Annotated in this window: 50 protein-coding genes, 1 pseudogene and 1 riboswitch (2 of these 52 only partly in view); of the genes and pseudogenes, 19 read left to right on the top strand and 32 right to left on the bottom strand. The window is 73.5% G+C overall.

What is annotated here, in order from left to right:
• The 3 genes from ectB to AB0F03_RS22975 all read right to left on the bottom strand — a co-directional run.
• Positions 1-381, bottom strand: the start of a protein-coding gene (gene ectB, locus AB0F03_RS22965) for a diaminobutyrate--2-oxoglutarate transaminase (protein ID WP_361995010.1). 891 nt of this gene lie to the left of the window's left edge; 381 of the gene's 1,272 nt are visible here — the first part of the coding sequence; the start codon lies at positions 379-381; its stop codon lies off the left edge, out of view.
• Positions 382-394: 13 nt separating this feature from the next.
• Positions 395-913 carry a diaminobutyrate acetyltransferase gene (gene ectA, locus AB0F03_RS22970; protein WP_361995012.1) on the bottom strand — a complete coding sequence of 173 codons (519 nt, stop codon included), beginning with the start codon at positions 911-913 and terminating at the stop codon, positions 395-397.
• 308 nt (positions 914-1,221) lie between these two features.
• A complete protein-coding gene (locus tag AB0F03_RS22975) occupies positions 1,222-2,322 on the bottom strand; it encodes an aminotransferase class V-fold PLP-dependent enzyme (RefSeq protein ID WP_361995139.1) in 1,101 nt (366 codons plus the stop codon).
• A 197-nt stretch (positions 2,323-2,519) separates the two neighbouring features.
• Between AB0F03_RS22975 and AB0F03_RS22980 the strand changes: the two genes are divergently transcribed.
• The 5 genes from AB0F03_RS22980 (at position 2,520) to AB0F03_RS23000 (ending at position 7,140) form a co-directional block, all read left to right on the top strand.
• Entirely contained in the window at positions 2,520-3,371 is an 852-nt protein-coding gene (locus tag AB0F03_RS22980) for a transporter substrate-binding domain-containing protein (protein WP_361995014.1), read from the top strand.
• Positions 3,368-4,201, top strand: a complete 834-nt coding sequence (locus tag AB0F03_RS22985; RefSeq protein WP_356823201.1) for an amino acid ABC transporter permease — start codon at positions 3,368-3,370, stop codon at positions 4,199-4,201. Before AB0F03_RS22980 ends, AB0F03_RS22985 begins: the two co-directional genes overlap by 4 nt.
• On the top strand, positions 4,198-4,992 hold the full coding sequence (locus AB0F03_RS22990; protein ID WP_361995016.1) for an amino acid ABC transporter ATP-binding protein: 795 nt from the start codon (positions 4,198-4,200) through the stop codon (positions 4,990-4,992). The genes AB0F03_RS22985 and AB0F03_RS22990 overlap by 4 nt, the downstream gene beginning before the upstream one ends.
• Before the next feature lie 18 nt (positions 4,993-5,010).
• Positions 5,011-6,102, top strand: coding sequence for an amidohydrolase family protein (locus AB0F03_RS22995; protein WP_361995018.1), 1,092 nt, complete (start codon positions 5,011-5,013; stop codon positions 6,100-6,102).
• 135 nt (positions 6,103-6,237) lie between these two features.
• Positions 6,238-7,140: an SCO1860 family LAETG-anchored protein gene (locus AB0F03_RS23000; protein WP_361995020.1), complete on the top strand. Its 903-nt coding sequence runs from the start codon at positions 6,238-6,240 to the stop codon at positions 7,138-7,140.
• A 587-nt stretch (positions 7,141-7,727) separates the two neighbouring features.
• Here AB0F03_RS23000 and cobC read toward each other — a convergent pair.
• The 6 genes from cobC to cobM are packed head-to-tail and all read right to left on the bottom strand — an operon-like array spanning position 7,728 to position 14,051.
• Positions 7,728-8,798: an Rv2231c family pyridoxal phosphate-dependent protein CobC gene (cobC, locus tag AB0F03_RS23005; protein WP_361995022.1), complete on the bottom strand. Its 1,071-nt coding sequence runs from the start codon at positions 8,796-8,798 to the stop codon at positions 7,728-7,730.
• Positions 8,788-9,720: a sirohydrochlorin chelatase gene (locus AB0F03_RS23010; RefSeq protein ID WP_361995024.1), complete on the bottom strand. Its 933-nt coding sequence runs from the start codon at positions 9,718-9,720 to the stop codon at positions 8,788-8,790. Before AB0F03_RS23010 ends, cobC begins: the two co-directional genes overlap by 11 nt.
• Entirely contained in the window at positions 9,717-10,304 is a 588-nt protein-coding gene (locus AB0F03_RS23015) for a precorrin-8X methylmutase (RefSeq protein ID WP_361995026.1), read from the bottom strand. The genes AB0F03_RS23010 and AB0F03_RS23015 overlap by 4 nt, the downstream gene beginning before the upstream one ends.
• A complete protein-coding gene (gene cobJ / locus AB0F03_RS23020) occupies positions 10,301-12,004 on the bottom strand; it encodes a precorrin-3B C(17)-methyltransferase (RefSeq protein WP_361995028.1) in 1,704 nt (567 codons plus the stop codon). Before cobJ ends, AB0F03_RS23015 begins: the two co-directional genes overlap by 4 nt.
• Positions 12,001-13,236 (bottom strand): precorrin-6y C5,15-methyltransferase (decarboxylating) subunit CbiE, encoded by a 1,236-nt coding sequence (cbiE, locus tag AB0F03_RS23025; RefSeq protein WP_361995030.1) that lies wholly within the window; start codon positions 13,234-13,236, stop codon positions 12,001-12,003. Before cbiE ends, cobJ begins: the two co-directional genes overlap by 4 nt.
• Positions 13,233-14,051, bottom strand: coding sequence for a precorrin-4 C(11)-methyltransferase (gene cobM, locus AB0F03_RS23030; protein WP_356823216.1), 819 nt, complete (start codon positions 14,049-14,051; stop codon positions 13,233-13,235). The genes cbiE and cobM overlap by 4 nt, the downstream gene beginning before the upstream one ends.
• Before the next feature lie 127 nt (positions 14,052-14,178).
• On the opposite strand from cobM, the gene AB0F03_RS23035 reads away from it, so the two are divergent.
• Positions 14,179-14,907, top strand: a complete 729-nt coding sequence (locus AB0F03_RS23035) for a ZIP family metal transporter (protein WP_361995032.1) — start codon at positions 14,179-14,181, stop codon at positions 14,905-14,907.
• A gap of 14 nt (positions 14,908-14,921) precedes the next feature.
• Here AB0F03_RS23035 and cobI read toward each other — a convergent pair whose 3' ends face one another.
• The 10 genes from cobI to AB0F03_RS23085 all read right to left on the bottom strand — a co-directional run bounded on the left by cobI (position 14,922) and on the right by AB0F03_RS23085 (position 28,164).
• Entirely contained in the window at positions 14,922-15,653 is a 732-nt protein-coding gene (gene cobI / locus AB0F03_RS23040) for a precorrin-2 C(20)-methyltransferase (RefSeq protein ID WP_361995034.1), read from the bottom strand.
• Positions 15,650-17,047 carry a cobyrinate a,c-diamide synthase gene (locus tag AB0F03_RS23045; protein WP_361995036.1) on the bottom strand — a complete coding sequence of 466 codons (1,398 nt, stop codon included), beginning with the start codon at positions 17,045-17,047 and terminating at the stop codon, positions 15,650-15,652. Before AB0F03_RS23045 ends, cobI begins: the two co-directional genes overlap by 4 nt.
• Positions 17,041-17,649 carry a cob(I)yrinic acid a,c-diamide adenosyltransferase gene (gene cobO, locus AB0F03_RS23050; protein WP_361995038.1) on the bottom strand — a complete coding sequence of 203 codons (609 nt, stop codon included), beginning with the start codon at positions 17,647-17,649 and terminating at the stop codon, positions 17,041-17,043. Before cobO ends, AB0F03_RS23045 begins: the two co-directional genes overlap by 7 nt.
• Positions 17,649-19,703, bottom strand: coding sequence for a putative cobaltochelatase (locus tag AB0F03_RS23055; protein ID WP_361995040.1), 2,055 nt, complete (start codon positions 19,701-19,703; stop codon positions 17,649-17,651). Before AB0F03_RS23055 ends, cobO begins: the two co-directional genes overlap by 1 nt.
• Positions 19,700-23,350 (bottom strand): cobaltochelatase subunit CobN, encoded by a 3,651-nt coding sequence (cobN, locus tag AB0F03_RS23060; RefSeq protein WP_361995042.1) that lies wholly within the window; start codon positions 23,348-23,350, stop codon positions 19,700-19,702. The genes AB0F03_RS23055 and cobN overlap by 4 nt, the downstream gene beginning before the upstream one ends.
• Complete coding sequence (locus AB0F03_RS23065) at positions 23,347-24,855, bottom strand: cobyric acid synthase (RefSeq protein ID WP_361995044.1); 1,509 nt, start codon at positions 24,853-24,855, stop codon at positions 23,347-23,349. Before AB0F03_RS23065 ends, cobN begins: the two co-directional genes overlap by 4 nt.
• The gene (locus AB0F03_RS23070) at positions 24,852-25,796 is read right to left on the bottom strand and encodes a cobalamin biosynthesis protein (RefSeq protein ID WP_361995045.1); all 945 of its coding nucleotides are present in this window, start codon (positions 25,794-25,796) and stop codon (positions 24,852-24,854) included. Before AB0F03_RS23070 ends, AB0F03_RS23065 begins: the two co-directional genes overlap by 4 nt.
• 112 nt (positions 25,797-25,908) lie before the next feature.
• Positions 25,909-26,051: riboswitch (cobalamin riboswitch) on the bottom strand.
• 132 nt (positions 26,052-26,183) lie between these two features.
• Entirely contained in the window at positions 26,184-26,411 is a 228-nt protein-coding gene (locus AB0F03_RS23075; RefSeq protein WP_361995047.1) for a hypothetical protein, read from the bottom strand.
• Positions 26,412-26,446: 35 nt separating this feature from the next.
• The gene (locus tag AB0F03_RS23080; RefSeq protein WP_361995049.1) at positions 26,447-27,709 is read right to left on the bottom strand and encodes an inorganic phosphate transporter; all 1,263 of its coding nucleotides are present in this window, start codon (positions 27,707-27,709) and stop codon (positions 26,447-26,449) included.
• Positions 27,710-27,852: 143 nt separating this feature from the next.
• Entirely contained in the window at positions 27,853-28,164 is a 312-nt protein-coding gene (locus tag AB0F03_RS23085) for a GH25 family lysozyme (RefSeq protein WP_361995141.1), read from the bottom strand.
• 176 nt (positions 28,165-28,340) lie between these two features.
• Between AB0F03_RS23085 and AB0F03_RS23090 the strand changes: the two genes are divergently transcribed.
• The 3 genes from AB0F03_RS23090 to AB0F03_RS23100 all read left to right on the top strand — a co-directional run bounded on the left by AB0F03_RS23090 (position 28,341) and on the right by AB0F03_RS23100 (position 32,226).
• Positions 28,341-29,027, top strand: coding sequence for a class II aldolase/adducin family protein (locus tag AB0F03_RS23090; RefSeq protein WP_361995051.1), 687 nt, complete (start codon positions 28,341-28,343; stop codon positions 29,025-29,027).
• Positions 29,028-29,511: 484 nt separating this feature from the next.
• Positions 29,512-30,639 (top strand): alpha/beta fold hydrolase, encoded by a 1,128-nt coding sequence (locus tag AB0F03_RS23095; protein ID WP_361995053.1) that lies wholly within the window; start codon positions 29,512-29,514, stop codon positions 30,637-30,639.
• Positions 30,640-30,810: 171 nt separating this feature from the next.
• Positions 30,811-32,226: a hypothetical protein gene (locus AB0F03_RS23100; RefSeq protein ID WP_361995055.1), complete on the top strand. Its 1,416-nt coding sequence runs from the start codon at positions 30,811-30,813 to the stop codon at positions 32,224-32,226.
• Positions 32,227-32,242: 16 nt separating this feature from the next.
• On the opposite strand, the gene AB0F03_RS23105 is transcribed toward AB0F03_RS23100, so the two are convergent.
• On the bottom strand, positions 32,243-32,656 hold the full coding sequence (locus tag AB0F03_RS23105; RefSeq protein ID WP_361995057.1) for a VOC family protein: 414 nt from the start codon (positions 32,654-32,656) through the stop codon (positions 32,243-32,245).
• A 344-nt stretch (positions 32,657-33,000) separates the two neighbouring features.
• Here AB0F03_RS23105 and AB0F03_RS23110 point away from each other — a divergent pair, with 344 nt between their 5' ends.
• From AB0F03_RS23110 to AB0F03_RS23120, 3 genes are all read left to right on the top strand, one after another.
• A complete protein-coding gene (locus AB0F03_RS23110) occupies positions 33,001-34,599 on the top strand; it encodes an ABC-F family ATP-binding cassette domain-containing protein (protein WP_361995059.1) in 1,599 nt (532 codons plus the stop codon).
• Positions 34,600-34,934: 335 nt separating this feature from the next.
• Entirely contained in the window at positions 34,935-35,156 is a 222-nt protein-coding gene (locus tag AB0F03_RS23115) for a helix-turn-helix domain-containing protein (protein ID WP_010355597.1), read from the top strand.
• 117 nt (positions 35,157-35,273) lie between these two features.
• Entirely contained in the window at positions 35,274-36,077 is an 804-nt protein-coding gene (locus AB0F03_RS23120; RefSeq protein WP_361995061.1) for an enoyl-CoA hydratase/isomerase family protein, read from the top strand.
• A gap of 231 nt (positions 36,078-36,308) precedes the next feature.
• On the opposite strand, the gene AB0F03_RS23125 is transcribed toward AB0F03_RS23120, so the two are convergent.
• The 5 genes and pseudogenes from AB0F03_RS23125 to AB0F03_RS23145 form a co-directional block, all read right to left on the bottom strand.
• Complete coding sequence (locus AB0F03_RS23125) at positions 36,309-37,064, bottom strand: SDR family oxidoreductase (RefSeq protein ID WP_361995063.1); 756 nt, start codon at positions 37,062-37,064, stop codon at positions 36,309-36,311.
• Positions 37,065-37,069: 5 nt separating this feature from the next.
• A pseudogene (locus AB0F03_RS23130) lies at positions 37,070-38,860 on the bottom strand (glycoside hydrolase family 15 protein).
• Positions 38,861-38,976: 116 nt separating this feature from the next.
• Positions 38,977-39,774, bottom strand: a complete 798-nt coding sequence (locus AB0F03_RS23135; RefSeq protein WP_361995065.1) for an SURF1 family protein — start codon at positions 39,772-39,774, stop codon at positions 38,977-38,979.
• A 49-nt stretch (positions 39,775-39,823) separates the two neighbouring features.
• Entirely contained in the window at positions 39,824-40,057 is a 234-nt protein-coding gene (locus tag AB0F03_RS23140; protein WP_361995067.1) for a hypothetical protein, read from the bottom strand.
• 123 nt (positions 40,058-40,180) lie between these two features.
• On the bottom strand, positions 40,181-41,164 hold the full coding sequence (locus AB0F03_RS23145) for a DEDDh family exonuclease (protein ID WP_361995069.1): 984 nt from the start codon (positions 41,162-41,164) through the stop codon (positions 40,181-40,183).
• Positions 41,165-41,796: 632 nt separating this feature from the next.
• Here AB0F03_RS23145 and AB0F03_RS23150 point away from each other — a divergent pair.
• Positions 41,797-42,507: a VIT family protein gene (locus tag AB0F03_RS23150; protein WP_361995070.1), complete on the top strand. Its 711-nt coding sequence runs from the start codon at positions 41,797-41,799 to the stop codon at positions 42,505-42,507.
• Positions 42,508-42,907: 400 nt separating this feature from the next.
• On the opposite strand, the gene AB0F03_RS23155 is transcribed toward AB0F03_RS23150, so the two are convergent.
• Positions 42,908-44,284, bottom strand: a complete 1,377-nt coding sequence (locus AB0F03_RS23155) for a CoA transferase (protein ID WP_361995071.1) — start codon at positions 44,282-44,284, stop codon at positions 42,908-42,910.
• Positions 44,285-44,327: 43 nt separating this feature from the next.
• Entirely contained in the window at positions 44,328-45,851 is a 1,524-nt protein-coding gene (locus AB0F03_RS23160; RefSeq protein WP_361995073.1) for a S8 family serine peptidase, read from the bottom strand.
• Positions 45,852-46,350: 499 nt separating this feature from the next.
• Here AB0F03_RS23160 and AB0F03_RS23165 point away from each other — a divergent pair, with 499 nt between their 5' ends.
• The 3 genes from AB0F03_RS23165 (at position 46,351) to moaA (ending at position 49,521) form a co-directional block, all read left to right on the top strand.
• Complete coding sequence (locus tag AB0F03_RS23165) at positions 46,351-46,707, top strand: DUF485 domain-containing protein (RefSeq protein ID WP_361995075.1); 357 nt, start codon at positions 46,351-46,353, stop codon at positions 46,705-46,707.
• Positions 46,704-48,359 carry a cation acetate symporter gene (locus tag AB0F03_RS23170; protein ID WP_361995077.1) on the top strand — a complete coding sequence of 552 codons (1,656 nt, stop codon included), beginning with the start codon at positions 46,704-46,706 and terminating at the stop codon, positions 48,357-48,359. Before AB0F03_RS23165 ends, AB0F03_RS23170 begins: the two co-directional genes overlap by 4 nt.
• Before the next feature lie 172 nt (positions 48,360-48,531).
• Positions 48,532-49,521: a GTP 3',8-cyclase MoaA gene (gene moaA / locus AB0F03_RS23175; RefSeq protein WP_361995079.1), complete on the top strand. Its 990-nt coding sequence runs from the start codon at positions 48,532-48,534 to the stop codon at positions 49,519-49,521.
• 151 nt (positions 49,522-49,672) lie between these two features.
• On the opposite strand, the gene AB0F03_RS23180 is transcribed toward moaA, so the two are convergent.
• Together AB0F03_RS23180 and AB0F03_RS23185 are read right to left on the bottom strand one after the other, a co-directional pair.
• The gene (locus tag AB0F03_RS23180) at positions 49,673-49,909 is read right to left on the bottom strand and encodes a hypothetical protein (protein WP_361995081.1); all 237 of its coding nucleotides are present in this window, start codon (positions 49,907-49,909) and stop codon (positions 49,673-49,675) included.
• Between the two features lie 216 nt (positions 49,910-50,125).
• Entirely contained in the window at positions 50,126-50,494 is a 369-nt protein-coding gene (locus tag AB0F03_RS23185; protein ID WP_361995082.1) for a DUF3099 domain-containing protein, read from the bottom strand.
• Positions 50,495-50,749: 255 nt separating this feature from the next.
• Here AB0F03_RS23185 and AB0F03_RS23190 point away from each other — a divergent pair, with 255 nt between their 5' ends.
• On the top strand, positions 50,750-51,031 hold the full coding sequence (locus AB0F03_RS23190) for a GlsB/YeaQ/YmgE family stress response membrane protein (protein ID WP_356823278.1): 282 nt from the start codon (positions 50,750-50,752) through the stop codon (positions 51,029-51,031).
• Between the two features lie 140 nt (positions 51,032-51,171).
• On the opposite strand, the gene tyrS is transcribed toward AB0F03_RS23190, so the two are convergent.
• Genes tyrS through AB0F03_RS23205 form a run of 3 tightly spaced genes read right to left on the bottom strand, consistent with a single transcriptional unit; the run spans position 51,172 to position 55,414 of the window.
• Positions 51,172-52,440, bottom strand: coding sequence for a tyrosine--tRNA ligase (tyrS, locus tag AB0F03_RS23195; protein WP_361995084.1), 1,269 nt, complete (start codon positions 52,438-52,440; stop codon positions 51,172-51,174).
• Positions 52,441-52,496: 56 nt separating this feature from the next.
• Positions 52,497-53,894 (bottom strand): metallopeptidase TldD-related protein, encoded by a 1,398-nt coding sequence (locus AB0F03_RS23200; RefSeq protein ID WP_361995086.1) that lies wholly within the window; start codon positions 53,892-53,894, stop codon positions 52,497-52,499.
• Positions 53,891-55,414 carry a TldD/PmbA family protein gene (locus AB0F03_RS23205; protein ID WP_361995088.1) on the bottom strand — a complete coding sequence of 508 codons (1,524 nt, stop codon included), beginning with the start codon at positions 55,412-55,414 and terminating at the stop codon, positions 53,891-53,893. Before AB0F03_RS23205 ends, AB0F03_RS23200 begins: the two co-directional genes overlap by 4 nt.
• A gap of 249 nt (positions 55,415-55,663) precedes the next feature.
• Here AB0F03_RS23205 and fabG point away from each other — a divergent pair, with 249 nt between their 5' ends.
• The gene (gene fabG, locus AB0F03_RS23210; RefSeq protein WP_361995090.1) at positions 55,664-56,383 is read left to right on the top strand and encodes a 3-oxoacyl-[acyl-carrier-protein] reductase; all 720 of its coding nucleotides are present in this window, start codon (positions 55,664-55,666) and stop codon (positions 56,381-56,383) included.
• A gap of 5 nt (positions 56,384-56,388) precedes the next feature.
• On the top strand, positions 56,389-56,930 hold the 5' portion of the coding sequence (gene fabI / locus AB0F03_RS23215; protein ID WP_361995092.1) for an enoyl-ACP reductase FabI. 226 nt of this gene lie beyond the right edge of the window; the window shows 542 of its 768 coding nt (coding positions 1-542); it begins with the start codon at positions 56,389-56,391; its stop codon lies beyond the right edge, outside the window.

Here is a 56,930-nt window from a genome sequence, read left to right on the forward strand (position 1 = left end):
GGCCAGCTTCAGCGCGGACTCCACGGCGTTGGTGCCCGTGGGGCCCGGGAACATGACCTTGTACGGCAGGTCGCGCGGGCGCAGCACCAGGTCCTGGAAGGTCTGGAGGAACGACCGCTTGGCCGTGGTCGACATGTCCAGGCCGTGGGTGACACCGTCCCGCGCCAGGTAGTCGATCAACGCCCGTTTCAGCACGGGGTTGTTGTGCCCGTAGTTGAGCGAACCGGCACCGGCGAAGAAGTCGAGGTACGCATGGCCGTCCTCGTCGTACATCCGGCTGCCCTGCGCGCGGTCGAAGACGGTGGGCCAGCCGCGGCAGTAGCTGCGCACCTCGGACTCGAGGGTCTCGAAGACGCTGAGGTCGGGCTGGGTGATGGTCACGGTGAATCGCTCCTCAGAGGGCGGTGGACGCGGACAGCGGGCCGATGCGGTACAGGATTTCGGGGTCGTGCGGGCCGTCGGGGAACAGCTCGGCCTGGAACAGCACCTCGCGGGTGACCCGTGCGCCGTGCCGTTCGGCGAACGAGGTGAACAGGCGCTCGGAGGCGGTGTTGCCGGGGGCGATGGTGGTCTCCAGCCCGGTGATGCCGCGCTCGGCGACCAGCCGGGCGGTCAGGCCGTCCAGCAGGGCGGCGGCGATGCCGTGGCCCTGGTGGGCGGCGTCGACGGCCACCTGCCAGACGAGCAGGGTGTGCGGGCGGTCCGGCCGCACGTATCCGGTGACGAAACCGACCGGCTCCCCGTCCGCACCGCGCGCCACCGCCGAGGTGCCGGCGAAGTCCCGGCACCACAGCAGATAGCTGTACGAGGAGTTGAGGTCGAGGGTTTCCGAGTCCTTGGCGATACGCCAGAGCGCGGCTCCGTCCGTCGTCGCCGGCCGTTCGATGAGCAGGTCTGCGGGTGCGGCAGTCATGCGTCACGAATTTAGCGAGGCGAATTAGAAAATGCACCCGAGTGACGGTGGTGACGGAGGGTCACTTCAGCAGAATGTCCGCGATGTCCTATAGCAAATAGTCACAAAAGGGCGCGCTTGTGGGTTCTGTCACAGCCCGGAAACGCCCGGAAAATCCGATCGCAAAGTCTCCTGTTTAGCTCTGCAAAAATCGGGCAGGAGAAGACCGGAAGCTATATCCCGCAGAATTGGCGGGAATGGTGAAGGGGAATTGAATTCGGTATTCGGTGCCCCCGGGGGCGATGCCCCCGGGAACACGCGAGCGGCGGCTAGCGCCAGGCGTGGGCCACGGCCCGGCGGGCGCCCTCGGGGTCCACGGCCAGGCCCCGGCCGGCCATGGCCGCGCCCAGTGCCGACAGCGACCCGGCGACGGCGTCCGGGGTCGCGTCGGGCCCGTAGTGGTTGACGCGGATCATCTCCCCGGCGAGCGCCCCGCCGCCGGCGGCCAGGGGCAGGGCCGGGTCGGACCGCAGCGCGTCGGCCACCAGTTCCGAGGCCACCGTGCCCGCCGGCACCCGCAGCGTCGTCGCGACCGGCGCCGCGTCCCGCTCCTCGTACACGTACGGCTCCAGGCCCCCGCCCAGCGCCACCGCCCCGGCGCGCGTGGCCAGCGCGGCGGTCCGGTGCCGGGCCATCACCGTCTCCGCGCCCGCCGCCTCGATCCGCTCCAGGCACGCCTCCAGCGCCAGCATCTCCAGCTGGGCCGGCGCGTGCGGCAGTGCCGTGCGGCCGGCGTCGGTCCAGCGCTCCTTCCAGTCCAGCAGGGACAGATAGGAGCGGCGCGGGGCGCGCGGGTTGGCGGCCATGCGGGCCCACGCCCGCTCGCTCACCGAGATCGCCGACACACCCGCCGGGCCGCCCATCGCCTTCTGCGCCCCGATCACGCACAGGTCCACGCCCCACGCGTCCGGCAGCACCGGCTCCGCGCCCACGGAGGCCACCGCGTCCAGGTAGAACAGCGCGCCCTGCGCCCGTACCGCCTCGCCGATCTCCGCGACCGGGTTGGTGTTGCCCGTCGCCGCCTCCGCGTGCACCAGGGACACGAAGTCGATCTCCGGGTGCCGCGCGAACGCCTCCCGGACCTGGGCGGCGGTCACCGCCGCGTGGAAGGGGACGGACAGGTCGTGCACGGTCGCCCCGGCGTCCCGCAGCCAGTTGCCGAAGGTCTGCCCGTACGGGCCCGTGATCACGTTCAGGGCCACCGTGCCCGGGCCGGCCGCCGCGCGGATCGCGCCCTCCAGCGGCAGCAGTGCCTCGCCCTGGGTGACCAGGACGGTCTGCCGGGTGTCCAGCAGCCGGGCCACCCGGTCCTCGATGGCGGCGAAGCGCTCGGCACTCAGCGGGGGCAGGTCGAGGAAGGGGTGGGTCACAGCGGTGCTCTCTTCGCTCACGAGGTCCACGGGGGCCGCCGGAAAGCGGCCGGGACGAGCGTAACTCTCCGCTGCCACCCCCCTCCCGACCGGTGACTTCCTAGGCCGGACGGTCCCGAAGTCATCGGTTTGATTTGAGAGACCCCAACATTTCCTTATAATCAAAACCCTTCGTTCCCGCATAGGAGAATCCCCCCATGACAACGCTCCTCGGGCGCCGGACCCGCATCCTGGCTGCCATCACCGCGACCGCCGGGCTCGTGCTCGTGGCCGCCGGCTGCTCCTCGGACGGCGGCGGGGGGAGCGGCAAGACCACCGTCAAGGGCGTCCACCTCGCCAAGGCCGGCGCGCTGACCACCTGCACCCACCTGCCCTACCCGCCGTTCCAGTCGGAGGTCGACGGCAAGGTGCAGGGCTTCGACGTCTCCCTGATCGACCTCGTCGCCAAGAACCTCGGCGTCCCGCAGAAGATCCTCGACACGCCGTTCGAGAACTTCAAGACCGGCGCCTTCCTCAACTCGGGCGAGTGCGACCTGGCCGCCGCCGGCATGACCATCACCGCCGAGCGCAAGAAGAACGTCGACTTCTCCGACCCGTACTTCGAGGCCACCCAGGCCGTCCTCGTCGACAGGAAGAGCGGTGTCACCTCGCTCGCCGACGTCAAGGCCAAGGGCAAGAAGCTGGGCGCCCAGGCGCAGACCACCGGCGAGGACTACGTCCGCAACAAGGGCTACGACCCGATCTCCTTCGAGTCCTCCGACGCGGTCCTCAACGGTCTGCGCACCGGCCAGGTACAGGCCGTCGTCATCGACTACCCGGTCGTCCAGGGCTGGCTGAAGGACAAGGCCAACGCGGACAGGTTCAAGGTCGTCGACAACCTCAAGACCGGTGAGCAGTACGGCTTCACCGTCAAGAAGGGCAATAAGGCGCTGCTCGACGCCGTCAACAAGGCCCTCAAGGACGCCAAGGCCGACGGCACCTACAAGAAGATCTACGAGAAGTGGATCGGCCCGTACAACGCCTCCGTCGCCTCTCCCGCGGCCTCATGAGCGACGCGGACGTACCGCTCGGGCCGAAGAGGAAGGGACTGACCCGGCGGCAGAAGCGGACGCTGTCCCGCGGCGCGCAGTACGCCGTCTTCGCCGCCGCCGTGATCGCCTTCGCGGTCACGGCCGACTGGGGCCGGCTGCGCAACCAGTTCGCCCAGGCCGGCATCGCACGGCAGATGTTCCCCGACGTCATCACGCTGGCGCTGAAGAACACCGTGCTCTACACGCTGTCCGGCTTCGTCGTCGGACTCGTCCTCGGCATGGTCATCGCGCTGATGCGGCTGTCCTCCGTGGGCCCCTACCGCTGGCTGGCGGGCATCTACATCGAGATCTTCCGCGGGCTGCCCGCCCTGCTGATCTTCATCTTCGTCGGCGTGGCCGTGCCGCTCGCGTTCCCGGGCACCGAGATCCCGGGCGGCACCTACGGCAAGGTCGCCCTCGCGCTCGGCCTGGTCTCGGCCGCCTACATGGCGGAGACCATCCGCGCCGGCATCCAGGCCGTGCCCAAGGGGCAGACGGAGGCGGCCCGTTCGCTCGGCTTCTCGCCCGCGAAGGCCATGATCTCGATCATCGTCCCGCAGGCCTTCCGGATCATCCTGCCGCCGCTCACCAACGAACTCGTCCTGCTCTTCAAGGACTCCTCGCTGGTGCTGTTCCTCGGTGTCACCCTGGAGGAGCGGGAACTGTCCAAGTTCGGCCGCGACCTGGCGAGCACGACCGCCAACTCCACGCCGATCCTGGTCGCCGGCCTGTGCTACCTGCTGGTCACCATCCCGCTCAGTTTCGTCGTCCGCCGTATGGAGTCCAAGGCACAGGAGGCGATCCGGTGACCCGCCCCGAGATCGAGGTACGCGGACTGCACAAGTCCTTCGGCGACAACGAGGTGCTGCGCGGCATCGACCTGGAGATCGGCCAGGGCGAGGTCGTCTGCGTCATCGGCCCCTCCGGCTCCGGCAAGTCGACCCTGCTGCGCTGCGTGAACCTGCTGGAGGAGCCCACCAAGGGCCAGGTCTTCGTCGGCGGCACCGAGATCACCGACCCCGACGTCGACATCGACGCCGTACGCCGCCGCATCGGCATGGTCTTCCAGCAGTTCAACCTCTTCCCGCACCTGGACGTCACCGCGAACCTGACGCTGCCGCAGCGCCGGGTCCTCGGCCGGGACAAGGCCACCGCCGCGCGGGTCGCCGCCGAGAACCTGGAGCGGGTCGGCCTCGCGGAGAAGGCGGACGCCTACCCTTCCTCCCTCTCCGGCGGCCAGCAGCAGCGCGTGGCCATCGCCCGCGCGCTCGCCATGGGCCCCGAGGTGATGCTCTTCGACGAGCCGACCTCCGCGCTCGACCCCGAACTCGTCGGGGACGTCCTCGCCGTCATGCGCCGGCTCGCGCGCGAGGGCATGACGATGATGGTCGTCACCCACGAGATGACCTTCGCCCGCGAGGTCGCCGACCGGGTCGTCTTCATGGACGGCGGCGTCATCGTCGAGGACGGCAGCCCCGAGCGGGTCATCGGCGACCCGCAGCACGAGCGCACCCGGCACTTCCTCTCCCGGCTGCTCGACCCGGCGATGGCCGAGGTCGAGGAGGAGACCTCCGACCAGGTCGGGAAGGACGGGTCGTAGGCCGTTAGGGTGCGGTGCATGAGCGATGGCGCGGTGCTGCACGTGAAGGGGCGGGTCCTGGCCGGCCCCGAGGACGTCCGGGACGAACTGTGGGTGGTCGGGGGGCGGATCTCCTACGACCGCCCCGCCGGCGCCCGCGACGTCACCACCGTCGAGGGCTGGGCGCTGCCCGGCCTGGTCGACGCCCACTGCCACGTCGGCCTGGGCCCCGAGGGACCGGTCGACGCGGACACCGCGGAGAAGCAGGCGCTCACCGACCGGGGCACCGGCACCCTGCTGATCCGGGACGCGGGCTCTCCCTCCGACACCCGCTGGATCGACGACCGCGACGATCTCCCGAAGATCATCCGCGCGGGCCGGCACATCGCCCGCACCCGCCGCTACATCCGCAACTACGCCTGGGAGATCGAACCGGAGGACCTCGTCGCCCACGTCGCCCGGGAGGCCCGGCGCGGCGACGGCTGGGTCAAGCTCGTCGGCGACTGGATCGACCGCGGCGCCGGCGACCTGGCCCCCTGCTGGCCGCGCGAGGCCGTCGAGGCGGGCATCGCCGAGGCCCACCGGCTCGGCGCCCGCGTCACCGCGCACTGCTTCGCCGAGAACTCCCTGCGCGACCTGGTCGAGGCGGGCATCGACTGCATCGAGCACGCCACCGGCCTCACCGAGGACCTGATCCCGCTCTTCGCCGAGCGGGGCGTCGCGATCGTCCCCACCCTCGTCAACATCGCCACCTTCCCCCGGCTCGCGGCGGGCGGCGACGCCAAGTACCCGCGCTGGTCCGCCCACATGCGCCGGCTGCACGAGCGGCGCTACGACACCGTGCGCGGCGCCTACGACGCCGGGATCCCGGTCTACGTCGGCACGGACGCCGGCGGCTCGCTGGCCCACGGCCTGGTCGCGGAGGAGGTCGCCGAGCTGGTCACCGCCGGCATCCCGCCGGTCCGGGCCCTCGCCGCCACGACCTGGTCCGCCCGGACGTGGCTCGGCCGGCCCGGCCTGGAGGAGGGCGCGCCGGCCGACCTGGTGGTCTACGAGGCCGATCCCCGGGCGGACGTCCGGGTGCTGGCGGCGCCGCGGCGGGTCGTGCTCGACGGGCGTGTCGTCGAGTAGACGTGCCCCCGCTGTCGAATCCGCGTGCGGGATATCCACGTACGAGTGAAGTGACCCCGGATCGCTGACCGTTCACCCGTACCGCGTACAAGGTTGACGGGTCCCGCACATGTTCCCTCTGGGGGTCCCACCGCCTTGAACAGCACCGACTTCCGCATGCCCGCACGCCGTCTCGCCGCCCTGGCGACGGTCACCGCCCTCACCGCGGCACCCGCGGTCCTGGGCGCGGGTGCCGCGCACGCGACCGCCGCCCACGGTCGCGCCTCCGCCGTCGTCCTGCGCACCGGGCTCGACGTGTCCCTGCTCGACCACACCGTGCACCTCCCGCTCGCCCTCTCCCTCAACGAGGTGCGGGCGCCGCGCAGCGCGGACCGCACCTCGCTGTCCGCCCGGCTCGACGGCGTGGACGGCGGCCGGCCGTTCACCGTCCTCGGCGCGGACGTCGCCCGGGCGGAGGCGACGGCCACCGCCCGGCGTACCGAGGGCTCCGTCCGGGTCGCCCACGCCCGGCTGCACGTCCCCGGCCTGCCCCTGCTGTCCGTGATCGACGCCGACGCGGTCACCGCCAGGGCCACCTGCGAGGCCCGCAAGGCACCCACCGCCTCCGCGAACGTCCTCGGCGCCGTCACCGTCCTCGGCAGGCGCGTCACCCTGACCGCCGGCGCCCCGGTCCAGGTGAAGGTGCCCGGCGTCGGCGAGGTCCGCCTCGACCTGGCCGAGCGGCGCACCACGACCCGTACGGCCGCCGCGACCGCCCTGCGGCTCAAGGTCTCCGTCAACCCCCTGAAGCTCAACGTGGCCGACGTCGAGGGCACCGTCACCCTGGCCGAGGCCACCTGCGAGTCCCCGGCGGCCCCGCCCGCCCGGCACCCGGTACCGAGCCACGACCCGGCCGCCGGCGTCCGCCCCCAGGGCGCCGAGGCCGGCCTCGCGGAGACCGGCGGCAGCCCGGCGACCCCGTACATCGCCGGCGGCGCGCTGGCGCTGCTGCTGGCGGGCGGCGGAGCGGTGGCCCTGAACAAACGCCGCAAGAACTGACACCGGCCCCGCCCACCGGCAGCCACCCGCCTCCCCGGAGCCCCCGGCTGCCACGCCACACCCACCGACCGGACGGTCCGACGGACCCCGGACCTCAGCCCAGCCCCGGGATGCCGGACGTCCCGGCGGCCCGTGATTCCCGGCCGGCCGGCCGCCGGACCGTGACGGCGCCGGGACGGCTGCGGGAACGCGCCCGCGGCTCGGGCGGTCCCGGAGCCGGGCGGCATTGCGGCTCGGCGGGTGGGTTCAGGAGGTGGCCCCTGGGCTGGACCGGTCACGGTGAGGAGTCGGGTGGGACTCCGGCCCGACGCCCCGGGCCGTGCCGGGCTCGGTCGGACCGGGGTTCCCGGGGGCGTGCTGGGCTCGGCGGGCGGGAGCCCGGAGCGGCCCCGGGCTCGGTCGGTCACCGTGAGGACGGGCGGTGGCCCGGTCCTCGGCCGGCCCGACGCCCCGGGGCCGTGCGGGGCTCCGCCGGTCCCCGTGGGGAGCCGGGCAGGGACCCCGGCCGGTCCGGGGGCCCCGGGGCGGTGCGGGGCCCGGCGTTCCCGCGGTGGCCCAGGGCCCCCGGAGGGTGGAGGACGTGGCTCTCAGTCCTCCGGGAGGGCCGTGGACAGGGCCGTCAGGAAGGTGTTCGTCGTGGTGCGGTCGCGTACCGCCACCCGTATCCAGTCCGGGCCGAGCCCGGGGAACGTGTCCCCCCGGCGCACGGCGTGGCCGAGGTCGCGCAACCGGCGCCGTACCGCCGCGGCGTCCGGCATGCGGATCAGTACGAAGGGGCCCTCCGCCGGCTGCACCACCCGTACGCCACGGCCGGCGAGCGCGGACAGTCCCGCGACGAGGTGTGCCCGGTCCCCGGCGACGCGATGCGCCGCGTGTCCCGCCTCGGCCAGCGCCCGGGGTGCCACGCACGCCCGCGCCGCGGCCAGCGCGGGTGTGGACACGGGCCACAGCGGCTGGGCCCGCTCCAGCCGGGCGATCACCTCGGGCGCGGCCAGCGCGTAGCCGATGCGCAGCCCCGCCAGCCCCCAGGTCTTGGTGAGGCTGCGCAGCACGACGAGGCCCGGCACGTCCGTCCGGCCGGCCAGCGCCTCGCGCTCACCGGGCACCGCGTCCATGAACGCCTCGTCGACCACCAGCGTCCGGCCCGGACGGGCCAGCCGGGTGACCGTCTCCGCCGGGTGCAGGACGGACGTCGGGTTGGTGGGGTTGCCGATCACCACCAGGTCGGCGTCCTCCGGGACGGCCGCCGCGTCCAGCCGGAACCCGTCCTCCTCCCGCAGCAGCACCCGGCCCACCGGGTGCCCGGCGTCGCGCAGCGCCGCCTCCGGCTCGGTGAACTGCGGGTGCACGACGACCGGCCGGCGGACCTCCAGGGCGCGGGCGAGGAGGACGAACGCCTCCGCGGCCCCCGCCGTCAGCAGCACCCGTTCCACCGGCAGCCCGTGCCGCGCGGCCACCGCCGCCCGGGCGGCCCGCCCGTCGGGGTAGGCCGCGAGGGACGACAGCGAACCGGCGATCTCCTCCCGCAGCCACCGCGGGGGCGTGTCCGCGCGGACGTTGACGGCGAGGTCGACCAACGCGGCCCCGTCGTCCCGCACTTCGGCGTCCCCGTGGTGCCGCAGATCGGGCCCGGACCCGTCGGTGTCCTCAGTGCGCATGGCTGTGCGAGTGCCCCCCGTGATGGTGGTGCCCGTGTCCGTGGTGGTGTCCTTCGTCGTCCGGGTGGAAGTGGGGCTGCTGCGGCAGTCCCACTTTGTCCTCGAAGCCCGGCAGCGCGATCCGGTACACGCAGGAGTCGCAGTTCATGCGCAGGTCACCCTTGACGGCCTCCTGGTACCGCTCCATCACCAGGTCCAGCAGCTCCGGCTCGGGCCCGATGACGTCGGCCGACCGGACCTCGGTCTCCGGGTGGGCCGCGGCCCAGCCCTCGGTCTGCTGCCGTACCCGGTCCGGCAGGATCCCGGTGAACAGGAAGTACGGCAGGACGACGATCTTCTTCGCGCCCAGCGCGACGCACCGGTCCAGGCCGCTCGGCACGTCCGGCGCCGCGAGCGACACGAACGCCGTCTCGACACCGGCGTACCCGCGGCCCTCCCACAGCAGCCGCGCCGCCTTGAACACCTCGGCGTTGGCGTCGGGGTCGGTGGAGCCGCGCCCGACGAGCAGCACGGTGACGTCCGCCCGGTCCCCGGGCGTGCGGGCGGCGCCGCCGAGCGCCTCGTCGAGCCGCCGCTCCAGCACGTTCAGCAACGCGGGGTGCGGGCCCAGCGGACGGCCGTACGTGTACGTGATGCCCGGGTGCCGTTCCTTCTCGCGGGCCAGCGCAGCCGGGATGTCACCCTTGGCGTGCCCGGCGGACACCAGCATCAGCGGTACGGCGGCGAACCGGCGCACACCCCGCTCGACCAGCTCGGCGACGGCCTCGCCCAGCGGCGGCGGCGACAGTTCGATGAAGCCGCCCGCGACGGGCAGTTCGGGGTGGCGGCGCCCCAGTTCCCGGACGAAGTCACGGAACGCCTCGGCTCCGGCGTCGTCACGGGTGCCGTGGCCGGCGATGAGCAGGGCGGGCGGGGTGGTCACGGGGTCTCCTCAGACGGAACGGGGTGGTAGAGCAGGGCGTTGAGCGCGGCGGCGGCGACCGCCGAACCGCCCTTCTCGGACACGTTGCTGACGGCGGGCAGCCCGCTCGTCCGCAACGCGGCCTTGGACTCGGCCGCGCCGACGAAGCCGACGGGCAGGCCGATGACGAGCGCGGGGGAGGCGTCGAGGGTCAGCAGCTCCTCCAGGGCGGTCGGCGCGCAGCCGATCACCCAGATGGCGCCGGGCCCGACCTGCTCGTACGCGAGCCGTACGGCGTGTGCCGAACGGGTCAGTCCGGGCCCGGAGACGGCGTCCCGCAGCCGGCAGACGGTCCCGCGCCGGGTGATGCCGGCCGCGACCATCTCCACGTCGACGACGACGGGCGCCCCGGCGTGCAGCGCGGCGTGCGCCGTCACCAGGTCGGCCTCGTCCATGACGAGGTCGGTGGCGTACTCCAGGTCGGCGGCGGAGTGGATGACCCGCTCCACCACCGCCCGGGTCAGCGGCGGGAAGTGCGAGGTGTCCAGGCGGGCGCGCAGCCGCCGGAAGGACTCCTGCTCGATGGGGTGGACCACGCGGTTCACCGGGCTTCCTCCTGTGTGCCGTTCTGCCAGCGGTAGCCGCGCGGGGTCACCATGCGCCCCGCGATGTTCCGGGTGGCGGTGTTGCCCACGGTGACGACCGTCATCATGTCGACCGTCGCCGGGTCCAGCGCGCCCAGCGTGGTCACCCGGCCGGACTCGTCGGGGCGGGAGGCGTTGCGGACGACACCGACCGGTGTCGTCGCCTCCCGGTGCCCGGAGAGGATCGCGAGCGCCTTGGGCAGCTGCCAGTCCCGGCCGCGTGAACGCGGGTTGTAGAAGGTGACCACCAGGTCCGCCTCGGCCGCCGCGCGCACCCGGCGCTCGATGACCTCCCAGGGGGTGTGCAGGTCCGACAGGCTGATGGACACGTGGTCGTGGCCCAGCGGCGCGCCCAGGAGGGCTGCGGCGGCCAGCGCGGCCGTCACCCCGGGCACCCCGACCACGTCGATGTCGTCGGACGCCTCGGCGAGCGCCGGGGAGGCCATCGCGTACACGCCGGCGTCGCCGCTGCCGATCAGCGCGACCGCGTGCCCCGCGCGGGCCTCGGCGACCGCGGTACGGGCCCGCTCCTCCTCCGCGCCCAGCCCGGACTCCAGCACCCGGGTGCCGGGCCGCAGCAGGTCGCGGATCTGGTCGACGTACTGGTCGAGGCCGACCAGCACCGACGCCCGCCGCAGCTCGGCCGCCGCGCGCGGGGTGAGCAGGTCCCGGGCGCCCGGTCCGAGCCCGACCACCGCGAGCCGTCCGCGTCCCGGTCGCCGTACGACGGCGCAGGTCGCCATGGCGGGCCGGCCGTCGGCCCGTACGGACTTCCGCTTGGGCACGAGGAGTTCACCGCCGCGCGCCAGGGCGGCGGCCTCAGCGACCGACGGCGTGCCGACGGCCGTGAGCGGCGCGGTGGACGGGTTGGGCACCTCCACCGCGGCCAGTTCGCCGGCGGTGTACGTCACCACGGGCACCCCGAGCCGCTCGGCGGCGGCCACGATGCCGGGCTCGTCCGCCTTGGCGTCCACCGTGGCCAGTTCGGCGACCGACCGCGGCGACAGACCCGCCTCCCGCAGCGCCTCCCCGACCAGCGCGAGGACCTCCTCGGCCGGCGCGCCCTTCGACGCGCCCACGCCGACCACCAGCGACGGGGGCCGCAACAGCACCTCCCGCTCGCCCGGTCGGACGGCCCGGTCGGTGAGCCGGACCGTGTACGCCCCGTGCGCCGCGAGCGGCAGCGGCGGCAGCGGCCACGCGACCTCCGCCGCCAGGGCGACCGGTTCGCCGTCCAGCAGGGCGCGGGAGACCGCGGCGACCGCGCCCTCGCAGGGCAGCCCGAGCGTGTCGAGGCCCGCCAGTCCGACGGCGTCCGTCGCGGTGGTCACCACGGGTTCGGCGCCGAGCAGCTCACCGGCCTCCCGGGCGAGCGCGTTGGCCCCGCCCGCGTGCCCGCCGACCAGCGACACCGCGAACCGGCCGCCCTCGTCGACGCACACCACACCCGGGTCAGCGGCCTTGTCGCCGAGCAGCGGCGCGAGCAGCCGTACGGTCGCCCCCGTCGCCAGGAAGCACACCAGCTGCTCGCACTCCGCGAACGCGGCGCGTACCGCCTCCCCGACGGGACCGTCGTACACGCGGGTACGGTCCGGCCAGGCCGTGGCCAGCCGGTCCCGCGCCGCCGCTCCCGCCGCGGTGGCGGAAATGAGGCCGATCACTGGGCAACTCCTTCACTGGACGCCGTGGCGCGCTCGCCCCACAGCAGGAACACAGGATTGGTGGCCGCCAGCCGGGTCACGTCCCCGGGCAGCGGCGCGAGGCGCGACGACTGCAACAGCACGCCGTCGCAGCGGAACCCGGCGGCCGTCAGCGCCTCGCGCGCCGCCGGCACCCGGTCCAGGGCGGCCATGGCGACGACCACGGTGCGCCGGGCCCGCCGCGCGCACGCGGTCACGACGGCGGGCAGCTCACGGCCCCCGCCGCCGACGAACACCGCGTCCGGATCGCCGGGCAGCGCGGACAGCACCTCCGGCGCCGAGCCGTGCACCACGTCCACGCCGACGCCGTGCGCCTCCGCGTTGGCGCGGACGCGCTCCACCCCGTCCGCGGTCTTCTCCACGGCGACGACGGCCGCGCCGAGCCGCGCGCACTCCACCGCCACCGAACCCGACCCGGCGCCCACGTCCCACACCAGGTCGCCGAGGCGCGGGCCGAGCCGGGCCAGGGCCAGCGCCCGGACCTCGAACTTGGTGATCATCGAGTCGCGGTGGGTGAACTCGCCCTCGTCCAGGGCCCACCGGGCCGGCCCGGTGGGTGTCCCGGCGACCGTGCGCACCGCGCCGAGCGCCCGCGTCCCGTCCAGGCACAGCACCACGCTCACCGCCGTGCCCCAGTCCCGGGCCGCCGCCTCGGCGGGCGTGACCCGCTCCACGCGCTCCCGCTCCGGATCCCCGAGCGCGCTCGCCACGACGAGGACGCGGTCGGCCGGCACCGCGGCCCCCAGCTCGGCGGGGCCGGCCCCCGGACCGGTCAGCACGGCCACCTTGGGCCGGGCCCGGCACACGTTGACGGCCGTCCGCGGGTCCCGGCCGTGCGCGCTGACCACCACCGCGTCGTCCCAGGGCAGCCCGATCCGTGCGAACGCGGTGGCCACCGAGGACACCCCCGGCCGTACGTCCAGCGCACCGGCGCCGAAGCGCTCGGCCAACGCCCGCACGATCCCGAAGAACCCCGGGTCCCCGGAGGCCAGCACGACGACCGGCAGCCGCGCGGCGGCGTACTCCGCGACGGTGTCCAGGGCGGGTGCCAACGGCCCGAGGACCACCCGCTCCGCCCCGTCCGGCAGCGCTGCGGCGTCCAGGTGCCGCTGCCCCCCGACCACGAGCGCGGCCCCGGCGAGGACGTCCGCGGGGACCGGCGTGCCCGTCCCCGTCCCGACGACCGTGATCAACTCTTCGCCCGCTGCTCGCGCAGGGCCCGCCGGGCCTGCGGGTCGGCCTTGCGGTAGCCGTGGAAGTGACCGGGGTGGTACAGGTGCGAACGGGTGCCGCTGGCGTCCAGGGCCGGGCCGACGAGGAACAGCGTGTGCTTCCAGAGCTTGTGCTCCTTGACCGTCTCCTCCAGCGTGCCGATCGTGCACCGCACGACCAGCTCCTCCGGCCAGGTCGCCTGGTAGGCGACGACCACCGGCGTGTCCGTGGGGTAACCGCCCTCCAACAGCTCCCGCACCAGCTGCCCGCTGCGCGCCGCCGACAGGAAGACGGCCATCGTGGTGCCGTGCCGGGCGAACTCGCGGACCTCCTCCCCGGGCGGCATCGGCGTCTTGCCGCCGCCGAGCCGGGTGAGCACCACGGACTGGGCGACCTCCGGGATCGTCAGCTCGCGCTGCGCGATCGCGGCCACCGCGGAGAACGACGACACGCCCGGGACGATCTCGGTCGCGATACCGATCTCCCGGCAGCGGTCGACCTGCTCCTGCGTGCCGCCCCACAGGGCCGGGTCGCCGGAGTGGATGCGGGCCACCCGCAGCCCCTCCTCGCCGGCCCGCCGGTACACGGCGACGACGTCCTCCAGCGACATGGTCGCCGAGTCCAGCACCTCCGCGTCCTCGCGGGCGTGTTCGAGGACCTCCGCCTGGACCAGGCTCGCGGCCCAGATCACGACGTCGGCCTCGGCGATGGCACGCGCGGCACGGAACGTCAGCAGATCGGCGGCGCCGGGGCCGGCACCGACGAAGGTCACCTTGCCGGTGGGGGCATCGGCCATGGGAATCGGTCCTCTCCTTACAGAACTACGGAACTACGGGCGGTTCGGTGGGTGCGGCCGGTGCGGGTCAGCGCGCGCACGGCCGTCGGACGTGCGGGAGGGCCGGTCCATCGGATACGAAGGGCCCATGGCGGTCCTCGTCGCGCTCGGCGCGTTCCTGATGACGCTGGCCGGCGGCTGGACGGCACAGCGCGTGACCGACCGCCGTCATCTGGTGCTGGGCCTGGCCGGCGGGCTGATGCTGGGCGTGGTCGGCCTGGACCTGCTGCCGGAGGCGCTGCACGCGGCCGGCCACGAGGTCCTCGGCGTACCCGCCGCCCTGCTGCTGTTCGTGGCCGGATTCCTGCTGGCCCATCTGGTGGAACGCACACTCGCCGCGCGCCGGGCGGCGCACGGGGGCGGCGAGGACGGCCACCGGGCGCCCGAGGTGGGCCTGGCGGCGGCCGGCGCGATGGTGGGGCACAGCGCCATGGACGGTGTGGCGATCGGCGCGGCCTTCCAGGTGGGCGGCGGTATGGGCGCGTCCGTCGCGCTCGCCGTGATCGCGCACGACTTCGCCGACGGCTTCAACACCTTCACCCTGACCAGCCTGTACGGCAACGCGCGCCGCCGGGCCGTCGGGATGCTGGTGGCGGACGCCTGCGCACCCGTGCTGGGCGCGCTGTCGACCGCCTTCGTCCACATCCCCGAGCCGGTGCTCGGCGGCTATCTCGGCCTCTTCGGCGGCGTACTGCTCTATCTCGCCGCCGCCGAGATCCTCCCCGAGGCCCACCACGAGCACCCGGCCCGCTCCACCCTGCTGTGCACGGTGGCCGGCGTCCTGTTCGTCTGGCTGGTGGTCGGCCTGTCCGGCTGACCGCACGGGCGGTGTCACAGCTTCCCGCCCCGGCCGCCGTCCCGCCGCGGGGGCGCGATCAGCGTCGACAGGTACGGCAGCGGGGCCCCGTCCAGCTCGGCGGCCGGCCGCACCGACTCCTCCGGCAGCCCCAGCGCCGACCCCCACACGGCGTTCCCGAGCCGGCCGGTCTCCGCCAGCGCCTCGGCGACCTCGGCGGCCTGCCGCCCGAACTTGTACGCCACCACCGTCCCCGGCCCGGCCAGCGCCTCCTTCAGCACCGCGGACCCGGCGGTCACCGGTACGAGGGTGAGCGGTTCGGTGCCCTCCGTCAGCACGGCACCGGACCGCGCCGCGAGATCCTGCATGGCGGTGATCCCGGGCACGGTCTCCACGGCGAGTTGCGGGACCAGCTCCGCGACGGTCTGCGCGAGATACGTGAACGTCGAGTACACGTTCGGGTCCCCGATGGTCGCGAACGCCACCGACCCGTGCCGCCGCAGCAGCTCGGCGACCCGGGCACCGGCCGCGTCCCAGGCCGCCTCCCGGCGCGCCCGGTCGCTCCGCTCGTTCAGCGCGAACACCACCCGGACGACCTTGCCGGCGGGCACGTAGTGCAGCACGGTCGCCTCCGCCCGCCCCCGCTCGCCGGAGTCCATCACCGGTACGACGACGACCTCGGCCGCCCGCAGGGCGTTGACCCCCTTGACGGTCACCAGCTCCGGATCACCGGGGCCCACCCCGACTCCGACCAGCCTGCTGCTCATGACGTCCGGCACCTCTCCACGAACCGACGGGCGACACCGGGCTCGGACGCCCAGTGCGTGTGCAGATAACTCGCGTGCACGCCCTGCTGTACGAATCCCTCGACCCGCCGGGCAGGGGCGCGCACACCCCAGGCGGGGGCGGCACCGGCGCCCGGTTCGACGACGGTGCGGTGGAACTCGTGGCCCCGCATCCGCGTCCCCGCCACCGCCAGCACACTGTCGCCGACGGCCACGGCGTCCCGGTAGCCGAGAGTCAGCCGCTCACTCATCCGCGCGGTGGCGTCCAGCACCCCGCACATCGGCCGGCCGTCCAGCTCCCGGCACAGATAGAGCAGTCCGGCGCACTCGGCGGCCACGGGCGCGCCGGAGCGCGCCAGGTCCGCGACGGCCGCCCGCAGCGGCTCGTTGGCGGACAGTTCGGCGGCGTACACCTCGGGGAACCCGCCCCCGACGACCAGCCCGGCCGTCCCCTCGGGCAGCCCCTCGTCCCGCAGCGGGTCGAAGACGGCGACCTCCGCCCCGGCGGCGGTGAGCAGCTCGGTGTGCTCGGCGTAGGAGAACGTGAACGCGGAACCCCCGGCGACGGCGACCACGGGCCCTCGCTCCCCGGCCGGCCGAGCCGTCCCGGGCCGGGCCGGGTGGTGGGCGGGCGACGGATCGGGGGTCCAGGGGGCGGAGCCCGCCGGGAGGGGGCCCGCCGAGCGGGCCAGCGCCTCCAGAGCGGCCAGGTCGCAGCCCCGGGTCACCTGCGCCGCCATGGCGGCCACGGCATCGACCGCGGCCGAGGTCCGCTCGGCCACCGGCACCAGCCCCAGATGCCGCGACGGCGTCTCCACCCGGGCCGCCCGCCGCAGCGCACCGAGGACCGGCACCCCCGCCGCATCCAGCGCCTCCCGCAGGAGCGACTCGTGCCGGTCGGAGCCCACCTTGTTCAGGATCACGCCCCCGATCCGCACCTGCGGGTCCCAGGACGCGAAGCCGTGCACCAGCGCCGCCACCGACCGCGACTGCGACGACGCGTCCACGACGAGCACGACCGGCGCGCGCAGCAGCTTGGCCACCTGCGCGGTGGAGGCCAGCTCGCCCTCCCCGGCGGCCCCGTCGTACAGCCCCATCACGCCCTCCACGACCGCGAGGTCGCAGCCCCGCGCCCCGTGCAGGAACAGCGGGGCGACCAGCTGCGGCCCGCACAGGTACGCGTCCAGGTTGCGCCCCGCGCGCCCGGTGGCGAGCGCGTGGTAACCGGGGTCGATGTAGTCCGGTCCGACCTTGTGCGGGGACACGGCGAGCCCCCGCGCGGCGAACGCGGCCATCAGCCCCGTGGCGACGGTGGTCTTGCCGCTGCCCGAGGAGGGCGCGGCGATGACCAGCCGGGGCACGGGCGCACTCACCACTCGATGCCCTTCTGGCCCTTCTGGCCGGCGTCCATGGGGTGCTTGACCTTGGACATGTCGGTGACGAGGTCGGCGAGGTCCACCAGCTTCCGAGGCGCGTTGCGCCCCGTGATCACCACGTGCTGGGTGCCCGGCCGGGCGCGCAGCACCTCCACCACCTCGTCCGTGTCGACCCAGCCCCAGTGCATCGGGTACGCGAACTCGTCCAGCACGTACAGCCGGTACGTCTCGGCGGCCAGGTCCCGCTTGACCTGCTCCCAGCCCTCGCGGGCCTTCTCCTCGTTGGTCGAGTTGTCACCCTGGATGTCGCGCTGCACCCAGGACCAGCCCTCGCCCATCTTGTGCCAGTCGACGGTCCCGCCCTCGCCGGAGGCGCCGAGCACGCGCAGCGCGTTCTCCTCGCCGACCTTCCACTTCGCGGACTTGACGAACTGGAACACCCCGATGGGCCACCCCTGGTTCCAGGCGCGCAGCGCCAGCCCGAACGCGGCGGTGGACTTGCCCTTGCCGACGCCCGTGTGCACGATGACCAGCGGACGGTTCCTGCGCTGTCGGGTCGTCAGACCGTCGTCCGGTACGACACTCGGCTGTCCCTGCGGCACTACGCGGCCCTCCTCGACGTTCCCTGCACATCCCTGACCAGCCCGGCGATCGAGTCGGCCCGCAGCTCCTCCAGCGTGACCGCCGTACCGTCCAGCTCACCGGCCAGCCGGCCGGCGAGCCCCAGCCGCACCGGCCCCGACTCGCAGTCCACGACCACCGAGGCGATCTGGTCGGCCGCGAACAGCCGCGCCGCCCGCCCCGCGAGAGCCACCGGCTCCGTCCCGCCCGTCGCCCGCCCGTCGGTCACCACCACGACCAGCGCCCGCCGCGCCGCGTCCCGCAGCCGCTCCACCCGCAGCACCTCGTGCGCCTTCAGCAGCCCGGCGGCCAGCGGCGTACGGCCACCGGTCGGCAGCGACTCCAGCCGCACCGCGGCGGCGTCGACGGACGACGTCGGCGGCAGCGCCACCTCGGCCGCGGAGCCCCGGAAGGTCACCAGGCCCACCTTGTCCCGCCGCTGGTAGGCGTCGAGGAGCAGTGACAGGACGGCGCCCTTGACGGCGCTCATCCGCTGCCGCGCCGCCATCGACCCCGAGGCGTCCACCACGAACAGCACGAGGTTCCCCTCGCGGCCCTCGCGGGACGCCTGCCGCAGATCGTCCCGGCGGATCACCAGGCCGGGACCCGACCGGCCGCGCGCCCGCTGATGCGGGGCGGCGGCCTGCACGGTCGCGGCCAGGTGCAGCTTGGTCAGCGCGCCCCGCGGCCGGCGGGACCCCGTGGTCCGGCCGTGCTCGGTGCGCGCCCGCGACCGCCGCCCGGCGGCACCCTCACCGATCCCGGGCACGCTCAGCACCCTGGCCCTGAAGGGTTCCGCGGCACGCGCCGGGGACCGCTCGCCCGGGCCGGCACCGGACGGCTGGGGCTCCCCGCCGTCCGCGGCCTCCGGCCGCGCGGCGGTGTCCCCGCCCTGCGGACCGGCGTCCGGCTCCGGCTGCCCGCCGCCCCCGCCGGGACCACCGGGGCCGGGATCGTCGTCACCGTCCCCGTCCGAGTCGTTCCCGTCCCCGCCGTCCCCGCCGTCCCCGCCGTCCGGGTCGTTCCCGGCGAACTGTTCCAGCGTCTCGTCCAGCCTGTCCTCGTCGAGGCCCGGCGCGTCGAACGGGTTGCGCCGGCGCCGGTGCGGCAGCGCGAGCAGCGCCGCCTGCCGCACGTCCTCGGCGAGCACGTCGGTACGCCCGGCCCACGCGGCCAGCGCGGTCGCCGTACGGGCCATCACGATGTCGGCGCGCATGCCGTCCACCTCGAAGGCCGCGCAGGTCGCCGCGATCTGCCGCAGCGCCGCGTCACCCAGCCGCACCCGCGGCAGCAGCTCCCGCGCCGCGACGACCCGCTGCCGTACGGCGGCCTCCTCGCCGGCCCAGCGCGCCGTGAAACCCGCGGGATCGTCGTCGTACGCCAGCCGGCGCCGCACGACCTCCACCCGCTGCTCCGGCTCCCGCGAGGCGGCGACCTCCACGGTCAGCCCGAACCGGTCGAGCAACTGCGGCCGCAGCTCGCCCTCCTCGGGGTTCATGGTGCCGACGAGCAGGAAGCGGGCCGCGTGCCGCACCGACACCCCCTCGCGCTCCACGTAGGAGGCGCCCATCGCCGCCGCGTCCAGCAGCAGGTCGACCAGGTGGTCGTGGAGGAGGTTGACCTCGTCGACGTACAGGATGCCGCGGTGGGCGTCGGCCAGCAGGCCCGGCTCGAAGGCCTTGACGCCCTCCGCGAGGGCCCGCTCGATGTCCAGGGCGCCGACGAGCCGGTCCTCCGAGGCGCCGACGGGGAGTTCCACCATCCGCGCGGGGCGCACGGCGGCGGGGCCGGTCTCGTGCGGCCCGTCCGGACACGACGGGTCCGGCGCCGCCGGATCGCACGAGAACCGGCACCCGGGCACCACGGCCACCTCGGGCAGCAGCGCCGACAGCGCCCGCACCGCCGTGGACTTGGCGGTGCCCTTCTCGCCGCGCACGAGCACACCGCCGACGGCCGGTGAGACGGCGTTCAGCAGCAGCGCGAGCCGCAGGTCGTCCTGGCCGACAACGGCCGTGAAAGGGAACGGGGTGGTCACTGGTCGCCCTCCAAGTCGCCTTCCAGCTCCAGATAGGTGGCGCGCAGCCGCTCCAGCGTGTCCGCGTCGGGCTCCGCCCACAGGCCGCGGTCCGCCGCCTCCAGCAGCCGTTCGGTGATGCCGCGCAGCGCCCACGGGTTGGACTTCTTCATGAAGTCCCGGTTCTCCGGGTCGAAGACGTACTCGGCGCTCAGCTTCTCGTACATCCAGTCGTCGACCACTCCGGCCGTCGCGTCGTACCCGAACAGGTAGTCCACGGTCGCCGCCATCTCGAACGCGCCCTTGTAGCCGTGCCGCCGCATGGCCGCCATCCAGCGCGGGTTGACGACCCTCGCCCGGAAGACACGATGGGTCTCCTCGCCCAGCGTGCGGGTCCGCACCTGGTCCGGTACGGCGCTGTCGCCCACGTACGCCTCGGGGTTGGCGCCCGTCAGGTGCCGCACCATGGCGACCATGCCGCCGTGGTACTGGAAGTAGTCGTCGGCGTCGACCAGGTCGTGCTCGCGGGTGTCGACGTTCTTCGCCGCGACGGCGATCCGCCGGAACGCGGTCTCCATGTCCCCGCGCGCCGCCCGCCCGTCGAGCCCGCGCCCGTAGGCGTAACCGCCCCACACCGCGTACACCTCGGCGAGGTCGGCGTCCGAACGCCAGTTGCGCGCGTCGATCAGCGGCAGCAGGCCGGCGCCGTAGGCCCCCGGCTTCGAGCCGAAGATCCGGGCGGTCGCCCGCCGCCGGTCGCCGTGCCCGGCGGTGTCCTCGTCCACGTGCGCCCGCACGTAGTTCGACCCGGCCGGCTCGTCCAGCTCGGCCACCGTCCGCACCGCGTCGTCGATCAGCCCCACGACGTGCGGGAACGCGTCCCGGAAGAAGCCGGAGATGCGGACGGTGACGTCGATGCGCGGGCGCCCCAGCTCCGCCGGCGGGATCACCTCGAAGCCGGTCACGCGGCGCGAGGCGTCGTCCCACACCGGGCGGCAGCCCAGCAGCGCCAGGATCTCGGCGATGTCGTCACCCTGGGTGCGCATCGCCGAGGTGCCCCACACCGTGAGGCCCACGGACTTCGGGTACGCGCCGGTGTCCTGGAGGTAACGCTGCACCAGCGACTCCGCCAGCGACTGGCCGACCTCCCAGCTGAGCCGGGACGGGATCGCCTTGGGGTCGACCGAGTAGAAGTTCCGGCCGGTCGGCAGCACGTTCACCAGGCCGCGGGTCGGGGAGCCCGAGGGGCCCGCCGGGACGTAACCGCCGTCCAGGGCCCGCAGGATGTGCCCGATCTCGTCGGTCGTGCGGGCGAGCCGCGGTACGACCTCCGTGCAGGCGAACTCCAGCACCGTCACGGCGGCCGGGAGTTCACCGCCCAGCACCTCGCGGACCAGGGGGGCGCACTCGGCGGCGGCCCAGCCGCGCGCCTCCATGCCCTCCGCCAGCCGCCGGCACAGCTGCTCCAGCAGGTCGATCGTGTCGGCGGCGGTCCGGGCCGGGCCGTCGGCCAGCCCGGTCAGCTCCGCCGGCACCTTCACCCGGGCGCCCGGCTCGGCCAGCAACTCCTTCTCGTCCAGCCCGAAATGAGCCGCGAGCGAGGCCCGCAGGCCGGGGATCGCGTTCGCCTGCCCGCCCCACACCTGCGAGGCGCGCAGCACGGCGAGGACGAGGTTCACCCGGGGTTCGGCGACCGGTCCGCCGCCGAGGATGTGCAGTCCGTCCCGGATCTGCACATCCTTGATCTCGCACAGATAGCCGTCGATGTGCATGACGAACTCGTCGAACGCGGTGTCGTCCGGCTGCTCGTCCACGTGCAGGTCGTGGTGCAGTTCCGCCGCCTTGACCAGGGTCCAGATCTGGGCGCGGACGGCCGGGGCCTTCACCGGGTCGAGGTCGGAGACGAGGGCGTACTCGTCGAGCAGCTGCTCCAGTTTGGCCAGGTCGCCGTACGTGTCGGCGCGGGCCATCGGCGGGACCAGGTGGTCGACGACCGTGGCGTGCCCGCGCCGCTTGGCCTGGGTGCCCTCACCGGGGTCGTTCACGATGAACGGGTAGACCAGCGGCAGGTCGCCGAGGACCGCGTCCGGCGCGCAGCCGGCGCTGAGCCCGAGGCCCTTGCCCGGCAGCCACTCCATCGTGCCGTGCTTGCCCATGTGGACGACCGCGTCGGCGCCGAAACCGTGTTCCAGCCACCGGTAGGCCGCCATGTAGTGGTGCGAGGGTGGCATGTCGGGGTCGTGGTAGATGGCGATCGGGTTCTCGCCGAAGCCACGCGGCGGCTGGATCATCACCACGACGTTCCCGAACCGCAGCGACGCCAGCACGATGTCGTCGCCGTCCACGTACAGGCCGCCCGGCGGCTCGCCCCACGCCTCGGTCATCGCGTCCCGCAGTCCCGGGTCCAGCTTCTCGAACCAGGCCCGGTAGTCGGCCAGCGGCACCCGGGCGGGCGCGGCGGCCAGCTGCTCCTCCGTCAGCCACTCCACGTCGTGGCCGCCGGCCTCGATCAGCCGGTGGATCAGCTCGTCGCCGCCGGCGGGGTACTCGGTCAGGGAGTAGCCCGCGTCCCGCAGCGCGTCCAGCACCCGCACCGCGGACGCGGGCGTGTCCAGGCCCACCGCGTTGCCGACCCGGGAGTGCTTGGTCGGGTACGCGGTGAAGACCAGGGCGATCTTCTTCTCGGCGTTCGGCTTGTGCTTCAGCCGGGCGTGCCGCAGGGCGATCCCGGCGACCCGCGCGGCCCGCTCGGGGTCGGCGACGTACACCGGCACGTCGTCCGGGCCCTGCTCCTTGAAGGAGAACGGGACGGTGACGAGGCGGCCGTCGAACTCCGGGATCGCGACCTGCATCGCCGCGTCCATCGGGGACAGGGCCGCGTCGGACTCCTCCCACGCTGCTCGCGAGGAGGTCAGGCACAGGCCCTGGAGGACGGGCACGTCGAGGTCGGCGAGGGCGCCGATGTCCCAGGCCTCCTCGTCGCCGCCCGCCGACGCCTGGGAGGCGTGCGTGCCGCCGGCCGCGAGGACGGTGGCCACCAGCACGTCGGCCCGCTCCAGCAGCCGGTACAGCCCGGCGTCCGCGCCGCGCAGCGAACCGCAGTACACCGGAAGGGCGTTGGCGCCCTTCGCCTCGATCGCGTCGCACAGCGTGTCCACGAAGGCGGTGTTGCCGCTCAGTTCGTGCGCCCGGTAGAAGAGGACGCCCACGGTGGGGCGGCCGGCCACGACCGGGCGGTCGCCGTGCACGCCGTACTCCGGCATCCCGCGCGGCCCCTCGAAGCCCTCACCGGTCAGCAGCACGGTGTCCGACAGGAACCGGGACAGCTCCAGCAGGTTCTCCGGGCCGCCCTCGACCAGGTACTTCAGCGCCTCGGCGACCACACCGGCCGGCACGGACGACTCGGCCATCAGCTCGGCGTCCGGGACGGCCTCGCCACCCAGCAGCACGGTCGGGATCCCGGACGTCCGCAGCACCGCCAGCCCGTCCTCCCAGGCGCGCTTGCCGCCCAGCAGCCGTACGACGGCGATGTCCGCGCCCTCGACCAGGGCCGGCAGCTCCCCGGCGACGTCGACCCGGGTGGGGTTGCCGATGCGGTAGCCGGCGCCACAGGCCCGGGCCGCCAGCAGATCCGTGTCGGCGGTCGACAACAACAACACTGTGCTCATGCGGGCGCTCCCGGTGGAATGAAAGGCAGTCCTTGCGGCGCGCCCGACTCGATGAGCCGCCAGAGCGCGTCGGTGTCCGCGTGCTGTTCGATCAGGTCGCCGAGCCGGTCGAGCTGCTCCTCGCGCAGCGCGGCGAAGGAGGTGTCCGGCGCGGGCACGAAGCGGCGGCCCGCGGCGGCGGCCACCTCGCGCAGGAAGGCCCGCCGGAAGCCGTCCGACTCCAGCGAGCCGTGCCAGTGGGTGCCCCAGGTCCGGCCCGCGCGGCAGCCGTCCAGGAAGGCGTCCCCGCCGGTGAGCTCGGCCACCCCGTGATGGATCTCGTACCCCTCGACCCGCTCGCCGAAGGCCTCGCCGACGGGCCGGGCGAGGGTCTTCTCGCGGGCGAAGCGGACCCGGACGGGGAGCAGGCCGAGCCCGGGGACGTGTCCGGCGCGCGACTCGACCTCGTCCTCGATGTGCTCGCCGAGCATCTGGAAGCCGCCGCAGATGCCGAGCACGGGGCGCCCCTCGGCGGCCCGCCGCAGGAGGGCGTCCGCCAGCCCGCGGTCCCGCAGCCACTGGAGCGCCCGTACGGTGCCGCGCGTGCCCGGGACCACCACGAGATCGGCGTCGGCCAGTTCCTCGGGGCGGTCCACGAAGCGCACGACGACGCCCGGTTCGGCGGCGAGGGCGTCCACGTCGGTGAAGTTGGACATCAGCGGGACCGCGCAGACGGCGACCCGCAGCACGTCCGCGCCGACCGGGGGCGTCACGGAGGACTCGCGGACGGTGCCCCGCAGGGACACTCTCAGCCCGTCCTCCTCGTCGATGCCGAGGCCGTGCCGGAAGGGCAGGACGCCGTACGTCCGCCGCCCGGTGAGCCCGTGCAGCATGTCCAGGCCCGGCTCCAGCAGCGACACGTCACCGCGGAACTTGTTCACGAGGAACCCGGCCACCAGTTCCTGGTCCTCGGGGGAGAGCAGGGCGACGGTGCCGAAGAAGGACGCGAAGACGCCCCCGCGGTCGATGTCCCCCACCACCAGCACGGGCAGCCGCGCGTTGCGGGCGATGCCCATGTTGACGATGTCCGTCCGCCGCAGGTTGATCTCGGCCGGACTGCCCGCCCCCTCACAGATCACCGCGTCATACGTGCCCCGCAACTCGGCCAGGCAGTCCAGCACCGTGCCGAGCAGGCGCTGTTGGCGGCCCCCGTGGTAGCCGCGCGCGCTCAGCTCCCCGACGGGCTTGCCGAGCAGCACCACCTGGCTGCTCTGCTCGCCGCCCGGCTTGAGCAGCACCGGGTTCATCAGCGCGGTGGGCTCGACCCGGCAGGCCTGTGCCTGCATGGCCTGCGCCCGTCCGATCTCCGCCCCTTCCAGGGTGACGAACGAGTTCAGGGACATGTTCTGCGCCTTGAACGGCGCCACCTTCACGCCCTGGCGGACCAGCCAGCGGCAGATCCCGGCCGTCACGACGCTCTTGCCGGCGTCGGAGGTGGTGCCGGCGACGAGGAGACCCCCGTTCACTTCGCACGTCCCTTCATCAGGCCGCGCGCGGCGAGCGTGGCGCCGAGCGCGAGCAGGCCGACGCGGCGGGAGAGCCGTACGGCCCGGTCGATGTCGGTGACCCGGACCGGGCGTCCGGTGCCGCCGTTGAGCACGGGCCGGTGTTCGACCCGGCCGCCGTAGGAGAGCGTCCCGCCCAGCCGTACCCCGAGGGCGCCCGCGAACGCGGCCTCCACGGGACCGGCGTTGGGGCTCGGATGCCGGGAGGCGTCGGCCCGCCAGGCCCGCGCGGCACCGCGCGGATCGGGCCCGGCGAGGGTGGCGAGTACGGCGGTGAGCCGGGCCCCGGGCCAGCCGGCGACGTCGTCGAGGCGGGCGGAGGCCCAGCCGTAACGCCGGTGGCGGGGCGACCTGTGGCCCACCATCGCGTCCAGGGTGTTGACCGCCCGGAATCCGAGCAGCCCCGGGACACCGGCCACGGCACCCCAGACGAGGGCGCCGACCACGGCGTCGGAGGTGTTCTCGGCGACCGACTCGACCACGGCCCGGGCGATGCCGTCGGCGTCCAGCGCCTGCGGGTCCCGGCCGCACAGGTGGGGCAGCCGGGCCCGGGCGGCTTCGACGTCCCCGGCCTCCAGCGCGCGCCCGACGGTTCGGGCCTCACGGGCGAGCGAGGTGCCGCCGACGACGGCCCAGGTGGCGGCGGCGGTCAGCGCGGCGGAGACGGCGGGACGGGGGCGTGCGGCGCGTGCGGCCAGCGCGCCCAGCGCGACGGCGCCGCCGGCGCACACGGCGGTGTGCAGGGCACCCCAGCCGCGGTGGTCGTGCCACAGGGCGCGTTCCACGGCTCCGGCCGCCCGGCCGAACACGGCGACCGGATGCCCGCGGCGCGGATCGCCGAGGAGCAGGTCACCGAGGAGACCGGCGGCGGCGCCGTACGCGTAAGTGCGATCGGCACCCATCGGCTCAGCCGGCCGCGGGGACGGAAGCGGTCCGGGTACGGGTCCTCGAACGGGTCCTCGATGGGCAGCCGAGCATGTCGCTGTAGGTCCTCACTCAGGGTGTCCGCGCCCTGGTTCGACGTCGATCGGCGGCGAGAGTTCCTGGCTCCCGGGGATGACTCCCCGGTGACAGTGGCGGGACCGCGCCGGATTCGCACCGGCTTCCTCTTCTGCCGCCGTAGATGGCCTGGGCAGTCCACCACGCGCCCGGAAGGGCCGTCAACTTGCCGTTGACCTGCGTGGGGAGAGTGTGCCCATCCCCACACCGCGGGACGCGCGGGACGGGTGGGAACAGGACGGAGGCTCCCCCGCACGACCGGTGCGGGGGAGCCTCCGAGAGGGTCCGGGTCAGGCCTTGGCCACGACCAGGTGGATGCCGTACGCCACCGCCGCCGCGCAGGCCGCGAAGCAGAGGTAGGCGCCGGTGACGGCGAGGCCGGCGGTGCCGCCCTGCGCCACGGCCTTCTCGCGCCGGTGCAGGCCCGCGATGCCGAGGGTGAACAGGGACACCAGGCCCACGGTGGCCACGAGGCTCACTCCGAAGACGGAGCCGAGAGCCGCCCAGTCGATCTTCATGGGGATGCTTCCTTCGGTAACCGGGGTGACCGGGCTCAGACGGTGGCGGCCGGGGCGGCCGGGGGAGCGGGCTCGGCGGCCGGGACCGGGCTGGTGGCCTGCCGTGGGAAGGCGATGTCCAGGTCGATGGCGACCGGGCCGGCCGGGGGCGGGGTCACGGCGGCCATGGCGGTGGTGATCACACCGGCCGGCTCGCCGGTCTCCTGGACCACGTGGGTGTGGTCCACGACCTCGCGGCGGGAGAACTTCCAGATCGCGGCGCTGGCGGCGACGAGGAAGACGGCGACGGCGGCGGTGCCCCAGTCACCCAGGCCGGTGACGGACTCGGCACCCGCGCCGACCAGCGCGGCGGCCGGGAGGGTGAGCGCCCAGGCGATGAACATGCGGGTGGCGGTGGACCAGCGGACCACACCGCCCTTGCGGCCGAGGCCGGCGCCCATCACCGAGCCGGAGACGACGTGGGTGGTGGAGAGGGAGAAGCCGAGGTGGGAGGAGGCCAGGATGGCGGTCGCGGCGCTGGTCTGGGCGGCGAAGCCCTGGCGCGGCTCCAGGTCGGTCAGGCCCTTGCCCATGGTGCGGATGATGCGCCAGCCGCCGATGTAGGTGCCGAGCGCGATGGCCAGGCCGGCGGAGAGGATCACCCAGGTGGGAGGGTTGGAGCCGGGGGCGATGGAGCCGCCCGCGACGAGGGCGAGCGTGATGATGCCCATCGTCTTCTGGGCGTCGTTGGTGCCGTGGGCCAGGGAGACCAGGCCGGCGGAGGCGATCTGGCCGGCGCGGTAGCCCTTGCGGGTGGCCTCGCCGTCGGCGGTGCCGCCGATGCCGTAGGAGAACCGGGTGGCCAGCAGCGAGGCGAGGCCCGCCACGATCGGCGCGGCGACCGCGGGGAGCAGCACCTTGGTGACCAGGACGTCACCGTGCACGGCGCCGAAGCCGGCGGAGGCGACGGTGGCACCGACCAGGCCGCCCATCAGGGCGTGCGAGGAACTGGAGGGCAGGCCCACCAGCCAGGTCAGCAGGTTCCAGAGGATCGCGCCGACCAGGGCGGCGAAGATGACCTCGGGACGGATGCCGCTCTCGTCGACGAGACCCTTGGAGATCGTGTTCGCGACCTCCACGGAGAGGAAGGCGCCCACAAGATTGAGGGCGGCGGACAGGGCCACCGCGATCTTGGGCTTCAGGGCGCCTGTGGAGATGGTGGTGGCCATCGCGTTCGCGGTGTCGTGGAAACCGTTCGTGAAATCGAACGCGAGAGCGGTTACCACCACTATCGCGAGGATCAGCGAGAAGCTTTCCATTTACCCAGGCAATCGTTCGAGGTCATTGGCAGGCTGAACGTAGGCAACCTGGGTGAACGGAAGATGAACTGGGACCGGCGTGGGAGTGACTGTCGAACGGGTTCGGCGTGCCGCTCCGCCCGGTCGCCCCATACGCCCCTTGGTTACTGGCCGCGCGCGAAGGTCCGCAGCCGGCTCACGGAGCCGTCGAAGAGATTCTGGTCACCCGGCAGGGTGCCCTCGATGCCGTACTGCCAGAACGTCCAGTACCGCCGGCCGCCCGGCAGCGCGCCCGGCAGCGCGGTGCCGTACCAGGCGATCCACAGCGGGTTCGAGCCGGCGAAGGCGCGGCTGTTGCCGGTGCACAGCTTCCACCACTGGGCCGAGGTGTGGACGACCGGGCGGCGGCCGGTCCTCTCTCCGGTGTGACGGACGGCCGGGCCCCGCGGTCGGCGGCGATCGTCCGGATCGTCCAGTGGGCAAGAGGGACCATCGAAGGACCGGGGGGCACCATTCGTGTCCGTTTCAGGCGTTTCGCGACCGGATCCGCCCGTTCGGTGGTGCGGCTCCTGCTACGGCGCCCGGCACGGCCCTCGTCGCGAACCGACCCGTCCGGCCCCCGGGACACCGGGCCGGCTGGCAGGATCGCCGCATGGCTGAACCGCGGCGGAACCCGGCAGAAGCGGAAGACATCCGGCAGGAAGAGGCCCGCCTCTGGGCGGAACTGGTCGCGACGGCACGCAGGACCGTCGCCGACGGACTCGTGGTCGGCACCTCCGGCAACGTCTCCGCGCGCCTCGGTGACCTCGTGCTGGTCACCCCGACGGGCGTCCCCTACGACCGGCTCACCCCCGGAGACATCACCGGCGTCGACCTCACCGGCCGCCGGGTGCTGGGCACCCTGACGCCGACGAGCGAACTGCCCATGCACCTCGCCGTCTACCGCACCACCGACGCCCGGGCCGTCGTCCACACCCACGCCGTGCACGCCACCGCCGTCTCCACGCTCGTGGACGAGCTGCCGCTGATCCACTACATGGCCGGTGCCCTCGGCGGCCCCGTCCGGGTCGCCCCCTACGCCACCTACGGCACCGGCGAGCTGGCCGAGCACATGCTCCGCGCCCTCGACGGCCGCTCCGGCTGCCTGCTCCGCAACCACGGCACGATCACCTACGGCGCCACCCTCGACCAGGCCTACGACCGCACCGCCCAACTGGAGTGGATGTGCCGCCTGTGGCTCACGGCGTCCTCCGTGCCGGGCCTGACACCGTCTCTGCTCTCGGAGGCACAACTGGCCGAAGCCGGGGAACGCTTGAAGGGGTACGGCCAACGGAGGTGACCCCTTGCCACCCAGCCCACCGAAGAGGGCCCCGCACACCCCGGTCCTCGGCACGCCCCCGCCCCGCCCTCGCCGACTCCGCCGCGCTTCCGGGGGCAGGCTGACCCGGCTCCGGCTTCTCCGGCTCCGCCGGGCTTCCGGGGGGCGGGTGCTCCGGTTCCGCCCCGCTTCCGGGAGCCGGCTGACTCGGCTCCGCCGCGCTTCCGGGCGGTGGCTTCGGTCGCCCGGGCGCGTCCCCACGGGCCGGCCGCCCAGACTCCGCCTCCCTTCCGGGGTCCGGGCGCCCTGGTTCCGGCGCGCTCTCGGGAGCCGGGCGCTCCGGCTCCGCCGGGCTTCAGGGGATCGGCCCCCCTTCTTCCGGCGCGACGGCGCTCGGCCACGCCGTACGGGCCCGGCGGTGGCGGCCCGGGTCGCACCACCCCGGACCTCACCCCCACCCGCCGCTCCGCTGGCCGGTGGCGGACCCCGCCCCGACACTGGACCCGTGCGCACCGTCAGAGCCACCGCCACCGCGGTCACCGCCGCCGTCGCCGCCGGCCTGGCCTCCGTGGCCGCCGGACGGCTCGCCAGCGACGCCGCGCTGAAGGCACCCGCGGGCCGCCCGCTGCCCACCGAACCCCGCCTCACCGTGCACGGCACGGAAGCCGGCCGGATCACGCTGACCCGCGACCTGGCCTCCCTGCGCCCCGGCACCTACGGTCTCGCCGGCGACGGCAGCCACGCGGTCGTCGGCCCCGTCCTGGAGACGCCCCGGCACACCGCCGACACCGTCGTACGCCGTCTGGAACGCGTCACCCACGGCACCTTCGCCCCCCGCGACGCGGTGTGGCTCACCCCCAACCTGTACGTCGGCAACCCGGGCACCGCCCTCGGCCTCGACCACACCGACGTCGAGGTGCCCGGCGAACTCGGCCCGCTGCCCGCCTGGTTCCTGCCCGGCCACCGGGACACCTGGGTGATCGCCGTGCACGGCCTCGGCACCACCCGCGAACAGGTCCTCAACGTCCTGGGCTTCCTGCACGGCCGCAGCCTGCCGGTCCTCGCCCTCGCCTACCGCGGCGACCTCGGCGCCCCCCGCCCGCCGGACGGGCTGAACCACCTCGGCGAGACCGAGTGGCGCGACGTCGACGCGACGATCCGCTACGCCGTCGGCCGCGGCGCCCGCCGGGTCGTCCTGCTCGGCTGGTCCACCGGCGCCACCATGGCCCTGCACGCCGCCGGGCACTCCACCGTCCGCGAGCGCGTCGCCGGACTCGTTCTCGACTCGCCGGTGCTCAACTGGCAGGCCACGCTGCGCGCCCTGGCCGCGGCCCGCCACACCCCCCGGCCGCTGCTGCCGCTGGCGGTGCGGGCCGCGCAGGGCCGGGCCGGGCTGCACACCGGGCGGATCACCGAGGACACGGGACCGGCGCGGCTCCGTGTCCCCACCCTGCTCATCCACGGTCCGGACGACCGGGTCGCCCCCTGGCAGTTCTCCCGCCGGCTCGCCCGGCACCGCGCCGACCTCGTCACCCTGCACACCGTGCCGGGGGCCCCGCACGCGGCGATGTGGAACGCCGACCCCGGCGAATACGAGGAACACTTGCGCCGGTTCCTGACCCCGCTGATGTGACCCCGGTGCCGGGGCGCGGCCCGCCCCGGCCCGAACCGTTCCGCTTGTGGCCGAACGACTGGCCGGAACATGTCCTCCCGACCGCCCTGTCACCCCGTGCGTTGGCCACCCCCGTCGCCCCCCGTGACATTCCGTTTGGGTTTTCGGACCATCAACCGGAAGACTGCACCCGTGACGTCCCGTATCCCGCGCGACTCCAGGCTCCGCCTCGTCCGACCACGACCCCTGGCCGCCGCCCCCAGAGCTGTGAACCAGCGGCGCCCGCGCCGCGCCGCACCCCGGCCGCCGGAGGGCACGCCCGCACCCGCCGAACTGGCCGGAATGGCCCGCACCGGCCTGGCCGGCGCGGTCCGCGTGGCCCGCTGGGCGGACGCCGCCCTCGGACCCGGCCGGGACGGCGCCACCGCCGACGGCAAGGCCACCCTCTCCGAGGCCACCGCGGAACGCGCAGCCGCCGACCTGGGACTGAGCCCCGCTCAGATCCGCGCCCACTGGGACACCGCCCGCCTCGCCGGGCTCATCGAGGTGCACGGCGACGACGCGCGCCCCGGCTGGCGGCTGCGCGCGTGGGACCGCGACGACAGCGCCGTCCTGCGCGGCTGGGTCGCCCTCTTCGACGCCTGGTCCCTCGCCTGCCCGGAACCCGACGCGCACGAGCCCGCCGCCGTCGCCGAGGTCGTCTCGGCCATGCCCCAGGTGCTCTCCCTCCTCCAGCTGTCCGCCGGTCCGGTCCCGGTCGAGCAGTTGCTCGACCTGCTCCAGCAGCGGGTCACCGAACTGCGCACCGAACGCTGCGAGGTCTCCTACGAGCCCGGCACCGGCCGCCCCGCCGGATCCCCCGCCCCGGCGGAACCGGCCCCCGCCGACGCCCCCCTCGCCCCGCTCCTCGACTGGGCGCTGCGGGCCCTCGCCTCCGTCGGCGCCCTCACCTACGGCGCAGGCCAGGCCACCCTCACCCCGCTGGGCAGCTGGGCGGTGTGGGTCAAGCTGGAGCAGATCTGCGTGGCCGCGCAGAGCCCCGCCGGCAACATCGAGCAGTCGGCCGAGGACATGCTCCGCGGCTGCGCCCAGCTCCGCCCCAACGCGGCCCGCGCCGAGTACCGCGCCTGGCTCGCCGCCCGCCCCGTCGGCAGCGCCGTCACCGAGCTGATCCACGCCGCCCGCGGCGACGACGCCCTGCTGCGCGGCCTGGCCTTCGAGGCGCTGCGCGTCGTCGGCGCCCCCGCCGAGCCCGTGGTGCGGGCCGTCGTGGACGAGCCCGCCCTGCGGCCGTACGCCCTGCTGTGGCTCGCCGAGCACGACGGCGTCGACCCCGAGGACGCCCACGAGGTCCTCACCCGCGAGGAGGCCACCTGGCTGTGGGTGGACACCGCCGCCGCCGTCGCCGACCACGGCGAGGCGCCGATGCTGGTCCGGCATCTGGAGTCCGCTGTGCAGCCCACCGTCCCCCAGCTGCTCGACGAGGTCCGCGCCGTCGGCCACCCCCGCACCGTGCAGGTCCTGGTCGCGCTCGCCGCCGCCCACCCCGACCCGGCCCTCGCCAAGGCCGTGCGCCGGGCCGCGTTCCAGGTGCACACCGGCCGGTGAGCGGCGCGGGACCGGGTCAGACGCCGATCTCGGGGGCGTACGTGCCGAAGCTCCAGACGTTGCCCTCGCCGTCCCGCGCCAGGTAGTCCCGCGAGCCGTACTCCTGGTCCGTCGGCGGCATCAGGATCTCCACGCCGTGCGCCACGGCCCGCTCGTGGTGGGCGTCCACATCGTCCACCACGACGTACACCCCGGCGGGTCCGCCGTCTCTCAGCGCCGTGTCGAAGACGCCGCCGCGGCCTCGGGAGCCGATCATCACCGCGCCGTTGCCCTGGACCAGTTCGGCGTGCTGCACCGTGCCGTCCGCCGTCTCGTACACCGACAGCTCGGTGAAGCCGAGGGCCTCCGTCAGCTGTCTGATCGCCGCCTTCGCGTCCGCGTACAGCAGCGTGGGGCAGATGCCCGGCCGTGCGCCACCCGTGCCCGCCATGCCGACCACTCCTTCGCGCATCGCTTCCGGTGCCTGCGAGTGTGACAGGCGCCACCGACAACACCCCGGCCGTACGGCGGGGCGCGGCCCTGCTGCTCGGCCGGCCGCGCGCGCACACCGCCTGGACCGGGCACGTCGTCGCCCTGGACGACCGCGGCCGGATCACCCCGGCCGCACCCCGCCCGGCGACGGCCTCCCACGCCGGGGCCGCACGGGCGGACGGAGAAGAAAACCGCTTGCCCGGCCCCGTTAGACTTGGCCCATGGCCATTCTCCTCGCGCATTAGACGGCGGGAACGTCCGCAGCCGCCCACCCGTCAATTCCGTACGCCCTGGAGTCTGTCCGTGATCTCCGCCTCCGGTATCGAGCTGCGCGCCGGTGCGCGCGTCCTCCTCGAGAACGCCAGCTTCCGTGTCGCCAAGGGCGACCGCATCGGTCTCGTCGGCCGCAACGGCGCCGGCAAGACCACCCTCACCAAGTGCCTGGCCGGTGAGGGTGTCCCCGCCGGCGGCACGATCACCCGCTCCGGCGAGGTCGGCTACCTGCCGCAGGACCCCCGCACCGGTGACCTGGACGTCCTCGCCCGCGACCGCGTCCTGTCCGCGCGCGGCCTCGACGTACTGATCCGCAAGATGCGCGACAACGAGCAGCGCATCGCCAACGGCCAGGGCGCCACCCGCGAGAAGGCCCTCAGGCAGTACGAGCGCCAGGAGACCGAGTTCCTCACCAAGGGCGGGTACTCCGCCGAGGCCGAGGCCGCCACCATCGCCGCCGCGCTGAACCTGCCCGACCGGGTGCTCGGCCAGCCGCTGCACACCCTCTCCGGCGGTCAGCGCCGCCGTATCGAGCTGGCCCGGATCCTGTTCTCGGACGCGGACACCCTGCTGCTCGACGAGCCGACCAACCACCTCGACGCGGACTCGATCGTCTGGCTGCGCGACTACCTGAAGACCTACCGCGGCGGCTTCATCGTGATCTCCCACGACGTCGACCTGGTCGAGACGGTCGTCAACAAGGTGTTCTACCTGGACGCCAACCGCTCCCAGATCGACGTCTACAACATGGGCTGGAAGCTCTACCAGCAGCAGCGCGAGGCCGACGAGAAGCGCCGCAAGCGTGAGCGCGCCAACGCCGAGAAGAAGGCCGCCGCGCTGCACACGCAGGCCGACAAGATGCGCGCCAAGGCCACCAAGACGGTCGCCGCGCAGAACATGGCCCGCCGCGCGGACAAGCTGCTGTCCGGCCTGGAGGCGGTCCGCCAGTCCGACAAGGTCGCCAAGCTGCGCTTCCCCGACCCCTCGCCCTGCGGCAGGACCCCGCTGATGGCCGAGGGTCTGTCGAAGTCGTACGGCTCGCTGGAGATCTTCACCGACGTCGACCTGGCCATCGACCGGGGCTCCCGGGTCGTCATCCTCGGCCTCAACGGCGCCGGCAAGACGACGCTGCTGCGTCTGCTCGGGGGCGTGGAGCGGCCCGACACCGGCCAGGTCGTCCCCGGCCACGGCCTCAAGCTCGGCTACTACGCGCAGGAGCACGAGACCCTGGACCCCGACCGCACGGTCCTGGAGAACATGCGCTCGGCCGCCCCCGACATGGACCTGGTCGAGGTCCGCAAGGTGCTCGGCTCGTTCCTGTTCTCCGGCGACGACGTCGACAAGCCCGCCGGTGTCCTCTCCGGCGGTGAGAAGACCCGGCTGGCCCTCGCCACGCTCGTCGTCTCCTCGGCGAACGTGCTGCTCCTGGACGAGCCGACCAACAACCTCGACCCGGCCAGCCGGGAGGAGATCCTCGGCGCCCTGCGCACCTACAAGGGCGCGGTCGTCCTGGTCACCCACGACGAGGGCGCCGTCGAGGCGCTCCAGCCGGAGCGGATCATCCTGCTCCCGGACGGCGTCGAGGATCTGTGGGGTTCCGACTACGCGGACCTCGTCGCCCTGGCGTGATCGAAAGCCTGATCCACTGAGTATGGATCATTCGGCCGATCCGTGATCCACCATCTGTGTGAGATCTCCTCGTATCGAGGTGTGTCGTACACGGATTTTCCGGCCGATCCCCCGGCAGTCGGGGGATCGGCCGTTCGCGTCTCTGACCTGCTGCTTCGCGAATCCACCCGTTCGGACCCACGGACGCCACTGCATGGAATGTCCGATTCCGATTGTGGGGACCGACTCCTGTCGTCACAACGATGTCGCACGGACCTTGCCGAATGGGTGGCCATCAGGCCCGGAAGGGGTGATCATGAGGAGAACCAGAGCGCACTTCCCATGAGGAGGCACGGGTGGCCGAGACTCTGAAGAAGGGCAGCCGGGTGACCGGCGCCGCGCGCGACAAGCTCGCGGCAGACCTGAAGAAGAAGTACGACTCCGGTGCGAGCATCCGGGCGCTGGCCGAGGAGACCGGCCGCTCGTATGGCTTCGTGCACCGGATGCTCAGTGAATCGGGCGTCACGCTGCGTGGACGCGGCGGAGCGACCCGGGGCAAGAAGGCCGCAACGTCCTGACGTCGGGCGGCCCATCGGCTTCGATGGTGGCCACCCGGTCGGCGGACTGACCGACCGGGTGGTTACTGTGCAGTCACTTAGCTCTGCTCTGCTGACCGCACCCATCGGAGGCGCCCCATGGCTTCGCCCGACCAGGACCTCACTCCTGTACTCGACAAGGACGGCGTACGGCTCACCGTCGACGACGCGCTCGCCACGGTGACGCTGACCAATGCGGCCAAGCGCAACGCCCAGAGCCCGGCTCTGTGGCGGGCGCTCGCCGAGGTCGGTCAGCAGCTGCCGGGCTCCGTCCGGGTCGTCGTGCTGCGCGGCGAGGGCAAGTCCTTCTCCGCCGGGCTGGACCGGCAGATGTTCACCCCGGAGGGAATCCCGGGCGAGCCGTCCTTCATGGAACTCGCGCACCGTGACGACGCCGGGCTCGACGCCACCATCGCCGAGTACCAGGAGGCGTTCACCTGGTGGCGGCGGAACGACATCGTGTCCATCGCGGCCGTCCAGGGCCATGCCATCGGCGCCGGCTTCCAGCTCGCGCTCGGCTGCGACCTCCGGGTCGTCGCCGACGACGTGCAGTTCGCCATGCGTGAGACCAGCCTCGGACTCGTCCCCGACCTGACCGGCACCCACCCGCTGGTGAGCCTCGTCGGATACGGCCGCGCGCTCGAGATCTGCGTGACCGGACGGTTCGTCGGGGCCGAGGAGGCGGTGACGAGCGGCCTGGCCAACCTCGCCGTGCCCGCGGCGGAACTCGACGCGGCGGTGCGCGACCTGGCCGCGGCGGTGCTGGCCGCGCCCCGGGACGCCGTGGTGGAGACCAAGGCGCTGGTACGGGGCGCGCAGGGCCGGGACTACGACACCCAGCGCGCCGCCGAGCGCGCCGCACAGACCCGCCGCCTGCGGGACCTGGCCGGCCTCGGCGAATAACCTCACGCGCGCGTGCCGGTCGCACCACCGCCACCGGCACCGCACGGCCTGCCGCCCGGCTGCCGGACGGCGCCCGGTCCGCCGGCGGCTCCGCCCGTACGGCCGCCCGGTCCGCCGTCGGCTGCCGTAGGCCCCCCGGTCCGCGGACAGCTCCTGTACGGGCCCGCCCGGTCCGCCGGGCCGCGGCCCTGGTCCGGCGGGGTGGTCCGGCGGGCCGCCGCCATCGGTCGGCTAGAAACCGTGCATCATGCCCCCGTCCACGGGCACCATGAGGCCGGTCAGGTAGGACGCGGCCGGGGACAGCAGGAACGCGGCCACCCTGCCGAACTCCTCCGGCGTGCCGTAACGGCGCAGCGGGATGCGTGACTCGTTCGCCCTCCGGGTGGCCTCGGGGTCCGCGGACAGGGCGTCCAGCTCGCGTACGCGGTCCGTGTCGATCCGCGACGGCAGCACCCCCACCACCCGGATCCCCCGCGGCCCCAGTTCGTCCGCGAGCGACTTGGCGAACCCGGCGAGCCCGGGCCGCAGCCCGTTGGAGATGGTCAGCCCCGGGATGGGCTCGTACACCGACCCCGACAGCACGAACCCGATGACTCCGCCCGCCGCCAGCTCGGCCGCCGCCGCGCGGGCGATGCGGACCGCGCCGAGGAACACCGACTCGAACGCGTCGCGCCACTGCTCGTCGGTGTTGTCGGCGACGAACCCCGGCGCCGGCCCGCCCACGCTCACCAGCACCCCGTGAAAACCGCCGAAGTGCTCACGCGCGGCGGCGATCAGCCGTTCGGCGGTGTCCGGGTCGGCGTTGTCCACGGCCACGCCCACCGCGTTCGGGCCCAGCGCGGCGGCGGCGTCGGCGACCCGCTGCTCGTCCCGGCCGGTGATGACCACCTTCGCCCCGTCGGCGACGAGTTCCCGCGCGGCGGCGTTGCCCAGCCCGCGCGTGGCTCCGGTGACGACGTACACCCGGTCCTTCAGTCCAAGATCCATGGCCCCTATCCTGCCTCGTCACCCCCGAACAGGGTGAGGGCGGTGTTGACCAGGCCGACGTGACTGAACGCCTGCGGGTAGTTGCCCAGCTGGCGGCCGTCCACCGGGTCGTACTCCTCGGCCAGCAGTCCCACGTCGTTGCACAGGCCCACCAGCCGGTCGAACAGCTCCCGCGCCTCCTTCGTCCGGCCGGTCCGGTGCAGCGCGTCGGCGAGCCAGAACGAGCAGGCCACGAAGGCGCCCTCGGCACCGGGCAGCCCGTCGATCTCCGAGCCCGCCTCCTCGGTGTCGTAGCGGCGCAGGAAGCCGCCGTGCCCGAGGTCGCCGCGGATCGCGTCGACCGTGCCGACGACCCGCGGGTCGTCCGGCGGCAGGAATCCGACGCGGGGGATGAGCAGCAGCGCGGCGTCGAGTCCGCGGGAGCCGTACTACTGGGTGAAGGTGTTCCGCTCCCGGTCGAAGCCCTTCTCGCACACCTCCCGGTGGACCTCGTCGCGCAGGCCGCGCCAGCCCGCCAGGTCGCCGCGCAGCTCCGGGTGCCGCTCCATAGTCCGCACGGCCCGGTCGAAGGCCACCCACACCATCACCTTGGAGTGCACGAACTGGCGCCGGCCGCCGCGCACCTCCCACAGGCCCTCGTCCGGCTGCCGCCACGCCGACTCCAGATACTCCATCAGCGCACGCTGCATGGCCCACATGTGCGGTTTCGTGCGCAGGCCCGAGCCGCGGGCCAGCGACAGGGAGTCCATCACCTCGCCGTACACGTCCAGCTGGAGCTGGTCGACGGCGCCGTTGCCGGTCCGCACGGGGGAGGAGCCGGCGAAGCCGGGCAGCCACGGCAGGTCCGTCTCCGGCACCCGCCGCTCGCCCGCGACGCCGTACATGATCTGGAGGTCGGCCGGGTCGCCGGCGACCGCGCGCAGCAGCCAGTCCCGCCACGCCTCGGCCTCCTCTTGGTAGCCCGCGTCGAGCAGCGCGCCGAGGGTGAGGGTGGAGTCGCGCAGCCAGCAGTAGCGGTAGTCCCAGTTGCGCACACCGCCCGGCTGCTCGGGCAGTGACGTGGTCGGCGCGGCGACGATCCCGCCGGTCGGGGCGTAGGTGAGGGCCTTGAGGGTGATCAGGGAGCGGACGACCGCGTCCCGGTGGGGGCCGTCGTACCGGCACCGCCGCGCCCACCGCCGCCAGTCGGTGACGCTGTGCTCCAGCGCCTCGTACGGGTCGATGAGCGGCGGGCGCTTCTCGTGCGAGGGGTGCCAGGTGAGCACGAACGCGATCCGTTCGCCCTCCTCGACGGTGAACCGCGCGTGGGTGGCGTGGTCCTCGCCCCAGGCGTCCACGGCCGGCTCGGTGCGCAGCCAGACGGAGTCCGGGCCCGCGACGGCCACCCGATGGCCGTCCACGCGCCGCATCCACGGCATGACCGAGCCGTAGTCGAAGCGGAGGCGGAGCGTGCTGCGGACGGTGACCCGGCCGCCGAGGCCCTCCACGATCCGTACGACGTCGGGCGCGCGCTGGCGCTGTGGCATCAGGTCGGTGACCCGTACCGTGCCGTCGGCGGTCTCCCACTCGGTGTCGAGGACGAGGGTGTCGGACCGGTAGGCGCGGCGGGTGCAGACGTCCGCCCCCTCGGGGGCGATCCGCCAGTGGCCGTGGTTCTCGTCGCCCAGCAGCCGGGCGAAGCAGGCGCCGGAGTCGAAACGGGGCAGACACAGCCAGTCGACCGAGCCGTCCCGCCCGATCAGGGCCGCGCTCTGCTCGTCGCCGATGAGGGCGTAGTCCTCGATGCGCGCGTTCACGGGATGCGGTTTCCCGGTGGACCTGGGGGCCAACCAGGGGGTGCGCCGCCGGGGTGAGACTTCCCCGAGCCGACGGCGCCCCGGTGGGCCCGTCTCAGACCTATGCGGTGTCCGCCTCAGACCGTGGCCGGCTCGCTCTCCTCCGGCTTCCGCTCGGCCGCGGCCTCCTCCCGGTCGCGGATCTCACGCCGGACCAGGAACCACCAGCCGACCGGTACGGCCGCCGCGAACAGCCACCACTGGATCATGTACGCGTAGTTCAGCGGGGCGTCCTCGCTGCCCGGGTCGGAGATCTGCTCGGGGGAGCCGCCCTTCGCCGCGGGCGCGGTCTGCTCGACGTAGCCGCCGAGTACCCGCGCGCCCAGGCGGTGCGCCTCCTCCGCGCTGTTGATCAGCATGATCTGCCGGTCGGGGAGGCCCTCGACGTTCTTGATGCCGCTCGCCGCGGTCGTCTCGTCGGCCTTCAGCCGTCCGGTGATCGTGGTCCGGCCGGCCGGCGGGGCGGGAATCTTCGGGAATACGGTCTGCACGCCGTTCGCGGGGATCCAGCCGCGGTTGACGAGCAGCACCTTGCCGTCCGTGAGCACCAGGGGGGTCAGGACGTGGAAGCCGACCTCGCCGTCGGCGCTGGTGCGGCGCCGGACCACGACCTGCCTGGCGGTGTCGAAGGTGCCGGTGGCGGTGACCGTGCGGTACTTCTCCGTGCGGGTCACGGCGTGCCCGGGAGACGTGAGCCGCTCCACCGGGACCGGTTCGGCGTGCAGCGCGGCGGAGACCAGGTCGTTACGGGCGGTGCGCTCCTGGTACCGGTGCTGCTGCCAGAAACCCAGCTTGATCATCGTCGGGATCAGCGCGATCGCGACGAGGGTGAGGATCACCCACTGGCGGGACAACAGGAAGCGGTAGCGGTGCACCCCACGACGGTACCTCCGGGCCGCGGGGTGCAATCAGGCGGGTACCGGGTCACACCCGGTCGACGATGCCCGCGTTTCCCTCGGCGCGGGCGCAGTGCGCGCCGCAGAACCAGTGCCCGTCGACCTCGACGCCCTGGCCGATGATCTGCACGCGGCAGTGCTCGCAGATCGGGGCCATGCGGTGGATCGCGCAGGAGAAGCAGTCGAAGACGTGCACCGCGCCCTGCGCGTGCACCTCGAAGGTCATTCCGTAGTCATTGCCGCAGACTTCACATGTCGCCATGGGCCACAGGGTGAGCCGTCGCCGATCCGTGGGCGAGCGGGCGCCGGGTGAGTCGTGTGGCAATCACCCGTTCGTACGGTGACCCGCCGGGGCGAGGGTTCACCGGCGGACCCGCCGCCCGGTTCACCCGTCGGCGGGCTCGACGTCGCCGAGCAGCTGCCCGAACGCGGCCTCGTCCACGACCGGCGTGCCGTACTGCCGGGCCTTGACCGTCTTCGAGGTGCCCGAGTCGGGGTCGTTGGTCACCAGCAGGCTGGTCAGCCGGGAGATGCTGGTGGCGACGTGCAGTCCGGCCTCCACGGCCCGGTCCTCCAGCAGTTCACGCTCGGTGGACGTGTCACCCGAAAAGGCTACCCGCATGCCCTGTTTGAGGCGTTTGCCCTCCTCGTAGCGACCCGGGTTGGGATGCGGGCATACGGGACGTTTACGGGAGGGGCGCCAACTGCCGGACGGGTAGCCGCCGTAGCCGCCCGACGCCTGCCGGGGCACGGACCGGTCCGACCACTCGGTCAGCGGCCGGCACTCCAGCAGCGGCAGCCGTACGCCGCCCACCGCCGCGGCCCGCAGGCTGGGCCGGAACGCCTCCGCCAGCACGCGCGCGTCGTCCAGCGCGTGGTGCGCCCGCTGCTGCACCACCCCGAAGTGCGCCGCCAGCGACTCCAGCTTGTGGTTGGGCAGCGGCAGGCCCAGCTCCTTGGAGAGCGCGATGGTGCACAGCCGCTGCCGCACCGGCGCCTCGCGCCGCACGCGCGCGTACTCGCGGGCGATCATCTGCCAGTCGAAGACGGCGTTGTGCGCCACGAGGACCCGGCCGTCCAGGCGGGCGGCGAACTCCTCGGCGATGTCCCCGAACAGCGGCGCGCTCTCCAGTACGTCACTCGTCAGACCGTGTATCCACACCGGCCCCGGATCGCGCTCCGGGTTGACCAACGTGTACCAGTGGTCCTCGACCTCGCCGCGCCCGTCCAGCCGGTACACGGCCGCGGAGATGATGCGGTCGTCGCGGGCCAGACCGGTGGTCTCCACGTCAACGACCGCGTATCCCCGCGGATACGCGGCCGGCCACGGGGTGGGGGAGGACACTGCGGTCGCATGGTCTTCGAGCATGGTCCCTGAGGATACGGGCCACGACTGACAGCGTCCTCCGTCAGGTACCGGCCGGGCCGCACGGCCTCGCCCGTCGCCCGCGCGCGCGTGCCGCAACGCCGGGTACGCCCGGCCGAGTTCGGTCCGCGCCCACAGCGGCGCCCCGGCATCACCGCCGGACCCCCGACCGCCGGCGGTCCGGACGGCGCGGTGGGCGGCCGTGCACCGGTTGCCGGCAACACGTGCTCACCGGCGACGCCTTCACCCACCCGTACACCGGCGACGCCTTCACCCACCCGCGTAACCGGAGCTCCCGCCGCCTCCTATCGGCCCGCCGCCCCGAGGGCCGTGTCTGGCCTCGGCCGATATGCACCGTATGACCCCTCGGGGGATAACCCCTCAGCGTCGGGCGCCGGTCGGCCCGAACCCGGGCGAACTCCTGCACCGGCCCGCCGGGTTGGGGCGACCGCCGCAGCGGGCCGGCCAGCCACCGCGCCCGACCCGCCGAGCGCCATGCCCGCCACTCGGGCAGGGCTCCGACGGCCCCCGCCGGACACCGCCGGGCCTGCCGCGCCGGCGACGGCATGGTGGGACGGCACCGGCAGGAGCGTCGGTGCGGCTGCCGTGACCCTCGGGGTGGCATCCTCCGTGCTGTGACCGAACCCACCCACGACGAGACCCACGGCGGCGCGCTCGGCTCCCGGCTGAACTGGCTCCGGGCTGCCGTGCTGGGCGCCAACGACGGCATCGTCTCGACCGCGGGCCTGGTCGTCGGCGTGGCCGGGGCGACCGGGAGCCGGGCCGCCCTGCTGACCGCCGGACTGGCCGGTCTGCTCGCCGGTTCCATGTCGATGGCGGCCGGTGAGTACGTCTCCGTCTCCACCCAGCGCGACTCGGAGATGGCCGCGCTGGCCGTGGAGCGCCGGGAGCTGCGCGAGCAGCCGGAGGCCGAACTGGAGGAACTGACCGAGCTGCTGGAGGCGCGTGGCCTGTCCCGGCAGGTGGCCCGCGAGGCCGCCGGACAGCTCACCGCGCGGGACGCGTTGCGGGCCCACGCGCGCGTGGAGCTGGGCATCGACCCCGACGAACTGACCAACCCCTGGCACGCGGCCTGGGCGAGCTTCCTCGCCTTCACCGTGGGCGCCCTGCTGCCGCTGCTGGCCATCGTGCTGCCGCCGGCGAGTCAGCGGCTCCCGGTCACCGTGGCCTGCGTGCTGGCCGCGCTCGTTTTCACCGGCTGGAGCAGTGCCCGCCTGGGCGCGGCGGACCCGGGGCGCGCGGTGCTGCGCAACGTGACGGGCGGCGTGCTGGCGATGGGCGTGACGTACGCGGCGGGGAGCCTGCTGGGCGCGGCGGGCGTGTGACGGTCACGCGGCGGGACCGGCCGGCAGAGCACTCCCGGCGGAACGCCGCAGCAGCCGACGACGTGCCGAAGTGCACTCGGCCACCCACCGGGGCCGCCGTACGAGCCTCCCCCGGAGCGGCCCGTGGACGTACGCCGCGAGACGGCCCGGCACCCACTGCTGACGGCGCCTGCGGACCCTGAAGGTGCCGACGCCCGCTGACCGGGACCACAACGCTGAACCGGGCAACGCGGGGCCGCCCGGGGCGCCACGGCCAGCGGCCGGGTCCGACCTCCAAGGGGGCCAGGAGGGGCACCGGTCCGGACCCTGAGGGGGCCGCTGCCCCGAGCCCCGAAAGCATGGACGCCCGCTGACCGGGACCACGACAGCGGACCGGGCAGCGCCAGGGCCGCCCTTGAGGTCACAGCCAGCGGGCCGGGTCCGCCCCCCAGGGACCCGGGGGCCGGGCCCAAGCGGTGGGCCCGCCCGTGAAGGACACGGCCGGGCCGGCGTGCCGCAGTCGGCCCGGAGGACCGTCGGTCCTGGTCAGCCAGGCCTCCGGGCCCGGGTACGGCACCCCCTCGGCCGAATCCGGGCCGATGCCGGTCGTCAGCCAGTGGGCGGTCCGGGCCAGCGCCAGCCGGACCAGCCGGCTCCCGCCCTCGTACGACTGCTCGGTCAGCGCCCGCAGCACGGCCGCCGCCAGCAGATAGCCGGTGCCGTGGTCCAGGGCCTGCGCGGGCAGCGCACCCGGCTCCCCGGCCGAGCCCTCGGTCACCGCGATGCCGGTGGCGGCCTGCACGAGACTGTCGAAGCCGCGCCGCCCGCCCCACGGCCCGAACGCGCCCCACGCCGACACCTGCGCCACGATCAGGCCGCGGCGCCGCGCGACCAGTTCCCGCGGGGAGAGGCCGAACCGGTCCAGGGCGCCGGGCCGGTACCCGGTGACCACGACGTCGGCCGTGCTGAGCAGATCCTCGAAGGTGTCCCGGCCGGCCGCCAGGTCGAGCGTCGCGGATCGTTTCCCGAGGCCCGTGTCGGCGTGCTGGTCCGGGAGTTCGGGCAGCCATGGGGCGTCCACGCGCAGCACGTCCGCGCCGAGCAGCGCGAGTGTGCGGGTGGCGACCGGGCCCGCCAGGACCCGGGTCAGGTCCAGCACGCGCAGTCCGGCGGCGGGCAGCAGGGGAGCGGTGGCCGGATCGAGCGGGGGCAGCACGCGCGTGCGTGCCGCGTCCAGCCGTTCGCGCTCGACCAGTGGCCGCCGGGCCACCTCGGCGGCCTGCTCCTGTGCCTGCCACTGCGCGGGCGTACGCAGTGCCACCGCGAGGCCGCCCGCGCCGCGGACCGCGTCCTCCGCCTCCAGGGCGGACAGCGCGGCGAGCCGGCCGGCGACCTTCTCCACCGGGGCGTCGTGCGGCAGATCCAGCGCGCCGAGCAGCCGGGCCCGGTGGTGCGGGTAGTTGGCGTGGGTGCGCACCCAGCCGTCGGCCGTCCGCCAGAACCGGGACAGCGGCGCGAAGAGGGCCGGTTCCCGTCCGTCGACCCGCAGGAGGCGCTCACTCTGGAAGGCGGCGGCGACCGCGCCGTCGTCGACCCGGACGCCCGGCACCTCGCCGAGTCCGGCCCGGCGGGCCGCCAGCTCCGCGGCGGCCAGCGCGCACGCCCCCACGCACGCGCGGGCCAGCTGCCGTACGGGAAGGCGGGCCGGGAGCGCGCCTTCCCGTAGGACGGTGGTGAGCCGTGCGAGCCGGGCGGGGTCACCGCCCAGCGCGGACCACGCGTAGTTGATTGCAGTCATGACTGCACTATGCAGTATTGATTCAATCAATATATCGAGGGAACTACCTCGTCACGGCGGCCAGCGCGTCCGCCGTCCCCCAGCCGTAGAAGCCGTTGTGGTTCCTCGTCCCCTCGCACACCGCGTCCACCTTGCCGTCCCCGTCGATGTCGTACGGGTCCGTGCACGGCGTCGCGTCGGCCTCCGCGTACAGCAGTGCCTTGACGAGGGCCGCGGAGGCGTGCGGGTGGGTTGACTTGATCAATGCGGCGACCCCGGCGACATGCGGTGTCGCCATGGACGTGCCCGCCATGTAGCCCCACTTGCCGCCGGGCAGCGGGCCCAGGATGAGGCCGCTGGTCGCCGGGGGCCGCGGCGCCTGGTAGGCCGTCGAGTCACCGCCGGGCGCGGCGATGTCGATCACGCCGAGGCCGTAGTTGGAGAAGGAGGACTTCAGACCCTTGGCGCCCGTCGCCGCGACCGTCACGACACCCGGCAGCTGGGTCGGTATGTCGTAGCACGTGTGCGGGTCGATCACCCGCTGGGAGGGCGTGCCGTCGTTGGGGGAGACCGGGTCGGTGATCGAGTGGGAGGCGAGGTCGTAGCGCTCGTTGCCCGCCGCCGCGACATTGACCGTGCCCTTCTTCTCCGCGTACCGCGAGGCCCGGGTCACGGCGTCCACGAGCGCCCTCTGGTCCGGGTCGGTGGTGCAGTTGAAGTACCACGGGTCGGTGTAATAGCTGTTGTTGGTCACGTCGACGTGGTGCTCGGCCGCCCACACGAAGCCGCAGACCACGGCCTCCGTGTAGAAATACCCGTCCGGGTTGCCGACCTTGATGCCGGCGACCCGGACCCCCGGTGCCACACCCGTGACGCCCACGCCGTTCTTCGCCGCCGCGATCTCGCCCGCCACGTGCGTGCCGTGCGGGCTCTCCGACGCGCTCGGCCGCCAGGCGCCGTCCGTCGTGTCCGGCCTGCCCGACACGCAGTCGGCGGACGCCTCGCGGTCGAAGTTGGGCGCGATGTCCGGGTGGGTGTCGTCGACGCCCGTGTCGATGACGGCGACCGTGACGTCGCGGCTGCCGAGGGTCTTCTCGTGCGCCTTGTCCGCCTTGATGGCCGGCAGGTCCCACTGGAGCGGCTCCAGCGGATCCTGGCCGTCGGCCGCCCGGGCGCCCGCCTCGGCGGCCTCCTCGGCGCCGAGCACCTTCGGCGTGCCGACGTCGGTGGTGGACTGGGCGGGCAGCGGCGCGTTGCGGGTGGCACCCGCCGAGTCGACCCCGCGCACCGTGCGCATGGCCTCGGCGAACCCGGGGTTCGCGGAGTGGACGACGATCACGCCGATCCGGTCGTAGGTGATCACCACCGAGCCTCCGGCCTCGGCGATCGCCTTCCGTACACGGTGCGCGACACCGTGCCCCGGGCCGACGTTGACGACATAGCTGAGTACGGGCCCGTCGGCGGCGGACACCGGGGCGCTCCCGGCGGCGGACGCGGTGGTGCCGGGCAGGAACGCGAGTGCCGTGGCGAGGGCCATCCCGGCCGGGAGGGCGAGGGCGCGACGGCGGCGTGGCGTGAACGCGGTCATGGGTCGGTTCTCTCCAGTTCGTTCGCGGTACGAGCGGGTCGTGCGGGACTGCGGCGAGGCGCCGGCCTGGCGGCGGTCAGCCGACCGCGCGCAGCACGTCGAGAACCGGCACGGCGAGCGCGAACCGGCGTCCGGAACGCAGATGAGCCATGGGATCTCCACATCATCCGGGTGCAGAACCGCCCGGGGCACGGGTGGTGCCTGGGCAGGTACATGACGGGTGGTGCAGGCCGAAGCTATCTGCCGCGCCCGGTCTCCGGAAGAGCACGACGCGTGCCGCCCGGAAGCCGCACATCCGCGTACTCCCGCGCGCGCGTGCTGCCGCCGGACGAAACCGGCGTGAACCACTCCGCGCGCGGCGCCGTGACCGTGGTCAGGGGGACCGGCCCGATCACGGTTCCCCGGAGCACGACAAGCACGGTGCCACGTGACGTCCGCTCACCTGGCGCCCGTACAGCCGAGTCAGACAACGCGCAGGTCCGTCACCCGAGGAGACTCCGTGGCCACCGAGACACCGCCCCCCGCGACACCGGGGACCCCACTTCCCTCCACCGAGGAGTTCACCGAGGTGCAGCAGAGCGCGGAGTTCGGTGAACTGCGCCGCGCCCACCGCTCCTTCGCCTTCCCCCTCACCATCGCCTTCATCACCTGGTACCTGCTGTACGTCCTGCTGTCCAACTACGCGGGCGGCTTCATGGGCACCAAGGTGGCCGGCAACATCAACGTGGCTTTCGTCCTGGGACTCGCCCAGTTCCTCACCACGTTCCTCATCGCCTGGTGGTACGCGCGACACGCCGCCGCCGAGCTGGACCCGCGGGCCGAGGCCATCAAGTCCCGGATGGAGGGCGGCGCATGAGCCCCGCACAGCACACCCTGTCGGCCACTGGCCGGGCATCGCACACCCTGCTGGCCGCCGGTGAGGCGAGCGAGCACCGGACCCTGATCGTCACCCTGTTCGCGGTGTTCGTCGCCGCGACCCTCGTCATCACCGTCTGGGCCGGCCGGCAGACCAAGGACGCCGCCGACTTCTACGCCGGCGGACGGCAGTTCACCGGCTTCCAGAACGGACTGGCCGTCTCCGGCGACTACATGTCCGCCGCGTCCTTCCTCGGCATCGCCGGCGCGATCGCCCTGTTCGGCTACGACGGCTTCCTGTACTCCATCGGCTTCCTCGTCGCCTGGCTCGTCGCCCTGCTCCTGGTCGCCGAGCCGCTGCGCAACTCCGGCCGCTACACGATGGGCGACGTCCTGGCCTACCGGATGCGCCAGCGCCCCGTCCGCACGGCCGCCGGCACCTCCACGATCGTCGTGTCGATCTTCTACCTGCTGGCCCAGATGGCGGGTGCCGGCGTCCTCGTCTCGCTGCTGCTGGGCATCACCAGCGACGGCGGCAAGATCGGCATCGTCGCCCTGGTCGGCGTCCTGATGATCGTGTACGTCACCATCGGCGGTATGAAGGGCACCACCTGGGTCCAGATGGTCAAGGCGGTGCTGCTGATCGTGGGGGCCCTCCTGCTGACCTTCCTGGTGCTGCTCAAGTTCGACTTCAACGTCTCGGACCTGCTGGGGAAGGCCGCCGCCAACAGCGGCAAGGGTTCGGCGTTCCTGGAGCCCGGCCTGAAGTACGGCGCCACCGGCACCACCAAGCTGGACTTCCTCTCGCTCGGCCTCGCCCTGGTCCTCGGCACCGCCGGCCTGCCGCACATCCTGATCCGCTTCTACACGGTCCCCACCGCCAGAGCCGCCCGTAAGTCGGTCTTCTGGGCGATCGGCCTGATCGGCACCTTCTACCTGATGACCCTCGCCCTCGGCTTCGGAGCCGCCGCACTGATCACACCGGACGAGATCACCGGCTCCAACAAGGCGGGCAACACCGCGGCCCCCCTCCTGGCGCTGCACCTGGGCGGCCTCCACTCCGACTGGGGAGCCGTCCTGCTCGCCACCATCTCGGCGGTCGCCTTCGCCACCATCCTCGCGGTCGTCGCGGGCCTGACCCTGGCCTCGTCCTCGTCCTTCGCCCACGACATCTACGCGAACGTCATCAGGAAGGGCCGGGCCACCGAGAAACAGGAGATCAACGCGGCCCGCTACGCGACCGTGGGCATCGGTGCCGTCTCGATCCTCCTGGGCGCCCTGGCCCGCGACATGAACGTGGCCGGCCTGGTGGCCCTCGCCTTCGCGGTCGCCGCCTCCGCCAACCTGCCGACCATCCTCTACAGCCTGTTCTGGAAGCGGTTCACCACCTCGGGCGCCCTGTGGTCGATCTACGGCGGCCTGGTCACGGCGGTCGGCCTGGTGCTGTTCTCGCCGGTGGTCTCCGGCAAGGAGTCCTCCATGTTCCCCGGCGTCGACTTCCACTGGTTCCCGCTGGAGAACCCCGGGATCATCTCCATCCCGGTCGGCTTCCTGCTCGGCGTCGTGGGCACCCTGCTGTCGAAGGAGGTCCCGGACGCCGGCAAGTACGCGGAGCTGGAGGTGCGGTCCCTGACCGGCACCGGAGCGCACTGAGGGTTCGTACGGACGGCCGCGTCGCGGGGGACTGTACGGTCCTACGACGCGGCCGTGCCGTACCTCGTGGGATCGGGCCGCTGTCGTTGTCGCTGGGGTCACGTAGGCTCGCAGATGACAGGAGACACGCAGCCGCTACGGAGCGAGTGATCCGGAGAGGGAGGGGGCCCACGTGCTCATCGACACCTACGGCCGGGTGGCCACCGACCTGAGGGTCTCACTGACCGACCGGTGCAACCTGCGCTGCACGTACTGCATGCCCGAGGAGGGCCTCCAGTGGCTGGCCAAGCCGGACCTGCTCACCGATGACGAGATCGTCCGGCTCATCGACATCGCGGTGCGCACGCTCGGCATCGAGGAGGTCCGCTTCACCGGAGGCGAGCCGCTGCTGCGCCCGGGCCTGACCGGCATCGTCGAGCGCGTCGCGGCCCTCGCCCCGCGCCCCCGGATGTCCCTCACCACCAACGGCATCGGCCTCAGGCGCACCGCTGCCGCGCTGAAGGCGGCGGGCCTGGACCGGGTCAACGTCTCCCTGGACACCCTCCGCCCGGACGTCTTCAAGACCCTCACCCGCCGCGACCGCCACAAGGACGTGCTGGAGGGACTGGAAGCCGCCCGCGAAGCCGGTCTGACCCCCGTCAAGGTCAACTCGGTCCTGATGCCGGGCCTGAACGACGACGAGGCCCCGGACCTGCTCGCCTGGGCGGTGGAGCACGACTACGAACTGCGCTTCATCGAGCAGATGCCCCTGGACGCCCAGCACGGCTGGAAACGCGAGGGCATGGTCACCGCCGGGGACATCCTCACCTCCTTGGGCACCCGCTTCGACCTCACCCCCGAGGGCGCCCAGGAGCGCGGCTCGGCACCGGCGGAGCGCTGGCTGGTGGACGGCGGCCCGCACCGGGTGGGCGTGATCGCCTCGGTCACCCGCCCGTTCTGCGCGGCCTGCGACCGCACCCGCCTCACCGCCGACGGCCAGATACGGACCTGCCTGTTCGCCACCGAGGAGACCGACCTCCGCGCTGCCCTGCGTTCGGGCGCGCCGGACGAGGAGATCGCCCGCGTGTGGCGCCTGGCGATGTGGGGGAAGAAGGCCGGAGCGGGCCTGGACGACCCCTCGTTCGTCCAGCCGGACCGGCCCATGTCCGCGATCGGCGGCTAGGGTCTTTCGTCCGGATCGGGCCGGATCACGGCGCGGTGCCAGGGCCCGGCACTGTTCGCGCACCGCCCGCCCCGCCGCGGGACGTCACCCCCTGAACCGGGCAGCCACGTCCGGCACCCGCGGATCGATCAGCGGTTCAAAAGGGCCTTCGTCAGTCCGCCACCGGCGGCCCGGCGTCTTCGGACGCCTGCCACTCCGGGAGCGTCACCACGTCCTTGAGGAACCCCCGTACACCGAGGAACTGCGAGAGATGTTCGCGGTGCTCGTCGCAGGCGAGCCACGTCTTGCGGCGATCCGGAGTGTGGACCTTGGGGTTGTTCCACGCCAGCACCCACACGGCGTCGGTGCGGCAGCCCTTGGCGGAGCAGATCGGGGTCTCGTCACTCACGGGTTCGTCTCACGAAAACGGGGGGGAACAAGGCGACGCCGAGCAGCCACGGGGGGAGCTGCCCGGCGTCGGTCTGTCGCTCCGACGGGGGATGCGGAGCGCGTACGCAGTATGTCACGCGCACCCCATCGCCCGGCACCGGAACAGCAGGATTGATCTGAGGTTTTCTTGAGCTTGACATGTGGCGGCATTCCGCTTCCGCCGCGTCCGCCGTGCTCAGGCCGGACCGGGGCGTTCACCGGGCATTCCGGACGGCTCCGCCGGTTCGTCCTCGCTCTGCGCCGGCGGCGTGATCATCGGCCGCACGGGCACGGTGACGAACGTCGACGGAAGCGACGGCGGCCTCTCCCGGCCCGCGTTGGCGATCACCACGGCGATGTAGGGGAGGACCGCGCCGAGCACGAGCGCGACGACGGCCACGTACCGCTCGACGTTCCACAGGGAGACCGCGAGAATCACCGAGAGGGTACGGATCGTCATCGAGATCACGTACCGCCGCTGCCGGCCCCGTACGTCCTCGGCGAGTCCCGTCCGGGCCCCGGTGATCCGGAACACCTGGACGTCGTCGCCGTGCTGCTTCCGCATCACATTCCACCATCCGCCCGCTCAGGACTTCCCCGGCTCGCGCCGCCGTCCACACCCGGAGGGGAACCGGAGGGGTACCGGACCGGGGCATTGTCAACGGTACGCCGCGCCCGCGCCGTCCACGAGACCGGGGCCCGCGCACCCTGCGGCGATGCCGGCCGCCCCGCCACGTACGGCGGAACCCGGCATGCGCCGGACGGTGCACGGCGGCACACTGACGGTAATGCTCAGGTCGAGCCGTACGAGGAGGCAGCCATGGGCTGGTTGTGGGCGATCATCGTGGGATTCGTGCTGGGCCTGATCGCCAAGGCGGTCATCCCGGGCAAACAGCACAGCCCCCTGTGGCTGACCACCATCTGCGGTGTGCTCGGCGCCATCGTCGGCAACGCCGTCGCCCGCGCGCTCGGCGTGGCCGCGACCCCTGGCATCGACTGGAGCCGGCACGCCTTCCAGTTGGTGGCCGCGATCATCATCGTCGCCGCGGTGGACGCCCTGTACATGGCGACGCTGGGCAAGCGGAAGCACCAGCGCGCCTGAACCCCCGGCGCGCGGACGGGGCACGGGGTGCGCCGGCCACCGCCCCACGGCGGACGGGGCACGGGGTGCGCTGGCGACCCGCCCCACGGCGGACGCTCGCCCGCACCCCATGCCCCGCACCCCCACGTCCCTACGGCGTCTCAGGCGCCGGTGACCTCCACCGCGGCCAGGTTCTTCTTCCCCCGCCGCAGCACCAGCCACCGCCCGTGCAGCAGCGCGTCGGTCCCCGGGACGAAGTCCTCGGCGGCGACCTTCACGTTGTTCACGTAGGCCCCGCCCTCCTTCACGGTCCGCCGGGCGGCGGACTTGCTGGCCACGAGGCCGACCTCGGCGAACAGGTCGACCACCGCGGCCGGCTCGGCGACCCGGATGTGCGGCACCTCGGACAGCGCCGCGGCCAGCGTCCGCTCGTCCAGCTCCGCCAGCTCGCCCTGGCCGAACAGCGCCTTCGACGCGGCGATCACCGCGGCCGTCTGACCGGCGCCGTGCACCAGCGTCGTCAGCTCCTCGGCGAGGGCGCGCTGCGCGGCACGGGCCTGCGGACGCTCCTCGGTCTGCCGCTCCAGCTCCTCGATCTCCGTGCGGGACCGGAAGCTGAAGATCCGCAGGAACTTGGAGACGTCCCGGTCGTCCGCGTTGACCCAGAACTGGTAGAACGCGTACGGCGTGGTCATCTCCGGGTCGAGCCACACCGTGCCGGACTCGGTCTTGCCGAACTTGGTGCCGTCCGCCTTGGTGATCAGCGGAGTGCCCAGCGCGTGCACCTGGGCGTCCGGCGCCACCCGGTGGATCAGGTCCGTGCCGGAGGTGAGGTTGCCCCACTGGTCGCTGCCGCCGGTCTGGAGCGTGCAGCCGTGCCGCCGGTACAGCTCCAGGAAGTCCATGCCCTGGAGGATCTGGTAGCTGAACTCGGTGTAGCTGATGCCCGCGTCGGAGTTGAGCCGCCGGGAGACGGCCTCCTTGGCGATCATCTTGTTGACCCGGAAGTGCTTGCCGATGTCCCGCAGGAACTCGATGGCCGACATGCCCTGGGTCCAGTCCAGGTTGTTGACCATCACCGCGGCGTTCGGCCCGTCGAAGTGGAGCAGCGGCTCGATCTGGGCGCGCAGCCGCTCCACCCAGCCGGCCACGACCTCCGGCGCGTTCAGCGTGCGCTCGGCCGTGGGTTTGGGGTCGCCGATCAGACCCGTGGCCCCGCCGACCAGCGCCAGCGGACGGTTCCCCGCCTCCTGGATGCGGCGCATCGTGAGGATCTGCACGAGGTTGCCGAGGTGGAGACTGGGCGCGGTCGGGTCGAAGCCGCAATAGAACGTGACGGGACCGTCCGCGAACGCCTTGCGCAGTGCGTCCTCGTCGGTGGAGAGGGCGATGAGCCCCCGCCACTTCAGTTCGTCGACGATGTCCGTCACGGTTCTCGTGTCTCCTCGAAGATGTCCGGGCAGTCGGGTGACAGCCGCCTACGAGGTTATACGCCCTGACTGACAGAGCTCATGTTGAAATCGGGGACGCGCAGCGCGGGCATCGCGGTCCGCGTGAACCAGTCGCTCCACTCGCGCGGCAGCGTCTTCTCGGTCCGCCCGGCCTCCGTCGCCCGGCCGAGCAGGTCCACCGGCGACTCGTTGAACCGGAAGTTGTTGACCTGCCCGGTCACCTCGCCGTTCTCCACGAGGTAGACGCCGTCCCGGGTCAGGCCGGTCAGCAGCAGCGTCGCCGGGTCGACCTCGCGGATGTACCACAGGCAGGTCAGCAGCAGGCAGGGCCCGCGGGTGTCCGCGACCATCTCCTCCAGGGAACGCTCCCGCCCGCCGTCCAGGACCAGGTTCCCCGGCGCCGGGGCGACCGGCAGCCCGGTCAGGCCCGCGCTGTGCCGGGTGGTGGTCAGCCGCGTCAGCGCCCCCTCGCTGATCCACTCGGTGGCGCCGGCCGGCAGCCCGTTGTCGAACACGGAGCGGTCACCGCCGGAGGAGTGCGCGACCACGAACGGCGAGCACTCCAGGCCCGGCTCGTCCGGGTCGCTGCGCAGGGTCAGCGGCAGCGTGCTCAGCTTCTCGCCCACCCGCGTGCCCCCGCCGGGCCGGGAGAACACCGTCCGCCCCTCGGCCGCGTCCCGGCCCGACGCCGACCACAGCTGGTAGATCAGCAGATCCGCGACCGCGGTCGGCGGCAGCAGGGTCTCGTACCGGCCCGCGGGCAGTTCGACTCGCCGCTCGGCCCAGCCGAGCCGTACGGCCAGTTCGGCGTCCAGCGCCCCGGGGTCGACGTCCTCGAAGTCCCGTGTGGACCGGCCGGCCCACGCCGAGCGCGTACGGTCCGGCGACTTGGCGTTCATCTCCAGCGTGCCGCTGGGCTGGTCGTGGCGCAGGCGCAGCCCGGTGGACGTGCCGAGATACGTCGACACCAGCTCGTGGCTGGCGAAGCCGTACAGTTCCCGGCCGCCCGCACGCGCGCGTGCGAAGGCCTCGCCGAGCGACGGGGCGAAGCCGGCGAACACGGCGGAGGACGTCTCCGCGGGCGCGTCCGTGAAGTCCGGGGACTGCGGTGCCCCGCCGACCAGCGGCTGCGCGTCCTCGGCGGGCCCGGCACCGCGCGCGGCGGCCTCCGCGGCCCGCACCAGCGGCTCCAGCTCCCCGGGGGTGACCGCCGACCGGGACACGACACCGGAGGCGGTGCCCTCCCGGCCGTCCACGGTCGCGATCACGGTGAGCGTACGGCCCCGGGTGACCCCGTTGGTGGTGAGCGCGTTGCCCGCCCAGCGCAGGTTGGCGGTGGAGTGCTCGTCGGCGATGACGACACAGCCGTCGGCGCGGGACAGCGCCAGAGCCTGCTCGACGATCTCGTGCGGCTTGGTGGTGCGGGCGCTCATCGGCCGGCCTCCTGCGTGGTGTTGAGGATGTTCACTGCCCGGAACAGGGCGGAGGGGCAGCCGTGGGACACGGCGGCCACCTGGCCCGGCTGGGCCTTGCCGCAGTTGAAGGCACCGCCGAGGACGTACGTCTGCGGACCGCCCACGGCGGCCATGGACCCCCAGAAGTCGGTGGTCGTCGCCTGGTAGGCCACGTCCTTCAGCTGTCCGGTGATCCGCCCGTTCTCGATGCGGAAGAAGCGCTGCCCGGTGAACTGGAAGTTGTACCGCTGCATGTCGATCGACCAGGACCGGTCCCCGACCACGTAGATGCCCCGGTCGACGCCTCCGATCAGGTCCTCCGTGGACAGCCCGGCCGGGTCCGGCCGCAGCGACACGTTGGCCATGCGCTGCACCGGGACATGATCGGGCGAGTCGGCGAAGGCGCACCCGTTGGACCGCTCGAACCCGGTCAGCCGCGCGATCCGCCGGTCGAGCTGGTAGCCCACCAGCGTGCCGTCCTTCACCAGGTCCCAGGACTGCGCCTGGACGCCCTCGTCGTCGTAGCCGACGGTCGCGAGGCCGTGCTCGGCGGTGCGGTCGCCGGTGACGTTCATCAGCTCGGAGCCGTACTTCAGCTTGCCGAGCTGGTCGAAGGTGGCGAAGGAGGTGCCGGCGTAGGCGGCCTCGTAGCCGAGGGCGCGGTCCAGCTCGGTGGCGTGCCCGATGGATTCGTGGATGGTCAGCCACAGGTTGGAGGGGTCGACCACCAGGTCGTACAGGCCGGGCTCCACGCTCGGCGCCCGCATCTTCTCGGCCAGCAGCCCGGGCATCCGCTCCAGCTCGGCGTCCCAGTCCCAGCCGGTGCCGGTCAGATACTCCCAGCCGCGTCCCGCCGGGGGCGCGAGGGTGCGCATGGAGTCGAACTCGCCGCTCGACCCGTCGACCGACACGGCCGTCAGCTCGGGGTGCAGCCGCACCCGCTGCTGGGTCGTCACGGTCCCGGCGGTGTCGGCGTAGAACTTGTTCTCGTGCACGGTGAGCAGCGAGGCGTCGACATGGTCGACGCCGTTCGCGGCCAGCAGCCGCCCGCTCCACTCCGCCAGCAGCGCGGCCTTCTCCTCGTCCGGCACCGAGAACGGGTCGATCTCGTACGACGAGATCCACGTCCGGTCGGTGTGCACCGGCTCGTCGGCCAGCTCGACCCGCTCCGTCGACCCGGCCGCCCTGATCACCTGTGCCGAGAGCTTGGCCATCGCGACCGCCTGGGAGGCGACGCGCGCGGCGGCGTCCATGGTCAGGTCCACTCCCGAGGCGAATCCCCACGTACCGCCGTGCACCACCCGGACCGCGTACCCGAGGTCGGTGGTGTCCGACGTCCCGGCCGGCCTGGCGTCCCGCAGCCGCCAGGACGCGCTGCGCACGCGCTCGAAGCGGAAGTCCGCGTGCGCGGCCCCCAGCGCACGCGCGCGGGCCAGCGCGGCGTCGGCGAGGGCCCGTAGGGGAAGCGCCGTGAAGGCTTCGTCGATGGAATGAGGCACGGAGGTCTCCCTGCTGTCGTGGCCTGTCGCCCCGATCATGTCCTGCGGGCGGTCGGGCGGACCACACCTTCGGGGGGCGCGGACCGGCCGAATCTGTAGGGACCCGACAGCGACACTCCCGCGCCACTGTCGGTGCCCGAATGTCCCCGCGGGAATCCGGACCGATAGGTTTCTGGTGAAGCCGCCTGTCATCCAGGTGTCCGGGCGGATTGTCGGACTGCATCAGACCGCTATCGAAAGGGTGATCCGTTGAGCCGCTCGGTTCTCGTCACCGGAGGCAACCGGGGCATCGGCCTCGCCATCGCCCGCGCATTCGCCGACGCCGGCGACAAGGTCGCGATCACGTACCGCTCGGGTGAGCCGCCGGCCGCCCTGACGGAACTGGGCTGCCTGGCCGTCAAGTGCGACATCACCGACCCGGAGCAGGTGGAGCAGGCCTACAAGGAGATCGAGGACCAGCACGGCCCGGTCGAGGTGCTGATCGCCAACGCGGGCGTCACCAAGGACCAGCTGCTGATGCGCATGTCCGAGGAGGACTTCACCTCGGTCATCGACACCAACCTCACCGGCACCTTCCGCGTCGTCAAGCGCGCCAACCGCGGCATGCTGCGCGCCAAGAAGGGCCGGGTCGTCCTGATCTCGTCCGTGGTCGGCCTCCTCGGTTCGGCGGGCCAGGCGAACTACGCCGCCTCCAAGGCCGCCCTGGTCGGCTTCGCGCGTTCCCTCGCCCGGGAGCTGGGCTCGCGCAATCTCACCTTCAACGTCGTCGCGCCCGGCTTCGTCGACACCGACATGACGAAGGCGCTCTCCGAGGAGCAGCGCAAGAACATCGTCTCGCAGGTGCCGCTCGGCCGTTACGCGCAGCCGGAGGAGATCGCCGCGACGGTGCGGTTCCTCGCCTCGGACGACGCCTCGTACATCACTGGAGCCGTCATTCCCGTTGACGGCGGACTGGGAATGGGTCACTGATCACCATGAGCGGAATTCTCGAGGGCAAGCGCATCCTGGTCACGGGTGTGCTGATGGAGTCCTCCATCGCCTTCCACGTCGCCAGGCTCGCCCAGGAGCAGGGCGCCGAGATCATCCTGACCGCGTTCCCGCGGCCCACGCTGACCGAGCGCATCGCCAAGAAGCTGCCGAAGCCCGCCAAGGTCATCGAGCTGGACGTGACGAACGAGGAGCACCTCGCGCGCCTGGCCGACATCGTCGGCGAGGAGCTGGGCGGCCTCGACGGCGTCGTCCACTCCATCGGCTTCGCCCCGCAGGACGCGCTCGGCGGCAACTTCCTCAACACGCCGTTCGAGTCGGTCGCCACGGCCATGCACGTCTCGGCGTTCTCCCTGAAGTCGCTGACCATGGCCTGCCTGCCGCTGATGCAGAACGGCGGCTCGGTCGTCGGCCTCACCTTCGACGCCCAGTACGCCTGGCCGCAGTACGACTGGATGGGCCCGGCTAAGGCCGCCCTGGAGGCCACCAGCCGCTACATGGCGCGCGACCTCGGCAAGCAGAACATCCG

The sequence above is a fragment of the Streptomyces sp. NPDC028722 genome (assembly GCF_040637655.1).
Taxonomy (GTDB): Bacteria; Actinomycetota; Actinomycetes; order Streptomycetales; family Streptomycetaceae; genus Streptomyces.

Excerpts from the sequence above, each read along its gene's own strand:
- ectA (WP_361995012.1), bottom strand. The coding sequence starts at position 913 with ATGACTGCCGCACCCGCAGACCTGCTCATCGAACGGCCGGCGACGACG.
- AB0F03_RS22980 (WP_361995014.1), top strand. The coding sequence starts at position 2,520 with ATGACAACGCTCCTCGGGCGCCGGACCCGCATCCTGGCTGCCATCACC.
- AB0F03_RS22985 (WP_356823201.1), top strand. The coding sequence starts at position 3,368 with ATGAGCGACGCGGACGTACCGCTCGGGCCGAAGAGGAAGGGACTGACC.
- AB0F03_RS22995 (WP_361995018.1), top strand. The coding sequence starts at position 5,011 with ATGAGCGATGGCGCGGTGCTGCACGTGAAGGGGCGGGTCCTGGCCGGC.
- cobC (WP_361995022.1), bottom strand. The coding sequence starts at position 8,798 with ATGCGCACTGAGGACACCGACGGGTCCGGGCCCGATCTGCGGCACCAC.
- cobM (WP_356823216.1), bottom strand. The coding sequence starts at position 14,051 with ATGGCCGATGCCCCCACCGGCAAGGTGACCTTCGTCGGTGCCGGCCCC.
- AB0F03_RS23035 (WP_361995032.1), top strand. The coding sequence starts at position 14,179 with ATGGCGGTCCTCGTCGCGCTCGGCGCGTTCCTGATGACGCTGGCCGGC.
- cobI (WP_361995034.1), bottom strand. The coding sequence starts at position 15,653 with ATGAGCAGCAGGCTGGTCGGAGTCGGGGTGGGCCCCGGTGATCCGGAG.
- cobN (WP_361995042.1), bottom strand. The coding sequence starts at position 23,350 with ATGAGCACAGTGTTGTTGTTGTCGACCGCCGACACGGATCTGCTGGCG.
- AB0F03_RS23070 (WP_361995045.1), bottom strand. The coding sequence starts at position 25,796 with ATGGGTGCCGATCGCACTTACGCGTACGGCGCCGCCGCCGGTCTCCTC.
- AB0F03_RS23075 (WP_361995047.1), bottom strand. The coding sequence starts at position 26,411 with ATGAAGATCGACTGGGCGGCTCTCGGCTCCGTCTTCGGAGTGAGCCTC.
- AB0F03_RS23080 (WP_361995049.1), bottom strand. The coding sequence starts at position 27,709 with ATGGAAAGCTTCTCGCTGATCCTCGCGATAGTGGTGGTAACCGCTCTC.
- AB0F03_RS23090 (WP_361995051.1), top strand. The coding sequence starts at position 28,341 with ATGGCTGAACCGCGGCGGAACCCGGCAGAAGCGGAAGACATCCGGCAG.
- AB0F03_RS23105 (WP_361995057.1), bottom strand. The coding sequence starts at position 32,656 with ATGGCGGGCACGGGTGGCGCACGGCCGGGCATCTGCCCCACGCTGCTG.
- AB0F03_RS23120 (WP_361995061.1), top strand. The coding sequence starts at position 35,274 with ATGGCTTCGCCCGACCAGGACCTCACTCCTGTACTCGACAAGGACGGC.
- AB0F03_RS23125 (WP_361995063.1), bottom strand. The coding sequence starts at position 37,064 with ATGGATCTTGGACTGAAGGACCGGGTGTACGTCGTCACCGGAGCCACG.
- AB0F03_RS23140 (WP_361995067.1), bottom strand. The coding sequence starts at position 40,057 with ATGGCGACATGTGAAGTCTGCGGCAATGACTACGGAATGACCTTCGAG.
- AB0F03_RS23145 (WP_361995069.1), bottom strand. The coding sequence starts at position 41,164 with ATGCTCGAAGACCATGCGACCGCAGTGTCCTCCCCCACCCCGTGGCCG.
- AB0F03_RS23155 (WP_361995071.1), bottom strand. The coding sequence starts at position 44,284 with ATGACTGCAATCAACTACGCGTGGTCCGCGCTGGGCGGTGACCCCGCC.
- AB0F03_RS23160 (WP_361995073.1), bottom strand. The coding sequence starts at position 45,851 with ATGACCGCGTTCACGCCACGCCGCCGTCGCGCCCTCGCCCTCCCGGCC.
- AB0F03_RS23170 (WP_361995077.1), top strand. The coding sequence starts at position 46,704 with ATGAGCCCCGCACAGCACACCCTGTCGGCCACTGGCCGGGCATCGCAC.
- AB0F03_RS23185 (WP_361995082.1), bottom strand. The coding sequence starts at position 50,494 with ATGCGGAAGCAGCACGGCGACGACGTCCAGGTGTTCCGGATCACCGGG.
- AB0F03_RS23190 (WP_356823278.1), top strand. The coding sequence starts at position 50,750 with ATGGGCTGGTTGTGGGCGATCATCGTGGGATTCGTGCTGGGCCTGATC.
- AB0F03_RS23200 (WP_361995086.1), bottom strand. The coding sequence starts at position 53,894 with ATGAGCGCCCGCACCACCAAGCCGCACGAGATCGTCGAGCAGGCTCTG.